Genomic DNA, 40,425 nt, shown 5'->3' with positions numbered 1-40,425 from the left:
GGTTCGCCATCGGCGGGCCAGCTCATCACTCGGGAGGCACGTCCTTGTTCAGCGCCATCGCGCGGATCCTCCGCACGCCTGATCTGCGGCGGAAGATCGGATTCACCCTCGCGATCATCGCGATTTACCGCTTCGGCGCCCACATCCCGGCTCCGTTCGTGAACTTCCCGAACGTCCAGAGCTGCATCGATCAGACCGCGGGCACCGACGGGCTCCTGTCGCTCGTGAACCTGTTCTCCGGCGGTGCCCTCCTGCAGCTGTCGATCTTCGCGCTCGGAGTGATGCCGTACATCACCGCCACGATCATCACGCAGCTGCTGCGCGTGGTCATCCCGCACTTCGAGACCCTCTACAAGGAGGGCCAGGCGGGCCAGAGCAAGCTCACGCAGTACACGCGCTACCTGACCATCGCTCTCGCGCTGCTGCAGTCGACGACGCTGGTCACCGTCGCGCGCACCGGTCAGCTGTTCGGCGCCCCGAGCATCCCCGACTGCAACACCCTCCTCGTCAATGACGCGTGGTGGGCGCAGCTGCTCATGATCATCACGATGACCGCGGGCACCGGCCTCATCATGTGGTTCGCCGAGCTCGTCACCGAGCGCGGCATCGGCAACGGCATGTCGCTGCTGATCTTCACGTCGATCGCCGCCACGTTCCCGGCCGCGATGGGCGCCATCTGGGCCTCCAACGGCTTCGAGATCTTCCTGCTGGTGCTCGCCGTCGGCGTGGTCGTCGTGGCGCTCGTGGTCTTCGTCGAGCAGTCGCAGCGCCGCATCCCGGTGCAGTACGCGAAGCGGATGGTCGGCCGTCGCACCTACGGCGGCACGAACACGTACATCCCGATCAAGGTGAACACGGCCGGCGTTGTGCCCGTCATCTTCGCCTCGTCGCTGCTGTACATCCCGGCGCTGATCGCGCAGTTCAACACGCCCACCGACACGGCCCCGCCGGCGTGGGTGACCTGGATTTCGACGTACCTGACGACGGGCGATCACCCGCTCTACATGGCGGTCTACTTCCTGCTGATCATCGGCTTCACCTACTTCTACGTCGCGATCACGTTCAACCCCGTCGAGGTCGCCGACAACATGAAGAAGTACGGCGGCTTCATCCCGGGCATCCGCGCCGGACGCCCGACGGCGGAGTACCTCGACTACGTGTTGACGCGCATCACGCTGCCCGGTTCGATCTACCTCGGTCTCATCGCTCTGATCCCGCTGATCGCCCTGGCGACCGTGGGTGCCAACCAGAACTTCCCGTTCGGCGGCGCCTCGATCCTCATCATCGTGGGTGTCGGCCTCGAGACCGTGAAGCAGATCGACGCGCAGCTGCAGCAGCGCCATTACGAAGGGCTCCTCCGATGACGTCTACCCGCCTCCTCATCGTCGGACCGCAGGGCTCGGGCAAGGGCACGCAGGGAGTCCGCATCGCCGAGACGTTCGGGGTCCCCGTGGTCTCGACCGGCGACATCTTCCGCGCCAACATCAAGGACGGCACCGAGCTCGGCCTGCAGGTGAAGGCGATCACGGATGCCGGCGACCTGGTGCCGGATGAGGTCACCTTCGCGATCGTGAAGGACCGCCTCGAGCAGCCCGACGCGGCCGAGGGCTTCCTGCTCGACGGCTTCCCGCGCAACGTCGCTCAGGTGGCGCTGCTCGACGAGTTCCTCACCGGCCGCGGCGAGGCGCTCGACGCCGTGATCGAGCTGAACGTGCCGCGCGAGGAGAGCCTGAAGCGGATCGCCCTGCGCGCGCAGGAGCAGGGACGCTCGGACGACACCGAGGCCGCCATCGCGCACCGCCTCGACATCTACGAGCGCGAGACCGCGCCGATCCTCGCCGTGTACCGCTCGAACGGCATCGTCGACACGATCGACGGCGTCGGCACCCTCGACGAGATCACCGAGCGGATCGTCGTCGCCCTCGAGGCGCGCGGCCTCGCCCGCACGGCCGCGGCCTGATCCGGTCGACCTCGCACGTGATCTTCCGCAAGTCGATCTACAAGACCCCCGCGCAGCTGCGCGCGATGGTCGAGCCCGGCCTCATCACCGCGGCGGCCCTCGAGGCAGTGCGGCCGCTGATCCGCGCCGGCGCGACCACCCTCGAGCTCGACGCCGAGGCGAACCGCGTGATCACCGAGCGCGGCGCGCACTCGAACTTCCAGCTGGTGCGCGGGTACCGCCACACGATCTGCGCCTCGGTCAACGACGCGGTCGTGCACGGCATCCCGACGGACGTGCCGCTGCAGCCGGGGGACATCGTCTCGATCGACTGCGGCGCCGAGACGCCGGACGGCTGGAACGGCGACTCCGCGCTCACCGTCGTCGTGCCGGATCCGGATCGCCCGGATGTCGTCGCGCAGCGCGAGGAGCTCTCTCGCGTGACCGAAGGATCGATGTGGGCCGGCATCGCGGCGCTCGCGTCGGCGAAGCGCCTCGGCGAGGTCGGCGCGGCCATCCAGGGCTACATCGAGGCGAACCCCCTGTCGTACACGGGCGAGCCCGCCGGCATCCTGCGCGAGTACGTCGGGCACGGCATCGGCCGCAAGATGCACGAGTCTCCCTCGATCTTCAACTACCGCACCTCCGACCCCGGCGCCGAGATCAAGCCGGGTCTCGCGGTCTGCATCGAGCCGATGATGACCGCCGGATCGGACGAGACCTTCGTCGAGGACGACGACTGGACGGTCTCCACGGTCGACGGCTCGATGGGCTCGCACTGGGAGCACAGCATCGCGGTGCACAATGACGGCATCTGGGTGCTCACCGCGCCCGACGGCGGCGCCGCCGGGCTCGCGCCCTTCGGCGTGGTGCCGACGCCGATCGCCTGAACTCACCGGTCGCCGACCGAGCGACGCGACCACCGACACCACGGGAGCACAACATGGCCGCCAAGAGCGGAACGAACTGGTTCGCCATCTGGATCTCGGCCGCCGTGGTCGTGCTGATGGTCGCGGTGGGCGCGATCGTCGTCTGGATGAACAACGCGGCGACCGCACCGGCCGAGTCGCCGGCGTCGGCGTCGATCGACGACACGACCGGCGCCATCCGGCTCGGTGACGGCCCGGACGTGCTCGAGACCTGGGTCGACTTCATGTGCCCCTACTGCGGTCAGCTCGAGGAGAGCTGGGGCGAGACGATCTCGGAGCAGGTCTCCGCGGGCGAGGTGACGCTCGAGGTGTACCCGGTGGCGATCCTGGATCGGTACTCGCAGGGGACGGAGTACTCCACCCGTGCGGCGAACGCGATGTACTGCGTGGCCGAGGACAACGCCGACGCCGCCTACCCGTTCATGAACCTCATGTTCGAGAACCAGCCGAGGGAATCGACCGAGGGGCTGACCGACGAGGAGATCGTCTCGTTCGCCGAACGTGCCGGATCGACTGGGGCGGCGGACTGCATCGCCGACCGCACCTACGCCGACTTCGTCGAGCAGACCACCGCCCAGCTTCCCGGCGGCGGCACCCCTGCCGTCGAGCTGAACGACGAGACGCTCAACTGGCAGGCCCCCGCCGAGCAGGAGCTTCTCCCGCGCCTTCAGTGACGCGCCGCCCTCCTCGCTCAGTACGGCGCTCGCTTCGCTCGCTCAACCAGCACTCTCTCCGTTGCTCGTTGAGCGAGGGAGCGAAGCGACCGAGTCGAAACGCCCAGACCCGGCCGCGGCCGCGACACGCCGAAGTTGCCGACACGCCCGGCGTCGCCTAACATAGATCTTTGGTGCCTTGCGCCTGATTTCGGCGTGTCGCCGGATCGGCAATCCGGGCGCCGAATCCCACTCACCGCAGACCGACCGGCCTGCACAAGCAAAGCGAGTCTATGGCGAAGAAAGACGGTGTCATCGAGATCGAGGGTGTGATCACCGAGGCGCTCCCCAACGCGATGTTCCGCGTGGAGCTGACCAACGGTCACAAGGTCCTCGCAACGATCTCCGGAAAGATGCGGCAGAACTACATCCGCATCATCCCCGAGGACCGCGTTGTCGTGGAGCTCAGCCCTTACGACCTCACGCGCGGCCGCATCGTCTACCGCTACCGCTGACCCGCTCTGCTCGGCTTCCGGTCGAGAAGTAACGGCCGTGTCCCGCGGGACACGGTACGAAGACAGCGAAAGAAGAATCATGAAGGTCAACCCCAGCGTCAAGCCGATCTGCGACCACTGCAAGGTGATCCGTCGCCACGGCCGCGTCATGGTCATCTGCAAGAGCAACCCGCGTCACAAGCAGCGCCAGGGCTGAGTCCGGTCGCTTCGGCTCGCTGACGCTCGCTCAGCAACCGGACCGGTTGTCGAGCGAGGCGCCAGCCGAGTCGAGACGACCCGCAGTAACTGAATATCTGAAACGGCAGGATCAGAACCCGCGCAAGCGGGGGACACCTCGGGGCGGAGGCCCGGGCACCGATCCTGCTCCACACCTCCACAACACTCAGGAGAAGGTCGCATGGCACGTCTTGCCGGCGTCGACATCCCGCGCGACAAGCGCGTGGTGATCGCCCTCACGTACATCTACGGCGTTGGACGGACTCGTTCGAACGAGATCCTCGCCGCCACTGGCATCAGCCCCGAGATCCGGGTCAAGGACCTGAGCGACGACCAGCTCGTCGCCCTCCGTGACCACATCGAGGGAACCTACAAGGTCGAGGGTGATCTGCGTCGCGAGGTCGCCGCCGACATCCGTCGCAAGGTCGAGATCGGCTCCTACGAGGGTCTCCGTCACCGCCGCGGCCTGCCGGTCCGTGGTCAGCGCACCAAGACCAACGCGCGTACGCGCAAGGGTCCGAAGCGCACCGTCGCCGGTAAGAAGAAGGCCCGCTAAGCGCGGATTGGTTTAGGAGAACACAATGGCTGCACCCAAGACCGCTGCGCGCAAGCCGCGCCGCAAGGAGAAGAAGAACATCGCAGTGGGCCAGGCCCACATCAAGTCGACGTTCAACAACACGATCGTCTCGATCACGGACCCGACGGGCGCCGTCATCAGCTGGACCTCGGCTGGTGGCGTGGGCTTCAAGGGCTCGCGCAAGTCGACGCCGTACGCCGCCGGCATGGCCGCGGAGTCGGCCGCCCGCCAGGCGCAGGAGCACGGCGTCAAGAAGGTCGACGTGTTCGTGAAGGGCCCGGGCTCGGGCCGCGAGACCGCGATCCGCTCGCTGCAGGCCGCTGGCCTCGAGGTCGGTTCGATCCAGGACGTGACGCCGCAGGCGCACAACGGCTGCCGCCCGCCGAAGCGCCGCCGCGTCTGACGTGACCCCCGCCGGGGCGCACGGCCTCGAGCCCTGCGCCCCGGCGTCTCGTCGTCCCACGGCCGCGCGTCTCCCCGGAGACCGACGCGTCCGTCCGAGAACAACTCAAGACCTCATCCACGCAAGTGTCATATAGCGGGCACTTGATCGAAAGGAACAACCAGTGCTCATTGCACAGCGTCCCACCCTCACCGAGGAGAAGATCTCGGAGTTCCGCAGCCGGTTCGTCGTCGAGCCCCTGGAGCCCGGCTTCGGATACACCATCGGGAACGCGCTGCGTCGCAGCCTGCTCTCGTCGATCCCCGGCGCGGCGGTGACCAGCATCCGCATCGACGGCGTGCTGCACGAGTTCAGCACCATCCCCGGTGTGAAGGAGGATGTCACCGAGATCATCCTCAACATCAAGCAGCTCGTCGTCTCGAGCGAGCGTGACGAGCCCATCACCGCGTACCTGCGCAAGACGGGCGCCGGCGAGGTCACCGCGGCAGACATCTCGGCTCCGGCCGGTGTCGAGGTGCACAACCCCGAGCTCGTCATCGCCACGCTGAACGACACCGCGAAGTTCGAGCTCGAGCTCACGATCGAGCGTGGCCGCGGCTACGTCTCGGCCGTGCAGAACCGCAACGAGTACGCCGAGGCCGGCCAGATCCCGGTCGACTCGATCTACTCGCCGGTCCTGAAGGTCAGCTACCGCGTCGAGGCGACTCGTGCCGGTGAGCGCACCGACTTCGACAAGCTCGTCCTGGACGTCGAGTCCAAGCCGTCGATCGCCCCGCGTGACGCCGTCGCGTCGGCCGGTCGCACGCTGGTCGAGCTGTTCGGTCTCGCCCGCGAGCTGAACGTCGAGGCCGAGGGCATCGAGATCGGCCCCGCGCCGGTCGAGACCGTCCTCTCGAACGAGCTGTCGATGCCCATCGAGGACCTCGACCTCTCGGTTCGCTCGTACAACTGCCTCAAGCGCGAGGGAATCAACACGGTCAGCGAGCTCGTCGCCCTCTCGGAGACGCAGCTCATGAACATCCGCAACTTCGGACAGAAGTCGGTGGACGAGGTGCGCGACAAGCTCACCTCGCTCGGCCTGTCGCTGAAGGACTCGGTGCCCGGCTTCGACGGCACCGGCTTCTACGGCGGCTACGACGACGAGTCGCTCTGATCCTTCCGACGTTCTGCCTCATTGGAGTAACTAGAAATGCCTAAGCCCACGAAGGGTCCCCGCCTCGGAGGCGGTCCCGCCCACGAGCGTCTGCTTCTCGCGAACCTCGCGGCGGCGCTGTTCACCCACAAGTCGATCAAGACGACCGAGACCAAGGCCAAGCGCCTGCGTCCGCTCGCTGAGCGCCTCATCACGAAGGCGAAGCGCGGCGACCTGCACGCGCGTCGCTCGGTGCTCTCGGTGATCGGCGACAAGGAGGTCGTGCACGTTCTCTTCAACGAGATCGCGCCGCTCGTCGCCGAGCGTGAGGGTGGCTACACCCGCATCACGAAGGTCGGCAACCGCAAGGGCGACAACGCCCCCATGGCCGTCATCGAGCTCGTCCTCGAGCCCGTGACCCCCAAGGTCAAGAAGGCCGCTCCGGCCGCCGAGAAGGCTGCTCCGGTCGCCGACGAGGCCCCGGCCGAGGAGGCTCCCGTCGAGGAGACCGCCGAGGTCGAGGAGACCGAGGTCGTCGAGGAGGCTCCGGCCGCCGAGGAGACCCCGGCCGAGGAGACCACCGAGGCTCCGGCCGAGGAGGCCAAGGAGGCCGAGGAGAAGTAATTCCCCTCGCACACGTATGAAGGGCCCCGCTTCGGCGGGGCCCTTCGTCGTCCAGCTCCTCCTGCCGTTGAGCGACGCCCGCCCCCTTGCTGGTTGAGCGACGCCTCGCCCCTCGTGCTGGTTGAGCGACGCCCGCCCCCTTGCTGGTTGAGCGGCGCCCGCCCCCTTGCTGGTTGAGCGAGCGAAGCGAGTCGAAACCCCCCGACTCCGCCCCGGCGTCGGGCGCGTAGGCTTCTGGGGTGACTGATCAGCCCCGCATGAACGTCGAGTCGTTCAACCTCGATCACCGGGCGGTCGCCGCTCCGTACCTGCGGATCGCCGATCGCAAGGTGCTGCCGCACGGCGACGTGATCGTGAAGTACGACGTGCGCTTCGCCCAGCCGAACGTCGGTCACCTCGAGATGGCGACCATCCACTCGCTCGAGCACCTGTTCGCGGAGAAGAGCCGCAACCACTCCGACCGGGTGATCGACTTCTCGCCAATGGGCTGCCAGACGGGCTTCTACCTGATCCTGCAGGGCGACCACGAGTTCGCGGAGGTCGAGCAGCTCGTCGCCGCGACGCTGCAGGACATCCTCGAGGCGAGCGAGGTGCCCGCCGCGAACGAGATCCAGTGCGGCTGGGGCGCGAACCACACCCTCGCCGGCGCGCAGGAGGCGGCGCGAGCCTTCCTCGCCGAGCGCGCGGGCTGGTCCACCGTCTTCGCGGGCGAGACCCGATGACATCCGCCGTCGCGGTCATCCTGGTCGCGATGGAAGAGGAGGCCGCGCCCTTCATCGACCTCGCCGACGAGGTGAGCGAGCCGGTGCGGATCGGCCGGGCCGAGCATCGGGGCATCGTCGTCGCCGGTCGCACGCACGTGCTCGTGCGCACCGGCATCGGCATGGTCAACGGCGCGAACGCCGCCGCCGGGGCGCTGGGACGCTACGGCGACGACGTGCACCTGATCAGCGCCGGATCGGCGGGCGGGCTCGCGAAGGACGTGCGGGTGGGCGACGTGATCGTCAGCGACTCGCTCGTCAACGTCGGCGCGGATGCGCGCGCCTTCGGGTACGCGCTGGGCCAGGTGCCGGGCATGCCGGTCGAGTACGACGGCGACCCCGAGCTGCGCCGGGCGCTGCTCGCCGCTCCCGGCGACCTCACGGTGCGTGAGGGGGCGATCGGATCGGGGGAGAAGTTCGTCACCGCCGAGCTGGCCGCCGAGCTGCGCGAGGACTTCCCGCACCTGCTCGCCGTCGACATGGAGTCTGCCGCGATCGCCCAGGTCGCCCACAACCACGGCACACGCTTCGTCTCGGTGCGCGGCGTCTCGGATCTCTGCGCCCCGGACGGCACCGAGTTCCTCACGCACGTCGACGACGCGGCGGATCGCTCGGCCCGCCTGATCGTCACAGCGCTCGCGGCCCTCTGACCCACCCACTCACCGGTCGTTGAGCGACACTTCGACTCGCTTCGCTCGCTCAGTGCGGGTCTTCGCGAGTCGAAGCCGACGTATGCGGGCCCTCGGCCGATGGCTTCGACTCCTCGCTGGCGCTCGTCGCTCACCCCGTTTCGACTGCGTTCGCTGGCGCTCTCTCCGCTCAACGACCGGGACCAGTGACCCCCTCCGGTCGCTCACCCCCCCCACCGGTCGTTGAGCGAGCGAAGCGAGTCGAAACGGGCTGAGCGACACTTCGACTCGCTTCGCTCGCTCAGTGCGGGTCTTCGCGAGTCGAAGCCGCCGTAACGGGTCGGCGGCAGCGTTTCGACCGGAGGGGCGGCGGACCGCGCCCGAACTAGGCTGGAGCCGTGCCCCGGATCCGACTCGACATCGCCTACGACGGCACGCACTTCCGCGGCTGGGCCCGCCAGCCGGGCCTGCGCACCGTGCAGGGAGTGCTCGAGGCGTCGCTGCAGCGGATCATCGGATCGCCCGTTCCGCTGACCGTCGCCGGACGCACGGATGCCGGCGTGCATGCGACCGGGCAGGTCGCCCACGCCGACCTCGACGACGAGCAGTGGGCGCGCGCGACGCAGCGTCGTCGCGACGTGCCGAACCCGGGTGATCCTGTCGATCCGCTCGCCCGTCGTATGACGGGTGTCCTCGGGCAATACGCCGATCTCGCCGTCACGCGCACCTCGACCGCGCCGGAGGGGTTCGACGCGCGCTTCTCGGCCACCTGGCGGCGGTACGCGTACCGGATCGCCGACGCGCGCACCGGATACGACCCGCTCGAGCGCCACCGCACCACCACCGTGCGCGCGCACCTCGACGTCGACGCCATGCACGCGGCGGCGCAGAGCCTCATCGGGCTTCACGACTTCGCCGCGTACTGCAAGCCGCGGCCGGAGGCGACGACGATCCGCACGCTGCTCGAGTACGACTGGCGTCGCGATGAGCGGGGCATCCTGATCGCCAACGTCAGGGCCGACGCCTTCTGCCACTCGATGGTGCGCGCGCTCGTCGGCGCGTGCGTCGCCGCGGGGGAGGGGAAGCTCGCGCCCGAGCACCTGGTGGCGATCCGGGATGCGCGGCTGCGCACAAGCGAGTTCAAGGTGCTCGCCGCCCGCGGGCTCACGCTCACCGAGGTAGGCTACCCCGCCGACGAGCTGCTCGGATCCCGCGCCGAGCAGACGCGCAATCGGCGCGACCTCGAGTAGTCAACCCCGAGGAACCACCAAGCAGCGCGGCGTAGGGTGAGGTCGATATGAGAGTCATCTCGTACAACCTGCGCAAGCACGCCGCCGCGCACGAGCTCGAGGAGCTCGTCGACCTGCGGGAAGCCGACGTGCTGTGCCTGCAGGAGGCCGACACCGCGCACATGCCGCAGCAGCTCGCGGGGCTCACGCTCGCGCGCGCCACGGCGCAGAACCGGCTGGGGCTCGCCCTGTACTACCGCGCGAACATGTTCCAGCTCGAGGACGTCGTGACGCTGTCGCTGAAGAAGTCGCTGCACGACATTCTGCTCAAGCCGGCGCACGAGCGGGTGCTTGCCGCGCGACTGCGCGACATCGACGCGGGACGGGACGTCGTGATCGCGTCGTTCCACGCGGCGCCGCTGACCGCGCTGAACTCGCTGCGCCGGCACCAGATCCGCACCGCGCTGTCCGAACTGCAGAAGATGGGCGACGGCATCCCCGTGCTGATGGTGGGCGACTACAACTACCCCGTGTTCAAGGAGCGGCTGAGCGAGCGGGTGCGACGCGCGGGCTACGACCTCACGCTGAGCGATTCGCGCACCTACACCCGCTACCGCTTCTTCAAGGGCCACTACGACTTCGCGACCTCGGTCGGGCTCGACATCGACAAGGTGACGACGCTGCCGCAGGGCGCGTCCGACCACCTGCCGATCCTCGTCACCGCGACCTACAAGCGGGGCCACCACGAGTTCCGAGTGGCCGGCGATCCGTCGCAGGATCAGGAGACGACCGACGAGCAGGCTGCCGGCTGACCCGCCCCGTTCACAGTGCATGCCTCCCGGGGGATACAGTCGATTCATCCGGGGAGGGATGAGCAATGTCGAGGATGGTCGTCATCGGGCGGTGGGCGCGCTACGTGCTGCTCGCCGTCATCGGGATCGCGGTGATCGCCTGGCTCGTGTCCCTCCCGTTCCGGGGTGAGCCGGATGCCGCACCCGCCGTCGAGCCGACGATCGAACCCGCCGCGGCGACGCCGGCACCGACGCCCACGGCCGACCCGGATCGCCGGTTCCTCGCCCTCGACGCCGGGGGCGTGCTGTGGCGGGGGACCGCCGGGTCGTGCGTCGCGGGCATCGGACCGACCCTCGAGCGCACCACCGACGCGGTCACGTGGCGCCCCGCGACGCCGGCCGACGCGGCCGAGCTGCTCGCGCTCGTCCCCGGAGACGCGGCGGATCAGGCGAGCGTCGCGATCGCGCTGACCGACGGATCCTGCACCGTCGCCGGCCGGCAGACGAACGCCGAGGGGACCGCCTGGGAGGAGGCCGCCGAGGCCCCCGTGGCGCCGGAGGTCCCCGAGGGAGCGCTCGCCGTGACGGATGACGGCTACGTCGCCCGCGCATCCGACGACTGCGAGGGGATCGCGTTCGCCGCCCTCGACGGAAACTGGCAGACGTGCGGGCCCGGGATGGATCCCGCCCAGCCCATCGCGATCGACGTCGCCGACGGCACTCTGTACATCTGGACCGCGGACGTCGTCACCTCGCTTCCCGTCAGCTGAGTCCCGGCGGGTTCGCGGTTTGGCTGCCGGGCGTGTCGTGCGGTAAGCTCGTCCTTTGGTGCCCACTGCGGGCACAGCGAACGTGAGCCCTCCACCGGCTGGTTTGCCCGAGTTCTTCGGGAGAACCGCCCCGGAGCGGGATTCACGAACGACTCCGTTCGAAGAGAAAGCAGCACTACTGTGACGCGCACTTACACCCCGAAGGCCGGTGAGGCCCAGCGCGAGTGGCTCGTTATCGACGCCACCGACGTCGTCCTCGGCCGCCTGGCCTCGCACGCCGCCGCGCTCCTGCGTGGCAAGCACAAGGCGACCTTCGCCCCCCACATGGACATGGGCGACTTCGTCATCATCGTGAACGCCGACAAGGTCGCGCTCACGGGTCAGAAGCTCCAGCAGAAGAAGGCCTACCGCCACTCGGGTTACCCGGGCGGCCTCAAGGCTGTCACCTACGCCGAGCTCCTCGAGAAGAACCCGGCTCGCGCTGTCGAGAAGGCCATCCGCGGCATGCTCCCCAAGAACAGCCTCGGCCGTCAGCAGCTCGCCAAGCTGAAGGTGTACACGGGTGCCGAGCACCCGCACGCCGCGCAGCAGCCCAAGACGTACACCCTCGACCAGGTCGCGCAGTAAGCGCCGCCCCTTAAGGATTCATCGTGGCGAACGACATCGACACCCAGAACTACTCGACCGAGACGCCGGCCACCGAGGCCGTCGACGCTCCCCGTCCCGTCCTCAACGTCTCCGGCGCCGCCGTGGGTCGCCGCAAGCAGGCAATCGCCCGCGTGCGCGTCGTCCCGGGCTCGGGCACGATCACGGTCAACGGCCGCACGATCGAGGACTACTTCCCGAACAAGCTGCACCAGCAGCTCATCAACGACCCGTTCACGGTGCTCAGCCTCGGCGGCGCCTACGACGTGATCGCCCGCATCTCGGGCGGCGGCCCCTCGGGTCAGGCCGGCGCGCTGCGCCTCGCCATCGCCCGTTCGCTGAACGAGATCGACCGTGAGAACAACCGCGCCACCCTGAAGAAGGCCGGCTTCCTCACGCGCGACGCCCGCGTCATCGAGCGCAAGAAGGCCGGTCTCAAGAAGGCCCGCAAGGCTTCGCAGTTCTCGAAGCGCTGAGTTCGGCTCCTATGCCGCTTTTCGGCACAGACGGCGTGCGAGGACTTGCCAACGGCATCCTCACCGCCGACCTGGCACTGTCCCTGGCCCAGGCGACCGCGGTCGTCCTGGGCCAGGGCCGTTCGGCCGAGGCTCGCAGGGCCGCCGGCCGGCGCGCCGCGGTCGTCATCGGCCGCGACCCGCGCATCTCGGGCGAGTTCCTGTCGGCCGCCGTGTCGGCGGGCCTCGCCTCCTCGGGCATCGACGTGTACGACGCGGGCGTCATCCCGACCCCGGGCCTGGCGTTCCTCGTCGCCGACCGCGACGCCGACTTCGGCGTTATGGTGTCGGCGTCGCACAACCCGGCGCCCGACAACGGCATCAAGATCTTCGCGCGCGGCGGAGTGAAGCTCCCCGATGAGGTCGAGCGCCGCATCGAGGCCGCCCTCGAGGGCCCCAAGCTGCAGCCCACGGGCGGATCCGTCGGACGCATCCGCCGGTTCGCCGACGCCGAGGACCGCTACGTCGTGCACCTGCTGCAGTCGCTGCCGCACCGCCTCGACGGCCTGCACGTGGTGCTCGACTGCGCCCACGGTGCGGCCGCCGGTGTGTCGCCCGAGACCTTCCGCGACGCCGGAGCGCGCGTCACGGTGATCGGCGCCGACCCCGACGGCATCAACATCAACGACGGCGTCGGATCGACGCACCTCGAGCAGCTCGCCGAGGCCGTCGTCCGTGCGGGAGCCGACGTCGGCATCGCGCACGACGGCGACGCCGACCGCTGCCTGGCCGTGGACGCGCAGGGCCGCGTCGTCGACGGCGACCAGATCATGGCGATCCTGGCTGCCTCGATGCAGGACCGCGGCGTCCTCAAGGACGACACGCTCGTCGCCACCGTGATGAGCAACCTCGGCCTGCACATGGCGATGCGCGAGCGCGGGATCACCGTGCTCACCGCCGCCGTCGGCGACCGCTACGTGCTCGAGGAGATGAGCGCGGGCGGATACTCGCTGGGTGGCGAGCAGTCGGGCCACGTCATCATGAGCGACTTCGCCACCACCGGCGACGGCCTGCTCACCGGCCTGCACCTCGTTGCCGAGATGGCGCGCACCGGCAAGACCCTCGCCGAGCTCGCGTCGATCATGACCGTGTACCCGCAGGTCATGATCAACGTGAAGGACGTGGATCGCACCCGCGTCTCGGATGAGGGCGTGCAGGATGCCGTCCGCGAGGTCGAGGCGGAGCTCGGCGACACCGGCCGCGTGCTGCTGCGCGCATCCGGCACCGAGCAGCTCGTCCGCGTGATGGTCGAGGCGGCCGACGAGGCCTCGGCGCAGCGCTACGCCGAGCGCCTCGCCGACGTGGTGCGGGAGCGTTTGGCTCTGTAGCTCTACCGGGTCGTTGAGCGAAGTCGAAACGGGGTGAGCGACGAGCGTCAGCGAGGAGTCGAAGCCACCGGCCGAGGGCCGTTACATCGGCTTCGACTCGCTGGCGCTCGCTCAGCCCGTTTCGACTCCGCTTCGCTCCGCTCAACGACCGGTGTCGGGCCTACGCCCAGCCAAGCTCCTCGATGTAGCGCAGCATGACGCCCTCGCGCAGCGCCCAGGGCGAGACCTCGAGCTCGTTCACGCCCATCGCCTTCATCGCCTCGTGCAGCACGACGGCGCCCGCGGTGATCTGCGCGGTGCGCTCGGGAGTGATCCCGGGCAGCTCCTTGCGGACCGCCGACGGGATGCGCGCGAGGCGCGGGACCCACTGCCCGAGTGACTGGCGCGGCAGCACCATCCGGTCGCTGCCCGACCAGCCCTGGCGCGGGTAGCCTGCGAGCTTCGCGAGCGAGCGGATCGTCTTCGACGACCCGACGACGTGATCCGGTTTCGGCATCGCCTTCAGGTCCTTCGCCACGGGTGCGAGGGTCTCGGCGGCGTGAGCCCGCAGCCGGGCGACCGCCTTCTCCCCGGGCGGATCCTCGGTGAGGTGGGCGAGCGTCATCCGGCCCGCCCCGAGTGGCACCGACTCCGCGTACTCGGGGAGGTCCTCGTCGCCCGCGGCGATCTCGAGTGACCCGCCGCCGATGTCGAACAGCAGGATGCGCCCGGCCGACCAGCCGAACCACCGGCGCACCGCGAGGAACGTGAAGCGCGCCTCGGTCTCGCCGCCGAGCACCTGCAGGGGCTGGCCGAGTGCCTCCTCGATCCGGGCGATCACCTCGGGCCCGTTCGCAGCCTCGCGCACCGCGGAGGTCGCGGTGGGAAGCAGCTCCTGCACCTTCTCCTTCTCGGCCAGCTCGCGCTCGGCCGTGACGGCGTCCACGAGCGCCCGGATCCCCTCCTCCGAGATCGCGCCGGACGGGGTGAGGTATCGCATCAGCCGCAGCACCGTCCGGTGGCTCGACGTCGCCAGCGGGCGTCCTCCCGGGTGCGCATCCGCCACCAGCAGGTGGACGGTGTTCGATCCGATGTCGAGGACTCCCAGGCGCATGGCGTTCAGGGTATCGGCGGGTGGCCGCGCGCCGTGTCCTCAAGCTGCCGCTTCGATCCGGCATCTCGGGGACAGGAGCTCGAGCGTGTCCCCAAGGTGCCGCTTCGATCCGGCACTTCGGGGTCACAAGCCGCGTCGTGCCCCCAAGTTGCCGCTTCCATCCGGCACTTCGGGGACAGAGGATCACGAACGGGCGCGGATCGCGGTGCGCACGTCGGCGAGCAGGGCGGCCGGATCAGCAAGGTCGACTTGAGTGACCACGATGTAGGTCCATCCGAGTGCCTCGAGCCGGCGGCGCCGCGCCTGATCCTTGCGCCATTGGATCGGATCGCGGTGGTAGTCGCCGTCGTACTCGATTGCGATCTTGAGGGCGGGAAGGGTCAGGTCCGGGCGCGCGACGAACCGGCCGTGCTCGTCGCGGATCTCGAGCTGGAGGACGAAGGGCCCGAGGCCCGCGTCCTCGAGCAGAATGCGCAGCTCCGACTCCTTGGGAGACTCCGCAGCCGCGTTCAGGCGCGCGATCACCGTGCTCAGCACCTCGCGTCGACGCGCTGTCAGTCGGGTCGCAGCGAGCGCCTCGGTCAGGCGCTTCACCGTGGCGCCCGTTTTTCCGCGCCCGATCATCCAGTCGCCGAAAGCGACGAGCTCCGCGAAGGTGAGGACCTCCTCGAGGTCGCAGAAGGTGCGGAACAGGCGAGTGCAGCGCACGCCGTTCACGATGGCGACGTCCTCGGCGCCGAGCGGGCGGCTATGCCCGCTCACTGTCTTGCCTCGCCGCCTGCGGATGTCCGGAGGCGTCGTGATGTGCACGGTGGTGACACCGTCGCGGTCGAGCGGCACCGGTCCGCCGTGCGCTCGGGCGGCGCTGGTGTGGCTGTACGCACCACCGGCCGGGATCAGCAACTGCCTCGCCCGCAGGATGTCGAGTGCCTGGGTGTCGCCCGCCGGCAGACGCACACCGCGCGCAGGGCTCCAGAGGTCCAAGCGGCGCAGCCGTCCCGCCGCCAGCTCCGGGGCCTCATCGCGGCGGAATGCGCGGCCGCGAAGGTGCTCTGGCAGGGGTGCGGGGCGACGAGTCATGTCGAGAGCCTGCTTGTCCGCCGCGCCGCGCGCGGGACGATCCCCACTCTGGGGAGACGCGACATCCGATCCGCTCGCTGTGGACGAGCCTCCCGTACGCAGTGTCCCCGAGGTGCTGGTTCGATCCGGCAACTCGGGGACACGCTCCGCGCCATGTCCCCGAGGTGCCGCTTGGGTCCGGCACTTCGGGGACACGCTCCGCGCCATGTCCCCAAGGTGCCGCTTGGATCCGGCACTTCGGGGACAGGAGCCGGCGCGGGACGGGACCGGGGCGGCGGATACGATGGGTCGGATGAGCGCTGCATCCACCAACCCGGCACCGCTCTCGCTCTACGGCGAGATCGCGCGCGACGACTGGTCGCGTCTTGCGGCCGGCATGGACCAGCCGCTCACCGAGTCCGAGGTCGTGCAGCTGCGCGGTCTCGGCGACCGGCTCGACCTCGCCGAGGTGCGCGAGGTGTACCTGCCGCTCAGCCGGCTGCTGTCGATCTACGCCAAGACCGCGCGGCGCCTCGGCAATGAGGTCGCGGGGTTCCTCGGCCGTGAGGATTCGACCACGCCGTTTGTGGTCGGCGTCGCCGGATCCGTCGCGGTCGGGAAGTCGACGATCGCGCGCCTGCTGCGCGAGCTGATGAGTCGCTGGTCGGACACGCCTCGGGTCGAACTCGTCACCACCGACGGCTTCCTCTACTCGAACGCCGAGCTCGAACGGCGCGGCCTGATGGACCGCAAGGGCTTCCCCGAGTCGTACGACCGCCGGAAGCTCGTCGAGTTCGTCACGAAGGTGAAGAGCGGTGCCGACGAGGTGCGCGCGCCCTTCTACTCGCACATGAAGTACGACATCATGCCGGATGCGCACGTCGTGGTGCGTCGGCCCGACGTCGTGATCGTCGAGGGCCTGAATGTGCTGCAGCCGCCGCCCGCGCCCAACGACGTGGCGATCAGCGACCTGTTCGACTTCTCCATCTACGTCGACGCGGATGCCGCCCACATCGAGCAGTGGTACATCGAGCGGTTCCTCGCGCTGCGCGAGTCGGCCTTCTCCAACCCCGCATCGCACTTCAACGTGTTCGCGCACCTCACCGACGCCGAGGCGACCGAGACCGCGCGAGGCTACTGGAACGACATCAACCTGCCGAACCTCATCGAGAACGTGCTGCCGACAAAGCACCGCGCGTCGCTCGTGCTGCGGAAGGGCGCCGACCACTCGGTCGACTCCGTGCTGCTGCGCAAGCAGTGATGCCGGGCCCCCGGGCGGGGGATCGCGCCGCGACGGGTGTTCCCAGCGGGCGACCGTAGGATCGAACGCATGTGTGGAATCGTCGGATACGTCGGACCTCGGGACAGCAAGGACATCCTGATCGCGGGTCTCGCGCGTCTTGAGTACCGCGGGTATGACTCGGCCGGCATCGCGGTCATCGACGCCGACGGCGCGCTCCACGCCGCGAAGAAGGCGGGCAAGCTCGCCATGCTGCGCGACGAGCTCGACGCGCATCCCATCCCCGCGGGCACCACCGGCATCGGCCACACGCGCTGGGCCACGCACGGCGGCCCGACCGACGTGAACGCCCATCCGCACCTCGCCGATGACGACAAGCTCGCCGTCATCCACAACGGCATCATCGAGAACTTCTCCGAGCTCAAGGCCGAGCTGGAAGCCTCGGGCTTCGCGTTCCGCAGCCAGACCGACACCGAGGTCGCGGCGGTGCTGCTCGGCAGCGAGTACCGCACGCACGACGGCGACCTCGAGGCGGCGTTCCGCGCGGTGGTGAACCGCCTCGAGGGGGCGTTCACGCTGCTCGTCATGCACGAGGACCACCCCGGCCTCGTGCTCGGGGCGCGCCGCAACTCGCCCCTGGTGATCGGCCTGGGCGAGGGGGAGAACTTCCTCGGATCGGATGTCGCCGCGTTCGTCGAGCACACCCGCAACGCGCTCGCGATCGGACAGGATCAGATCGCCGCGATCACGCCCGACGCCGTCACAGTCACCGACTTCGACGGCAACTCCGTCGAGGCCGAGCCGTTCGAGGTGAAGTGGGATGCGACCGCCGCCGAGAAGGGCGGTTGGTCGAGCTTCATGGCGAAGGAGATCTCGGAGGAGCCCGAGGCCGTCGCCAACACGATCCTCGGCCGCGTGCACGACGGCCAGGTCGTGATCCCCGAGCTTGACGGGCTCGACGAGCTGTTCGCCGGGATCTCGCGCATCGTGATCGTGGGTGCCGGCACCGCCGCGTACTCGGCCCTCGTCGGCAAGTACGCGATCGAGCAGTGGGCCCGCATCCCCGTCGAGGTCGAGCTCGCGCACGAGTTCCGCTACCGCGATCCGCTCGTCGGCCCCGACGTGCTCGTGATCTCGATCAGCCAGTCGGGCGAGACCATGGACACGCTCATGGCCGTCAAGGAGGCGACGCGCCTCGGCGCCAAGACGCTCTCGATCTGCAACACGCAGGGCGCCACGATCCCGCGCGAGTCCGACGCGGTCGTCTACCTTCACGCCGGCCCCGAGGTCGCCGTCGCCTCGACGAAGGCGTTCGTGGCCCAGATCACCGGCCTGTACCTGTTCGCACTCCACGTCGCGCGCATCCGCGGCACGGTGAACCCCGGCCTTCAGGCCGACGCGATCCAGGAGCTCGCCGACCTGCCCGACAAGATCCGCTGGATCCTCGAGAACGAGCAGGGCCGGATCGAGCAGTTCGCGCACTGGATGGCAGACACCCGCTCGGTGCTGTTCCTCGGCCGCCACGTCGGCTACCCGATCGCGCTCGAGGGCGCGCTCAAGCTCAAGGAGCTGTCGTACATCCACGCCGAGGGCTTCGCCGCCGGCGAGCTGAAGCACGGCCCGATCGCGCTGGTCGAGCCCGGCCTGCCCGTGTTCGTCGTGGTGCCGTCGCCCAGCGGCGCGCCCATCCTCCACTCGAAGGTCGTCTCGAACATGCAGGAGATCCGCGCCCGAGGCGCCCGCGTCATCGCGATCGCCGAGGCCGGTGACGCCGCCGTGCTGCCGCACGCCGACGAGGTGCTGCGCATCCCGCTCGCGGGCCCGCTGTTCGAGCCGATCCTGGCCGTCGTGCCGCTGCACATCTTCGCGATGGGCCTCGCCAACGCCAAGGGCCTCGACGTGGATCAGCCGCGCAACCTGGCCAAGTCGGTCACGGTCGAGTAGGCCCGCGATGATCGTCGGGATCGGCGTCGACCTTGTCGACATCCCGCGCTTCGAGCGGACGATAGAGCGCACGCCGAAGCTGCTCGAGCGGCTGTTCACGCCCCACGAGCGCGAGCTTCCGCTGCGCTCGCTCGCCGCGCGCTACGCGGCGAAGGAGGCGCTGATCAAGGCCCTCGGCGGGTCGGACGGCGTCCACTGGTCCGAGATCGAGATCGCGCGCCTCGGCGAGAGCGTGCCGCCGCGCTTCGCGCTGTCGGGATCCACCGCGGAGGTCGTCGCCGCCCGCGGGATCACCGTGCTGCACCTGTCGCTCTCGCACGACGCGGGCCTCGCGATCGCGTACGTGACCGCGGAGGCCGCCGACGGCGTGGAGGCGGTCGAGCCGGTGGGCGTCGAGTACACCCCAGGCCTCGACGACGTGCCCGAGCCCGAGGATCCGGAGGAGCCCCGGTGACGGCGATGCGCGAGGCGGTGGTCGACCTCTCGGCCATCGAGCACAACATCCGCACCCTGCGCGAGCTGACGGGCACGCGGGAGCTCATCGCCGTCGTCAAGGCCGACGGATACGGGCACGGAGCGGCGGATGTCGCGCGCGCCGCGCTCGCCGGGGGAGCGACCCGCCTGGGGGTGGCCGACATCCGCGAGGCCGTCGCGCTTCGCGCCGCCGGGGTCGAGGCGCCGGTGATCGCGTGGCTGCACGCGCCCGACGAGACGTTCGCCGACGCCGTGGCGCACGACATCCAGCTCGGCATCTCGAGTCTCGAGCAGCTTCACGCCGCGGCGGCCGCGGGCTCCGTCACCGTGCACCTGAAGCTCGAGACCGGCCTCGGCCGCAACGGCCTCGCCCCGCAGGACTGGGCCGCAGTGTTCGCCGAGGCCGCGCGCCTCGAGCGCGACGGGCGCATTCGCGTCGACGGCGTCTTCAGTCACCTGTCGAACACCTCCCTCGACGACGATCGCGTGCAGCTGCGCCGCTTCGAGGTGGGCGTCGCCGCGGCCTCCGCCGCCGGCCTTCGCCCCATCGTGCGGCACCTCGCCGCGACCGCCGCCGCGATTGACTTGCCCGAGACGCGATTCGACGCCGTGCGCATCGGCATCGGGATGTACGGGCTCTCGCCGTTCGAGGACCGCACGTCGGCCGACCTCGGGCTGCGGCCCGCGATGACGCTGCGCGCCCGGGTGGCCGCGGTCCGCCGCGTGCCCGGCGGGCACGGCGTCTCGTACGGCTACGCGCATCGCACGAACGGCGACACGACCCTCGCGCTCGTGCCGCTCGGCTACGGCGATGGCGTCCCGCGACAGGCATCCGGATCCGGTCCCGTCGTCATCGGGGGCGAGCGCTTCCACGTCGCCGGCCGGATCGCCATGGACCAGTTCGTCGTCGACGTGGGCGACCATGCGGTGTCCGTCGGCGACGAGGTGGTGCTGTTCGGCGACCCGGCAACCGGCGTCCCCTCGGCGGAGGACTGGGCCGCCGCCGCCGGCACCATCAACTACGAGATCGTCACGAGCATAGGCCGCCGCGTCGTGCGGGTCTTCGGGCGTGCCCCGGGGAGCGAGTCGCAGTGATCCCGGACGAGCTGCTCGGCCGCCACGAGGTGGCGACCGCCGCCGACATGGAGCGACTGGGCGAGCGGATCGGATCGGGTCTCGTCGTCGGCGACCTGATCGTGCTCACGGGGCCGCTGGGCGCGGGAAAGACCACGCTGACGCGCGGCATCGCGGATGGCCTCGGCGTGCGCGGGCCGGTGCAGAGCCCCACGTTCGTGATCGCCCGCACGCATCCGTCGCTCGTGGGCGGCGCTCCGCTCGTCCACGCGGACGCCTACCGCCTCGACTCGGCACTGGAGCTCGACGACCTCGACGTCGACGTCGACGGATCGGTCACCATCGTCGAGTGGGGCCGAGGCAAGGTCGACGGCCTCCGCGACACGTGGTTCGACATCGAGATCGAACGCCCCGTGGGCTCGGTGGAGGGCAGCGCCGAGGACCTCGACCTCGACGCCCCCCGCGTGGTCACGATCACCCGCGTCGCCGCCTGAGCATCCTCTCGCTCGTTGAGCGAGCGGAGCGAGTCGAAACGGTTGTGACTCTTCTGTTCGTTGAGCGAGCGAAGCGAGTCGAAACGGTTGTGACGCTGCGGCGGGTTGTGGTCCCGGGAGGGTTTCGGGGTTTCGACTCGTCGCTGCGCTCCTCGCTCAACCAGCAGAGGGCTGCCCCTCGCGCAACCAGCAGAGGGCTGCTCCTGGCTCATCCAGCAGGGGGTGGGCGCGCGCTGTCTGTTCGTTGAGCGAGCGAAGCGAGTCGAAACGGTTGTGACGCTGCCGAGGGTTGTGGCTCTGGGAGGGTTTGGGGGTTTCGACTCGTCGCTTCGCTCCTCGCTCAACCAGCAAGGAGGTCGCTGCGCTCCTCGCTCAACCAGCAGGGGAGGGGCGCGCTCCTCGCTCAACCAGCAGGGCTTGCGCTCCTCCGTCAACCGGCGGGCGGGGCTTGGTTCCGTCGCTCGCGGTCCGCGACGCTCCAGCCGATGACGCCGTCGATACCGCGTTCGATGAGCGCCTCCCGCTTGCGGCGGCTCCAACCCTGGATCTGCTTCTCCCAGTGGAAGGCCTGCCCGATGTGCTCGAGCTCCCAGAACCAGGCGAGCTCGACCGGCCTGCGCCCCGCGCGCCGGGTGTAGGCCGAGCCCTCGCCGTGCTGGTGCTCCCACAGGCGCTTGTCGAGGTCTCGCGTGCTTCCGCAGTAGAGGCTGCCGTCCGCACAGCGGAGGAGATAGACGAATGCGCTGCTCATTCCCGGACGCTAGTCGCAGGCCGCACCTCACGGCGGTCCTCCACAGACGATCGTCACATCGCCCCGGAAGTTCCGCCCTGTGGACGGCGCCGGGCGGGCCCTCAGCATGCCCGGATACCCTGAAACGGTGATCCTCGCCATCGACACCTCGATCGGATCGACCGTCGCCGTGGTCGAGCTCGACGGCACCGTCCGCGCCGTCGCCGAGCGCGAGAACACCCTCGGGCACGCCGAGATCATCGGCACGCTGCTCGCGCAGGCGCTCGCCGACGCCGATGGCCAGATCACACATGTCGCTGCCGGCATGGGTCCCGGTGCCTTCACCGGGCTCCGCATCGGCATCGCCGCCGCGCGGGCGTTCGCGCTCGGCCGCGGACTGCCCGTCGTGCCGGTTCCGAGCCACGTCGCGGCCGCACTCGGCGAGCTCGACGGCGGCGCATCCGGACCGTTCGCGATCGTCACCGACGCGCGCCGCCGCGAGAACGCGATCACCGTGTTCGACGGAGTCGACGGCAACGGGCTGCCGCGCCGGATCGCCGGACCCGAGCTGCGCCCGCAGACCGCGGATTTCGAGACGGACGAGCTGACGTCCGGATCCCGGATCGTCCGCGCCGCGGCCATCCGCGGCTCCGACGTCGGGCGCGCCGCGGCACTCATGCTCGCCTCGGGGTGGACCCCCTCGGGCGAGCTCGCCGAGACCGAGCCGCTGTACCTCCGCTCGCCGGACGTGACCGTCGGGCACGCCCCGAAGCGGGTGAGCGCGTGAGCATCCGCCCCGCCACCCTCGCCGACCTCGGCGCGATCATGGCGCTCGAGCGCGCATCGTTCCCGACCGATGCCTGGTCGGAGCCGATGATGCGCGAGGAGCTCTCCGCCGACCACACCCACTACGTCGTGGACGAGCTCGCGGGACGCGTCGTGGGGTACGCCGGCCTGCGCACCCTCCCCGGATCGCGCGACGCAGACGTGCAGACCATCGCCGTCGCGGAGTCCGCGCGCGGTCGCGGTCGCGGTCGCGCGCTGCTGCACACGCTGCTCGAGGAGGCCGCGCGCCTGCGTGTGCGCGAGGTGTTCCTCGACGTCCGCGCCGACAATCCCGTCGCGCAGGCGCTCTACGCCACCGAGGGTTTCACCGAGCTCGGTCGCCGCCCCCGCTATTACCAGCCCGATGGCGTCGACGCCGTCGTGATGCGGCTCGACCTCGAGGCCTGGGTCGCCGCGCGCCACCCGAGCCCCGCCGACGCAGGAGCCTGCACATGAGCCAGTCGAACCCCCTGATCCTCGGGATCGAGACGAGCTGCGACGAGACCGGCATCGGGATCGTCCGCGGCCGGTCGGCGCCCGGCGAGCGGAACATCCTGCTCAGCAACACGATCGCCAGCAGCATGGACGAGCACGCCCGCTACGGCGGTGTTGTGCCAGAGGTCGCCGCCCGCGCGCACCTCGAGGCGCTGCAGCCCGCGATCGAGCGCGCCGTCGCCGAGGCCGGCGTGACGCTGCAGGATGTCGACGCCGTCGCGGTCACCAGCGGCCCCGGGCTCGCCGGCGCCCTCATGGTCGGGATCGGCGCTGCGAAGGCACTCGCCGTGTCGCTGGGCACGCCCCTTTATGCCGTCAACCACCTCGTCGGGCACATCGCCGCCGACATCCTGGATCCGGATGCTCCGCCGCTCGAGTACCCGACGGTCGCCCTGCTCGTCTCGGGCGGGCACACCTCGCTGCTGCTCGTGCGCGACCTGACCGGCGACGTCGAGCTCCTCGGCGAGACGATGGACGACGCCGCAGGCGAGGCGTTCGACAAGGTCGCGCGCATCCTCGGCCTGCCGTATCCCGGTGGCCCCGAGATCGACCGCGCGGCGGCGGACGGCGATCCGGCGGCGATCCGCTTCCCCCGTGGCCTGTCGCGTGCGAGCGACATGGCAAAGCACCGCTACGACTTCTCGTTCTCGGGTCTGAAGACGGCCGTCGCCCGGTGGATCGAGCAGCGCGAGGCAGCGGGCGAGCCCGTTCCCGTCGCGGATGTCGCCGCGTCCTTCCGCGAGGCGGTGGTCGACGTGCTCGTCACCAAGGCGCTCGACGCGTGCGCCCAGCATGGTGTGCCGCGACTGCTGCTCGGCGGGGGCGTGATCGCCAACAAGCGCCTCCGCGATGTGGCGATCGCGCGCGCCGAGGCCGCCGGCGTGACCGTGCGGATCCCGCCGCTCAGCCTCTGCACCGACAACGGCGCGATGATCGCCGCGCTCGCCGCCGAGCTGATCGCCGAGGGACGCACCCCGTCCACCCTCGAGTTCGGCGCCGACTCCACCCTCCCGGTGACGCGGATCCAGGTCGCGGGGGCGATGAGCGCCGCATCGGACGAGCGAGTGGCGTGAACATGACGGATCCGACCGCGGTGCACCCGGTCGAGGAGCGCGCCTCGGCGAACTCGGTGCGCCCCGCGCGGGTCGTGGCCGGCGACAGCGGCGGGGTCTCGGTGCCGACGCAGGCGGTGCCCAGGCGCCGATCGCGCGGACGCCTCGCCACCTGGGCGCTGGGCGTGGCGATGATCGCACTCAGCCTGTCGTGGTTCGGCGCATGGGCGCTGCCCGTGGCGATCCTGGCGATCCTGCTCGCCGTCATCGCGCTCCTCGCCCGCCGCGCGCAGCCCGAACTGGCCTGGTGGGGCCTCGGGCTCGGGATCGGTGCCGTCGCGTGTTGCCTGTGCTGGATCGCCTGGGGGATGCAGGCGGCGGCCGAGCTCGCCGTGCGCTGAGCCGCGTCGGTCGAGCTTCCCGGTGGCTGCGGCCCCGGGCGGGTCTGGGGCGTTTCGACTCCTCGCTGCGCTCGTCGCTCAACGAGCGAGGGGGTGGGCTGTGCTTGTCGACCTTCTCGGTCGTTGAGCGAGCGAAGCAAGTCGAAACGGTGTGACGTCCCGGCGGCTGCTGCCCCGGGCGGGTCTGGGGCGTTTCGACTCCTCGCTGCGCTCGTCGCTCAACGAGCGAGGGGGTGGGCTGTGCTTGTCGACCTTCTCGGTCGTTGAGCGAGCGAAGCGAGTCGAAACGGGGTGACGTCCCGGCGGCTGCTGCCCTGGGCGGGTTTGCGGCGTTTCGACTCCTCGCTGCGCTCGTCGCTCAACGACCGGTGGGGTGGGCTGTGCTTGTCGACCTTCTCGGTCGTTGAGCGAGCGAAGCGAGTCGAAACGGCGTGACGTCCCGGCGGCTGCTGCCCTGGGCGGGTTTGCGGCGTTTCGACTCCTCGCTGCGCTCGTCGCTCAACGAGCGAGGGGGGCGGGGCTGCGCTTGTCGAGCTTCCCGGTCGTTGAGCGAGCGAAGCGAGTCGAAACGGTGTGACGTCCCTGTGGCAGCTGCCCTGCGCTCGTCGCTCAACGAGCGAGGACGGGGCTGGATCAGACCCTCGGGACGCGATCCGCGAGGATCGCCAGGCGCTTGCCGCCGACCCGGGTGAGCAGCAGCGTGGCGGACTCCGGGCCCTTCAGCGCGAGGCGCTTGCGTAGAGCAGCCGGGTCGATGTCGACGCCGCGCTTCTTGATCTCGAGCGTGCCGATGCCGCGGGCGCGCAACGCCTTCGCCAGCGGCTTCGGATCGGCGGGCAGCGTCTCGCGCACCCGGAACGACGACACGAACGGGCTCGTTGCCGGCGCATCCCCCGTGAGGTAGGCGATCCCCGGCGCGATCGGTCCCGCCTCGAGCGCGCGGGCGACCTCGCCGACGAGCCGCGCCCGGATGATCGCGCCCTCCGGCTCGTGGATGAACGCCGACAGCTCGCGGACGTCCTCATCCGGAGTGTCGGCCGACGCGGTGAGCTCGTGCGCGGTCTCGCCGCGCAGCACAAGCGCCGACCGTCCCACGCCCGGCCGCGCGAGCGATCCGGTCCACACGACCAGCTCGACGGTCGAGCCGTCCACGCTGATCCACTGGGTCTCGACGCCGTCGCCCGCGGGCAGCGCCTCGCGGTCGTGGCCGGGCCCGAGCTTCACACCCGCCGGCAGGCGCGTGGCGAGGTCGAACACCCAGTCGAGGGGAGGGGAGTAGTCGGATGCCGCCACGCGCGCGGTCTCGCCATGTCCGGCCGTGCGGCGGGCCGGATCGAGCCAGACGGCGTCCACGTCGGCGAGATCGACATCCTGCGCGAGCGCCGACCGTACCGCGACGTCGTCACCGAACGGCGCCAGGTTGTACGCGGCGAGGGCAGCGGTGACGGGATCCGCGTCGACGGCGAGCACGCCAAGACCCACCGCGGCGAACGCGAGCGAGTCGCCGCCGATGCCGCAGCCGAGGTCGGCGACCCGGTCGATCCGCGCCCCGCGCATCCGGTGCGCGTGATGGGCGGACACGCTCATCCGCGTCGCCTGCTCGAGGCCCGCGCGGGTGAACAGCATGCGCGACGCGAACTCGCCGAACTTCGCGACCGCGCGCTCGCGGAGGCGGGCCTGCCCGACCACCGCCGACACCAGCTCGGGGGAGTGCCCGGCGGCGCGCAGACGCGACACGGTGCGGGCGACGTCGTCGGCTGATTCCGTGGCGCCGAGCGACTCGAGCAGCGCCAGCCCCTCCCGGGTCAGCAGCGCATCGAGCTCAGCGGAATCCATCCGTCCAGCGTAGGCGCGCCGCCGCGCGACCCAGTGCTGGCACTCGCGTTGCATGAGTGCCAGCGAGCCTCCTACACTTGCAGTTAGCACTCTCCGGGGGAGAGTGCGAAACAGTCTTCCCGTACGAAGCACAGGAAAGAAGAGGTACACCGTGTCGGTTTCCATCAAGCCGCTCGAGGACCGCATCGTCATCAAGCAGGTCGAGGCCGAGCAGACCACCGCGAGTGGTCTCGTCATCCCCGACACCGCGAAGGAGAAGCCCCAGGAGGGTGAGGTCGTCGCGGTGGGCCCGGGTCGCATCGACGACAACGGCAACCGCGTTCCGCTCGACGTCGCGGTCGGCGACCGCGTGCTCTACAGCAAGTACGGCGGCACCGAGGTGAAGTTCGGCGCCGACGAGTTCCTCGTTCTCTCGGCGCGCGACGTCCTCGCCGTCGTGGTCCGCTGAGACGCACCGCAGTTCTTCGAGAGGCCCGGATCTTCGGATCCGGGCCTCTTTCTTATGCCGCGCGCTGATCGATCACTCGCCCGACGCTTCGCGCCGGGACTCGCGATCGATTGGCTGTCGCTTCGCTCCATCCGTAGCGCGCTGGTTGGCCGCATCCGCGGCGCGGTCGCTTCGCTCCCACAGGGGCACAGCGGCCGGTGATCAGGATCGATCGCTCCCGCCGACGCTCCGCGCCGGCGCTCGCGATCGATGGGCTGTCGCTTCGCTTCATCCGGGGCGCGCTGGTTGGCCGCATCCGCGGCGCGGTCGCTTCGCTCCCACGTGGGGTGCTCCGGTGGGCGCCTTGTGCCTGCAGCTCCGCGCCGCTCCGCGCGGGGTGCGGATGGCAGTCAACGTGCGAAGGATGGCAGTGACGCCGCGGCCGCGTGTCCCACGTGGGACATAGGCTGACTCGGTGAGCCGCGCAACTCCCGTTCTTCCCGCACCCGTCCGCGCAAAGGGCGACGGAGAGACCGCCGGCACCCTGTACGCGCTCGGGGCCTACGTGCTCTGGGGAATCCTGCCGCTGTACTTCGTGGCGCTCGCCCCCACGGGCTCGTGGGAGGTCGTCGCCTGGCGCGTCGTGCTGTCGCTCGTGTTCTGCGCCCTGCTGCTGACCGTCACCCGCGGCTGGGCGCGCTTCGTCGCGGTGCTGCGGCGCCCGCGGCTGGCATTGCTGATGGGGCTCGCCGGCGTGCTCATCTACGTCAACTGGCAGGTCTTCGTCATCGCGACGCAGAGCGATCAGGTGCTCGAGGCGAGCCTCGGCTACTTCATCAACCCGATCACCACCGTGCTGCTGGCGGTGCTGGTGCTGCACGAGAAGGTGCGCGTCCTGCAGTGGACGGCGATCGGCGTCGCGGCCGTCGCGGTCATCCTGATCATCGTCGCCTACGGTCGCGTGCCCTGGTACGCGCTCGCGCTGACCGCCTCCTTCGGCGTCTACGGCCTCGTGAAGAAGCAGGTCGGCGGCACGGTCGACGCGATCAGCGGCCTCGCCCTGGAGACGCTGTGGCTGGCGCCGATCGCGATCGCGCAGCTCGGCATCATCGCCGCGACCACCGGGATCACGCTCGGCACCGCGGGAACGTGGCACACGATCCTGCTGCTGTCAGCGGGAGCCGTCACCGCGATTCCGCTGCTGCTTTTCGCCGCCGGATCGAGCCGCGTGCCGCTCGCCACCATGGGGATGCTGCAGTTCGCGGGCCCCATCCTGCAGTTCATCGTCGGCGTCGCCATCCTCCACGAGCCGATGCCCGCATCCCGCTGGATCGGCTTCGCGATGGTCTGGGTCGCGTGCATCCTGCTGACGATCGATCAGATCCGCCACAGCAGGCGCCCTCGGACGGCGCCGGTGGTGATCGACGGAGGGCTCTGAGGCGCCGGATCGACCGCCGGAAGTCAGGTTGCACCGCAAGGTGACAACTCTGGTAACGATTTGATCCCGAAAGACATCACAGTCTGCTCAGATGGGCTGTGTAAAACACTGCGGAAACAAATCGGAGGTAGATTCCGTCCATTACCCGCGGCCGTCTGAACGCTCCCTGGGCGTGCAGTCACCAGTCCCTCATCCGCGGGTCCTGACGAAAGGACGGAACCACCATGGTTCGATCCCGGAAGCTGATCGGCGCCCTTGCCCTCACGGGTGCCGCAGCTCTGACCCTTGCGGGCTGCGCCACCGGCGGCGGCGGCACAGCCACCGAGGACCCCTCGGCGGGCCCGGCTGAGCCCGGCGGCGATCTCTCGCTGAAGATCGCCACCGCGCTGCCCGTCACCGGTTCGCTCGCGTTCCTCGGCCCGCCCGAGATCCAGGGCGTGAACTACGCGCAGTCGCTCATCAACGAGTACACCGAGGAGACGGGCCTGGAGCTCGATGTCGTCCACGGTGACTCGGGTGACCTCGACAACAAGAAGTACGAGTCGGAGATCCCGCGCCTGCTCAGCGAGGACCCCGCGGCCATCATCGGCGCGGCCTCGTCGGGCGTCTCGCTGCAGTTCATCGACCAGGTCGTCGGCGCGGGGGTCATCCAGTTCTCCCCCGCCAACACGTCGGACGCGTTCACCACGTACGACGACAACGGTCTCTACTTCCGCACCGCGCCTTCCGACGTGCTGCAGGGTGAGGTGCACGGCAACTTCCTCGGCGAGCTGGGCCACCAGACGCTCGGACTCATCGTGCTGAACGACGCCTATGGCACCGGCCTGGCGAAGTACATCACCGAGGCGTTCGAGGGAGCCGGCGGCGAGGTCGTCGCCAGCGAGACCTTCAACCCGGGCGACACGTCGTTCGACTCGCAGATCGCCGCTGTGCTGGCCGAGGACCCCGACGCCATCACCGTGATCTCGTTCGACGAGGCGAAGACGATCCTGCCGAGCCTCATCGAGAAGGGCTTCGACGCCGAGAACCTCTTCCTCGTCGACGGCAACATGGCCGCCTACGACAAGGACTTCCCCGCCGGTCTGCTCGAAGGAGCCAAGGGCACCTACCCCGGCCCCACGCCGGACCAGGTGCAGGAGTTCGTCGACGGCCTGAACGCCTTCGTCGAGGAGTCTGGCACCGAGGCGCTGTCCGACTACACCTACGCGCCGGAGTCGTTCGACGCGGTCAACCTGATCGCGCTCGCGTCGCTGGCAGCGCAGTCGACCGAGCCGGCCGACATCGCCGAGAAGCTGGTCGAGGTCTCGGGCGGTTCGGGCGAGGGTGAGAAGTGCACGTCGTTCGCCGACTGCGCCGACATCATCCTCGGCGGCGGTGTCGCCGACTACGACGGTGCCTCGAGCCCGGTCACGTTCGACGAGGTGGGCGACCCGACCGAGGGCATGATCAACATCTACGAGTACGGCGCCGACAACAAGTACGTGCCGTACGAGGGCTGACCCCTCACCCGCGAAGCGCCCCGCCTCCCTCAGGAGGCGGGGCGCTTCCCGCTTTCCGCACGAGGCGGCCTGCGCACCCGCGAGCCGACGACGGCAACGCAAGAGCCCCGGCCCTGACGGGCCGGGGCTCTCGCAATGCGGGTCAGGCGCCGAGCGTGCCGAGGTAGAGCTCGGTGACCTTCGGGTCCTTCAGCAGCTCTCGACCTGTTCCGGTGTAGGCATCGCGGCCCTGGTCGAGCACATAGCCGCGGTCGCAGATCTGCAGGCAGCGGCGAGCGTTCTGCTCGACCATGATGCAGGTCACGCCCGCTTTGTTGATCTCCGAGACCCGCAGGAACGCCTCATCCTGACGCACCGGCGAGAGGCCCGCGGACGGCTCATCGAGCAGCAGGACCTTCGGGTCCATCATCAGTGCTCGTCCCATCGCCACCATCTGGCGCTCACCGCCCGAGAGGCCGCCCGCGCGCTTCTTCAGGCCGCCGCCCTTGGCGAGGTCGGGGAAGATGCCCATCACGAAGTCGACCCGCTCGGCGAACAGCTTCGGCTTCTGGAAGGTGCCCATCTGCAGGTTCTCCTCGATGGTGAGCGAGGGGAAGACGTTGTTCGTCTGCGGGATGAAACCAACGCCCTTGGCGACCAGCTTGTCGGCCTTGAGCCCGGTGATGTCCTCGCCGCCGAGCGTGATGCGCCCGCCGCGGATCTTCACCTGGCCGAAGATCGCCTTCAGCAGCGTCGACTTGCCGGCGCCGTTCGGGCCGATGATCCCGATCAGCTCGCCCCTGTGGGCGGTCAGGGTCGCACCGTTCAGGATGTTCACTCCCGGCAGGTAGCCCGCGTGCACGTCATCGACGAAGACCAAGGGATCGCCCTGCGTCTCGGCGCCCTGGGGCGCTGTTGCGGTCTGCTCGCTCACTTGCTCTCCTCCTTGCCGAGCTCGGCGGACGCCTCGGCCTCGATGACCGCGAGATCGACGGCGGCCGAGGCCGCGGCGTCGGTGGTGGGATCGGCATCGACGACCGCGATACGACCCGTCACGACGCCGAGGTCGAGCTCCTGGTGAGCGCCCAGGTAGGCGTCGATCACCGCGGGGTTCTTCATGACCTCGTCAGGCGCGCCCTCGGCGACGACCTTGCCCTCCGCCATCACCACGACCCAGTCGGCGATGTGGCGCACCATGTGCATATCGTGCTCGACGAAGAGCACGGTCATGCCCTCTTCCTTGAGATCCAGGATGTGATCGAGCAGCGACTGCGTGAGGGCCGGGTTGACGCCGGCCATCGGCTCGTCGAGCATGACGAGCGTCGGGTTCGACATCAGGGCCCGCGCCATCTCGAGCAGCTTCTTCTGGCCGCCCGACAGTCCTGCTGCGAGGTCCTCGCGCTTCGCATCGAGCTTGAACTTCGCGAGCAGCTCGTCGGCCTGCGCCTCGATCTCCTGATCCTGCTTCCGCCACAGGGCGGGGATCAGGCCCTGCCAGAAGCGCTCGCCGACCTGGCCGGGGCGGCCGAGCTTCATGTTGTCCATGACGCTGAGGCGGCCGAGGGCCTTGGTGAGCTGGAACGTGCGGACGAGGCCCAGGCGGGCGACCTTGTGCGCGGGGACGTGGGCGAGGTCCTTGCCGTCGTAGGACCACGTGCCGGTGTTGGGCTTGTCGAAGCCCGTCAGCAGGTTGAACAGAGTGGTCTTGCCCGCGCCGTTCGGGCCGATGAGGGCCGTGATGGCGTTGCGGGGGATCTCGAGGTGCTCGACGTCCACGGCCGTGAGGCCGCCGAACGTGCGGGTGACGTTGTCGGCCACGATGATCGGGTCGACCTTCTTCACGCCCGGATTGGCCTCGCCCACGTGCAGGCCGGTCGTCTTCGGCCGCTGCACGGGCGCTGTCATGGGGTTGCGGTCATCGGACAAAGGTCAGCTCCTTCTTGTCGCCGAGGATGCCCTGCGGCATGAAGACGACGAGCAGCATGAGCGCGACGCCGACCAGGATGTAGTGCAGTGTTCCTGCCTGGCTGTCGGTCATAAAGGGGAGGATGCCGGCCTTGGCGAGCGCCGGCAGGAGGTTGGTGAGGAAGGTCTGCACGAGCCAGAAGATCAGCGAGCCGAGCAGCGGGCCGAAGACCGTCGCGGCGCCGCCGAGCAGCAGAGCCGTCCAGACGAAGAACGTCAGCGACGTGACGTAGACGCCGGGGTTCACGGCGGACGGCAGCGCGTAGACGATGCCGCCGGCGGCCATGATCACGCCGCCCAGCACGAGCGACTGCATCTTGTAGGAGAAGACGTTCTTGCCCAGTGAGCGGATCGCGTCCTCGTCCTCACGGATGCCCTTCATCACGCGGCCCCAGGGGCTGCGCGTGAGCATCCAGACGACGAGGGCGGCGAACGCGAGCGTCAGCAGGCCCATGATGCGCACCCACCACTGCGTCTCGTTGTAGGTCCACGGGCCGAAGCCGTAGGTGCCCTCCGGGATGGGGTTCATCTCGCGGAAGCTGGCGTGGTAGCCGGCCAGGCCGTCGGCCGATCCGGTCACCGAATCGAACGCGGTCGTGAGGAAGAACAGCCGCAGCACCTCGGCGGCCGCGATGGTCGCGATGGCGAGGTAGTCGCCGCGCAGCCGCAGCGTCGGGATGCCGAGGATCAGCGCGAAGATCGCCGCGGCGACGAGGCCGACGAGCGCGGCGAGCCACCACGGGAAGCCGAACGTCAGAATCGAGATCGCGTAGCCATAGGCGCCCAGGGCCATGAATCCCGCCACGCCCATGTTCAGCAGGCCGCCGAAGCCGAAGTGCACCGCCAGGCCGAGTGCGGCGAGGGCGTAGGCCATCGTCGCGGGGCTGAGGATCGAGGACAGTGTGTTGTCGAAGATCTGAGACCAGTTCATGAGCGGCCCTTATCCGATTCGCTCGCGGCGGCCGAGGATGCCCTGCGGCCGGACCAGAAGGATGATGATCAGGACCACGAGCGCGCCTGCGTATCGCAGGTCGGCGGGGATCCAGAGGCTCGACACCTCGACGAGGAGGCCGATGACGATCGCGCCGACGAGAGCGCCGAAGGCGGTGCCGAGACCGCCGAGCGTCACCGCCGCGAAGACGAGCAGCAGCACCTGCGCGCCCATGTCCCACCGGATGCCCGGGCGGTAGTAGGCGTACAGGATGCCCGCGAGGCCGGCGAGCGCGCCGGAGATGATCCAGACGACGCGCACGACATGGTCGACGTCGATACCGCTCGCCGCGGCAAGCGACGGGTTGTCGGAGATCGCGCGGGTCGCCTTGCCGAGGCGGCTCTTCGTCAGCCAGATCGCGAAGCCGATGATGACGACGAGCGAGATGCCCATCGAGACGAGGTCGTTGAGCGTGGTCGACACCGCGCCGAACAGCGGGATCGACACGGTCGGCACCATGGGCGGCAGCTGCTGCGTGCCGCCGCCGATGGAGTACTGGAAGACGTACCGCAGCGCGAGCGAGAGGCCGATCGAGAGGATCATCAGCTGCACCGCGCCGACGCCCTTGCGCCGCAGTGGTCGCCAGATCGCCGCATCCAGGGCGAGGCCGAGCAGGGCGCTCAGGATGATCGCCGCCGGGATCCCGACCCAGACGGGCAGGGCGAGGCTCGCCGGGCCGACCAGGAACAGGGCGGCGATGGCCCCGAAGGTCACCATCTCGGCGTGTGCGAAGTTCGAGATGCCGGTCGTGCCGAACACGAGCGACAGGCCCACGGCCGCGAGGCCGAGCATCAGTCCGAAGTTCAGGCCGATGAAGAGCCGCTGCAGGAACTGGTCGAAGAAGCTCGTGACGTTGCGCTCGCCCTCGCCGATGAAGAAGTTGACCGCCAGGCGACCGCCCGCGCCCATCTCCGCCGTGGTGACGTTGGCCGCACCGTCCTCGTCCGCGTCCTCGATGACGGCGATGCCCTCGGGAAGGGTGTCCTCGTGGAGCGTGACCGTGTACTCGACGCCCTTCTCGGGCACCTTCACGGACCAGCGTCCCTCCTCGTTCGTCTCGACCTCCTGCGCGCCGCCGGGACCGTCGATCGTCAGGGAGACGCCCTCGAGCGGATCCCCGTCGAGCTGCACGTTGCCGCTCACGGTGAAGGGGTCGCCCTCGGCCGCGTGCGCCGCCGTGGGCAGCAGCAGCGAGGCGAAGAGCGCGGCGAGGAAGGTCGCAAGAGCGACGATCACGCCGGCTCGGATACGCCTCGGGTAGGCGATTCTGGGGTTCATTGATCCTCCGGTCCGCGGGCGGCGGGTGGGGTTGCGCCGCACCGAGGTGCATGAACGGGTCGTTCAAAGGTAAGACCCTAATGTGTCGGGTTCGTTTCCGGCGCGTCCCGGAGCGTTGACGTGAGCATTCTGCCTATCGCAGTCCGCTCCTCCTCGAGCGATCTGCACCCGGAATATCTCCAGGCCCCGAAGCCTTAGAATCCGTATACGGGGGAGGATGGCATACCCTGCCCCTCCCGCGAAACGAGCTCACAAAGATCGCTGCGATCCCAAATCGCTCCAAGCGGGAGAACGCCATGACTGACTACGATCCGTTCGGCTTCGTCGGACTCACCTACGACGACGTGCTGCTTCTGCCCGGTCATACGGACGTGATCCCGAGCGAGGCGGATACGTCCTCGCGGCTGACGCGCAACATCCGCGTCGCCGCTCCGCTGCTCTCGAGCGCGATGGACACCGTCACCGAGGCCCGCCTCGCGATCGCGATGGCCCGCCAGGGCGGCATCGGCATCCTGCATCGCAATCTGTCGATCCAGGATCAGGCGAGCGCAGTCGACCGCGTCAAGCGCAGCGAGTCGGGGATGATCACCGACCCGATCACGACGCACCCCGACGCGACGATCGAAGAGGTCGACGCGCTGTGCCGCAAATACCGGATCTCGGGTCTGCCGGTCGTCGACGAGGAGAACCACCTCGTCGGCATCGTCACCAACCGCGACATGCGGTTCGTCTCCGACTTCGAGCGCACCACAACGCTCGCCAAGGACGTCATGACCGCCGAGGGCCTGGTCACGGGCCATGTGGGCATCTCGTCCGAGGAGGTCGTCGCCCTCTTCGCGAAGCACCGCGTCGAGAAGCTGCCGCTCATCGACGACGAGGGCAAGCTCGCGGGCCTCATCACCATCAAGGACTTCGACAAGAGCGAGAAGTACCCCAACGCGACGAAGGACTCGCAGGGCCGCCTGCGCGTCGGTGCCGCGATCGGCTTCTTCGGCGACGCGTGGGAGCGCGCCGCGGCGCTGCGTGACAAGGGTGTCGACGTCATCGTCGTCGACACCGCCAACGGCCAGTCGCAGGGCGTGATCGACATCGTCAAGCGCCTCAAGGCAGACCCGACCTTCGCGCACATCGACGTCATCGGCGGCAACGTCGCGACCCGCGAGGGCGCGCAGGCGCTGATCGACGCGGGCGTGGACGCCGTCAAGGTGGGCGTCGGCCCGGGCTCGATCTGCACCACCCGCGTCGTCGCCGGCGTCGGTGTCCCCCAGGTCACCGCGATCTACGAGGCCTCGCTCGCCGCCCGTCCGGCCGGTGTGCCGGTCATCGCCGACGGAGGCCTGCAGTACTCCGGCGACATCGCCAAGGCCCTCGTCGCGGGCGCCGACACCGTCATGCTCGGATCGCTGCTCGCCGGCACCGAGGAATCGCCCGGCGACGTCGTGTTCCAGGGCGGCAAGCAGTTCAAGCTGTACCGCGGCATGGGTTCGCTCGGTGCGATGCAGACCCGCGGCAAGCAGACCTCGTACTCGAAGGACCGCTACTTCCAGGCGGATGTGCCGAGCGACGACAAGCTGATCCCCGAGGGCATCGAGGGCCAGGTTCCCTACCGCGGCCCGCTGTCGGCCGTCGTTCACCAGCTCGTCGGAGGCCTGCGCCAGTCGATGTTCTACGTCGGCGCGCGCTCGATCGAGGAGCTGAAGGCCCGCGGCAAGTTCGTGCGCATCACCTCGGCGGGCCTCAAGGAATCGCACCCGCACGACGTGCAGATCGTGGTCGAGGCGCCGAACTATCGTCGCTGACGCTCCGTTAGTTCGGGTTTCTTTTCTCTCACGCCTCCCGCATCCGCTCGGGCACCCGCTTCGCGTTCCTTTTTGCTCACGCCGGCCGCATCCGCTCGGGCACCGCTTCGCGGCGCCGCTCGCGTCTGCGGGCGCTGTCGCTTCGCTCCATCGAGGGCGTGAGGGCAGCGCTTCGCGCTGCGGGCGGCATCCGCCGCACGCTCGCGCGCGGGGCGCGCTCGCACGTGGGTGGCACATGCCGGGTGGCGTCGCGGCATGCGTCGGGGCCAGGAGATTCGGGGTGGGGAGGATGGATTCTGTTGATTCCTCCTCTGGCGGGCGGATCCCCTCTGGAGGCGGCGGGCGGGGCGGACTAGCGTGACCGGCATGTGCCGGAACATCCACACCCTCCACAACTTCGAGCCCGCGGCGACCTCCGACGAAGTGCACGCCGCCGCCCTGCAGTACGTGCGCAAGATCGCGGGGACGACAAAGCCGTCCAAGGCGAACCAAGCCGCGTTCGACGAGGCCGTCCACGAGGTCGCGCACATCACGCAGCACCTGCTCGACGCGCTCGTGACCGCCGCGCCGCCGAAGAACCGCGAGGTCGAGGCCGAGAAGGCCAAGGCCCGCGCCGCCGGTCGCTACGCTGCTTAGTTTTCTCACGCCTCCCGCATCCGCTCGGGCACCCGCTTCGCGGATGCCTTTGATCGCTCACGCCTCCCGCATCCGCTCGGGCACCCGCTTCGCGGATGCCGCTCGCGTCTGCGGACGCTGTCGCTGACGCTCCATCGGAGGGCGTGAGGTGGCGGGCGCATGAGCGCCCGCACGCTCGCTTCGCTCGCACCTGGTGGGTGCAGCCAGGTCGGTTATCGAGCGACACTTCGACTCGCTACGCTCGCTCAGTGCGGGTCTCCGCGAGTCGAGATGACGGGCCCGCAGACTCGCTCAGCAGCCGGCGGGGGGGCGGGCGGGTGCCCGAGCGGTTGCGGGGGCGTGAGCAAAGATAGGCTAGAGCGGTGACGACCGAGATCGAGCTGGGCCGCGGCAAACGCGGACGACGGGCATACGCGTTCGACGACATCGCGGTGGTGCCCTCGCGACGCACCCGCAACCCGGAGGACGTCACGACCGACTGGTCGATCGACGCCTTCCACTTCGACATCCCGGTCATCGGCGCGCCGATGGACTCGGTCGTCAGCCCCCGCACCGCGATCATGCTCGGGCAGCTCGGTGGGCTCGGCGTGCTCGACCTCGAGGGCCTCTGGACGCGATACGAGGATCCCGAGCCACTCCTCGCCGAGATCGCCTCGCTTCCCGACGAGGTCGCGACCAGCCGGATGCAGCAGCTCTACTCCGAGCCGATCAAGCCCGAGCTCGTCACCGAGCGCATCAACGAGATCCGTGCGGCGGGCGTCACGGTCGCCGGTTCGCTCACGCCGCAGCGCACCCAGGAGCTCTACCAGACCGTCGTCGCTGCCGGCGTCGACCTCTTCGTGATCCGCGGCACCACGGTCTCGGCCGAGCACGTCTCGAGCGTCGCGGAGCCGCTGAACCTCAAGAAGTTCATCTACGACCTGGATGTGCCGGTCATCGTCGGCGGCGCGTCGACGTACACCGCGGCGCTCCACCTGATGCGCACGGGCGCCGCGGGAGTGCTCGTCGGCTTCGGCGGGGGCGCCGCATCCACGACGCGCGCGACGCTCGGCATCCACGCTCCGATGGCGAGCGCGGTGGCGGATGTCGCCGGCGCGCGCCGCGACTACCTCGACGAGTCGGGCGGGCGCTACGTCCACGTGATCGCGGACGGCGGCGTCGGCACCTCGGGCGACCTGGTCAAGGCGCTCGCGATGGGCGCCGACGCGGTGATGCTCGGCGTCGCCCTCGCGCGTGCGACGGATGCCCCCGGCAACGGCTTCCACTGGGGCCCCGAGGCGCATCACGCCAAGCTGCCGCGCGGCCGCCGGGTGCGCGTGCCGCAGGTCGGCACGCTCGAGGAGATCCTGTACGGTCCCGCCGCGCAGGCGGACGGCACCGCGAACCTGATCGGCGCGCTGCGCAAGTCGATGGCCACAACCGGGTACTCCGACCTCAAGGAGTTCCAGCGGGTCGAGGTCGTCGTCGCTCCGTATGACCACCGCTGACCCCGACGGGCGGGTCACCCCGCCGACGCTGCGGAGGCGAATGACGTGAGCGATCCGGCACAGTCCCCGGAACCCGGCGACGAGCTGGTCTTCCCGCCGACGCTGCGGGAGGTCCTGCTGCGGCCGCGGTGGCTGATGCTGCTTCTGTTCGCGCTGGTCGTCGCGGGTGTGTTCGCGTGGCTCGGCCAGTGGCAGCTCGCCAGCGCGATCGACACGGATCCGGTTCCCGAGGGCGCCACCGAGGAGGTCCGGCCGCTCGAGGATGTCGTCGAGCCGGGGGAGTACCTCGAGGAGCCGCTCGTCGGCCAGCGCGTCGACGTCGCCGGCACCTGGGTGCCGGGTGACTTCATCGTGGTCTCGTCGCGGTTCAACGACGATGTCGAGGGCTACTGGGTCACGGGCCAGTTCCGCGTCGAGGCTGAAAGCCCCACGGCGATCGCGGTGGCGGTGGGCTGGGCGCGGGAACGCGACGACGCCGACGCCGCGGTCGCCATCCTGAACGAGTCCGCGGCGGACGCGGATCCGGTCGCGCTTATGGGGCGTGTCATCTCGGACGAGGGTCCCGCCATGCCGCCCCCGGGCGCGGATCCTCTCGAGCAGACCCGGATGTCGCCGGCCGCGCTGCTGAGCCGCTGGCACGAGCCGGATGGATCACCGCTCGCCGAGATCGACGTGTACCGCCCGTATCTGACCTCGACGGATCCGACCGGCGCGCTCGCGGACGCGGGCCTGGATCCGATCTCGTCGCCGGCCCCGCAGCTGGCGAGCCCCATCAACTGGCTCAACATCTTCTACGCGGTCGAGTGGGCGGTGTTCGCCGGCTTCGCCTTCTACCTCTGGTACCGGCTCGCGAAGGACGCCTGGGTGCGCGAGGTCGAGGAGATCGAGGGCGTCGACCCCGACGACGAGTGAGACCGGGCGGTCAGGCCACGGCCGAGCCGGTAGGAACCGGCTCCAGCACGACCACCGGCGTCTCGCGCGAGCGCAGGGCCGCGAGGTCGTCAAGATCCTGGTCGCCCTCGACGAGACCGCGCAGCACCTCCCACAGCCGGGCGCGCTCGGCGCCCACCGCGCGGCGCGCGACGACGCGGCGCCGCTCGGATCCCGGCAGGTCGACGGTCGCATCCGGATGCGCCTGCAGGTTCAGCCACCACGCCGGCGCGGGCTCGCCCCAGCCATTCATCGCCATCGTGACGAGGTTCGGCCCGTCCTCGAAGTACGCGACGATCGCGACGCGCTCGCGGCCCGATCGACGCCCGAGCGTGTGCAGCCGCATCATCCCGTAGACCCGCGAGGGGCGCCGCAACCCGAACCGGCCACCGGTCACGCGGTACAGCGCGCGATGCACACGCCAGGCGGTCGTGATGAACCACCGCGGCGGCACGCGGGCAGCACGAGCCGCGTCCCCTGTTCGTTCGACGTCCGGATCCACGTTCCGTCCTCACACTCGGCTCCCGGTCGCATGGTAGCGCCCGCCGCCAGCGGCGCAAGGGGCGCGGATCGGACGCCCAGTCGCCGCCGATAGACTTGACCTCATGCCGCAGCCGAAGCTCGCCACGTTCCCGCAGATCCGGGGCGCGCTGCGGTTCTACCAGATCTGCTCCGTGATCACCGGCGTCGGCCTCCTGCTGCTGTGCGCCGAGATGGTCCTGAAGTACACGCCCCTGGCGGTCGAGCTGTTCTTCCTCGACTCGCACGGCCTGTTCGCGTTCCGCGAGGTTGTGCCGCAGGGCGACGAGCTCGTCTCGACCGGCGACGGCGTCAACCTGTCGCTCGGCATTCTGATCGTCCACGGCTGGTTCTACGTCGTGTACCTGTTCGCGTGCTTCCGCGTGTGGAGCCTGATGCGCTGGCCGTTCTGGCGGTTCATCCTGCTCGCCGGAGGTGGCGTCGTCCCGTTCCTCTCCTTCTTCATGGAGTTCTACGTCGCACGCGACGTGAAGCGCTATCTGGCCGAGCGCGAGGTCGCGGCCGCCGAGAAGAGGGCCGCCAAGGCCCAGGAGGTCGCTTCGTGACCGAAGCTGCAGATGTCTCTCAGGACACCGTCCAGCGGCCGGTGCTTGTCGTCGACTTCGGCGCCCAGTACGCGCAGCTCATCGCGCGCCGCGTGCGTGAGGCCGGGGTCTTCAGCGAGCTGATCCCGCACACCGCCACCGCCGAGGAGATCGCCGCGCACGACCCGGTGGCGATCATCCTGTCGGGCGGCCCGTCGTCGGTGTACGAGCCGGGCGCGCCCTCGCTCGACCCGAAGGTGTTCGAGCTCGGGGTCCCGACCCTCGGCATCTGCTACGGCTTCCAGGTGATGGCGCAGGCACTCGGCGGCGAGGTCGCCAACACCGGCCTGCGCGAGTACGGCGCGACCGATGCGGCGCTCGTCGGCGACGGCGGCGTGCTGCTGGGCGGCCAGCCGGCCGACCAGAACGTGTGGATGAGCCACGGCGACCAGGTCGCGAAGGCCCCCGAGGGCTTCCAGGTGCTCGCGTCGACCGCGGCGACCCCGGTCGCGGCGTTCGGCAACGCCGAGAAGTGCTTCTACGGCGTGCAGTGGCACCC

The 40,425-nt window shown here is 69.8% G+C and carries 45 protein-coding genes (1 of these 45 running past the window's edge); 36 read left to right on the top strand and 9 right to left on the bottom strand.

What is annotated here, in order from left to right; translation table 11 throughout:
- Positions 1-44: 44 nt before the first annotated feature.
- The 18 genes from secY (at position 45) to glmM (ending at position 13,656) form a co-directional block, all read left to right on the top strand.
- A complete protein-coding gene (gene secY / locus ABD161_RS14390; RefSeq protein ID WP_344004526.1) occupies positions 45-1,364 on the top strand; it encodes a preprotein translocase subunit SecY in 1,320 nt (439 codons plus the stop codon).
- Complete coding sequence (locus ABD161_RS14385; protein ID WP_344004400.1) at positions 1,361-1,960, top strand: adenylate kinase; 600 nt, start codon at positions 1,361-1,363, stop codon at positions 1,958-1,960. Before secY ends, ABD161_RS14385 begins: the two co-directional genes overlap by 4 nt.
- A gap of 17 nt (positions 1,961-1,977) precedes the next feature.
- Positions 1,978-2,829, top strand: a complete 852-nt coding sequence (gene map / locus ABD161_RS14380; protein ID WP_344004397.1) for a type I methionyl aminopeptidase — start codon at positions 1,978-1,980, stop codon at positions 2,827-2,829.
- Positions 2,830-2,882: 53 nt separating this feature from the next.
- Positions 2,883-3,542, top strand: a complete 660-nt coding sequence (locus tag ABD161_RS14375) for a DsbA family protein (protein WP_344004394.1) — start codon at positions 2,883-2,885, stop codon at positions 3,540-3,542.
- A gap of 272 nt (positions 3,543-3,814) precedes the next feature.
- Positions 3,815-4,036, top strand: coding sequence for a translation initiation factor IF-1 (gene infA / locus ABD161_RS14370; RefSeq protein ID WP_055992200.1), 222 nt, complete (start codon positions 3,815-3,817; stop codon positions 4,034-4,036).
- A 79-nt stretch (positions 4,037-4,115) separates the two neighbouring features.
- A complete protein-coding gene (gene rpmJ, locus ABD161_RS14365; RefSeq protein ID WP_005050492.1) occupies positions 4,116-4,232 on the top strand; it encodes a 50S ribosomal protein L36 in 117 nt (38 codons plus the stop codon).
- Between the two features lie 201 nt (positions 4,233-4,433).
- On the top strand, positions 4,434-4,808 hold the full coding sequence (rpsM, locus tag ABD161_RS14360) for a 30S ribosomal protein S13 (RefSeq protein ID WP_135114762.1): 375 nt from the start codon (positions 4,434-4,436) through the stop codon (positions 4,806-4,808).
- Between the two features lie 25 nt (positions 4,809-4,833).
- Positions 4,834-5,232: a 30S ribosomal protein S11 gene (rpsK, locus tag ABD161_RS14355; RefSeq protein WP_135114761.1), complete on the top strand. Its 399-nt coding sequence runs from the start codon at positions 4,834-4,836 to the stop codon at positions 5,230-5,232.
- Between the two features lie 163 nt (positions 5,233-5,395).
- The gene (locus tag ABD161_RS14350; RefSeq protein ID WP_135114760.1) at positions 5,396-6,385 is read left to right on the top strand and encodes a DNA-directed RNA polymerase subunit alpha; all 990 of its coding nucleotides are present in this window, start codon (positions 5,396-5,398) and stop codon (positions 6,383-6,385) included.
- Positions 6,386-6,421: 36 nt separating this feature from the next.
- The gene (gene rplQ, locus ABD161_RS14345; protein ID WP_344004382.1) at positions 6,422-6,988 is read left to right on the top strand and encodes a 50S ribosomal protein L17; all 567 of its coding nucleotides are present in this window, start codon (positions 6,422-6,424) and stop codon (positions 6,986-6,988) included.
- 239 nt (positions 6,989-7,227) lie between these two features.
- Positions 7,228-7,710 (top strand): S-ribosylhomocysteine lyase, encoded by a 483-nt coding sequence (locus tag ABD161_RS14340; protein WP_344004379.1) that lies wholly within the window; start codon positions 7,228-7,230, stop codon positions 7,708-7,710.
- A complete protein-coding gene (gene mtnN / locus ABD161_RS14335; protein WP_344004376.1) occupies positions 7,707-8,399 on the top strand; it encodes a 5'-methylthioadenosine/S-adenosylhomocysteine nucleosidase in 693 nt (230 codons plus the stop codon). Before ABD161_RS14340 ends, mtnN begins: the two co-directional genes overlap by 4 nt.
- A 377-nt stretch (positions 8,400-8,776) precedes the next feature.
- Positions 8,777-9,628, top strand: a complete 852-nt coding sequence (gene truA, locus ABD161_RS14330; RefSeq protein ID WP_344004373.1) for a tRNA pseudouridine(38-40) synthase TruA — start codon at positions 8,777-8,779, stop codon at positions 9,626-9,628.
- Between the two features lie 47 nt (positions 9,629-9,675).
- Entirely contained in the window at positions 9,676-10,419 is a 744-nt protein-coding gene (locus tag ABD161_RS14325) for an endonuclease/exonuclease/phosphatase family protein (RefSeq protein WP_344004370.1), read from the top strand.
- 65 nt (positions 10,420-10,484) lie between these two features.
- Positions 10,485-11,168, top strand: coding sequence for a hypothetical protein (locus ABD161_RS14320; protein WP_344004367.1), 684 nt, complete (start codon positions 10,485-10,487; stop codon positions 11,166-11,168).
- Positions 11,169-11,348: 180 nt separating this feature from the next.
- Positions 11,349-11,795, top strand: a complete 447-nt coding sequence (gene rplM / locus ABD161_RS14315; RefSeq protein WP_135114754.1) for a 50S ribosomal protein L13 — start codon at positions 11,349-11,351, stop codon at positions 11,793-11,795.
- 23 nt (positions 11,796-11,818) lie between these two features.
- On the top strand, positions 11,819-12,289 hold the full coding sequence (rpsI, locus tag ABD161_RS14310; RefSeq protein WP_194210325.1) for a 30S ribosomal protein S9: 471 nt from the start codon (positions 11,819-11,821) through the stop codon (positions 12,287-12,289).
- 11 nt (positions 12,290-12,300) lie between these two features.
- The gene (gene glmM / locus ABD161_RS14305; protein ID WP_344004361.1) at positions 12,301-13,656 is read left to right on the top strand and encodes a phosphoglucosamine mutase; all 1,356 of its coding nucleotides are present in this window, start codon (positions 12,301-12,303) and stop codon (positions 13,654-13,656) included.
- A 160-nt stretch (positions 13,657-13,816) separates the two neighbouring features.
- Here the strand turns inward: glmM and ABD161_RS14300 are convergent, their stop codons facing one another.
- Both ABD161_RS14300 and ABD161_RS14295 read right to left on the bottom strand, forming a co-directional pair.
- Positions 13,817-14,749: a Ppx/GppA phosphatase family protein gene (locus ABD161_RS14300; protein WP_344004358.1), complete on the bottom strand. Its 933-nt coding sequence runs from the start codon at positions 14,747-14,749 to the stop codon at positions 13,817-13,819.
- A 183-nt stretch (positions 14,750-14,932) separates the two neighbouring features.
- The gene (locus tag ABD161_RS14295) at positions 14,933-15,829 is read right to left on the bottom strand and encodes a hypothetical protein (protein WP_135114750.1); all 897 of its coding nucleotides are present in this window, start codon (positions 15,827-15,829) and stop codon (positions 14,933-14,935) included.
- A gap of 283 nt (positions 15,830-16,112) precedes the next feature.
- Between ABD161_RS14295 and coaA the strand changes: the two genes are divergently transcribed.
- The 5 genes from coaA (at position 16,113) to tsaE (ending at position 21,034) form a co-directional block, all read left to right on the top strand.
- Positions 16,113-17,069, top strand: coding sequence for a type I pantothenate kinase (gene coaA, locus ABD161_RS14290; protein WP_406917423.1), 957 nt, complete (start codon positions 16,113-16,115; stop codon positions 17,067-17,069).
- Positions 17,070-17,138: 69 nt separating this feature from the next.
- The gene (gene glmS / locus ABD161_RS14285; RefSeq protein ID WP_344004355.1) at positions 17,139-18,992 is read left to right on the top strand and encodes a glutamine--fructose-6-phosphate transaminase (isomerizing); all 1,854 of its coding nucleotides are present in this window, start codon (positions 17,139-17,141) and stop codon (positions 18,990-18,992) included.
- A 7-nt stretch (positions 18,993-18,999) separates the two neighbouring features.
- Positions 19,000-19,446, top strand: coding sequence for a holo-ACP synthase (locus ABD161_RS14280; protein WP_344004353.1), 447 nt, complete (start codon positions 19,000-19,002; stop codon positions 19,444-19,446).
- A gap of 5 nt (positions 19,447-19,451) precedes the next feature.
- Positions 19,452-20,561: an alanine racemase gene (alr, locus tag ABD161_RS14275; protein WP_344004523.1), complete on the top strand. Its 1,110-nt coding sequence runs from the start codon at positions 19,452-19,454 to the stop codon at positions 20,559-20,561.
- Between the two features lie 47 nt (positions 20,562-20,608).
- Complete coding sequence (gene tsaE / locus ABD161_RS14270; RefSeq protein ID WP_344004520.1) at positions 20,609-21,034, top strand: tRNA (adenosine(37)-N6)-threonylcarbamoyltransferase complex ATPase subunit type 1 TsaE; 426 nt, start codon at positions 20,609-20,611, stop codon at positions 21,032-21,034.
- Between the two features lie 430 nt (positions 21,035-21,464).
- Here the strand turns inward: tsaE and ABD161_RS14265 are convergent, their stop codons facing one another.
- A complete protein-coding gene (locus ABD161_RS14265) occupies positions 21,465-21,785 on the bottom strand; it encodes a GIY-YIG nuclease family protein (RefSeq protein WP_344004350.1) in 321 nt (106 codons plus the stop codon).
- 127 nt (positions 21,786-21,912) lie between these two features.
- On the opposite strand from ABD161_RS14265, the gene tsaB reads away from it, so the two are divergent.
- The 4 genes from tsaB to ABD161_RS14245 are packed head-to-tail and all read left to right on the top strand — an operon-like array spanning position 21,913 to position 24,537.
- Positions 21,913-22,551, top strand: coding sequence for a tRNA (adenosine(37)-N6)-threonylcarbamoyltransferase complex dimerization subunit type 1 TsaB (gene tsaB, locus ABD161_RS14260; RefSeq protein WP_344004347.1), 639 nt, complete (start codon positions 21,913-21,915; stop codon positions 22,549-22,551).
- Positions 22,548-23,045 (top strand): ribosomal protein S18-alanine N-acetyltransferase, encoded by a 498-nt coding sequence (gene rimI / locus ABD161_RS14255; protein ID WP_344004344.1) that lies wholly within the window; start codon positions 22,548-22,550, stop codon positions 23,043-23,045. The genes tsaB and rimI overlap by 4 nt, the downstream gene beginning before the upstream one ends.
- Positions 23,042-24,157: a tRNA (adenosine(37)-N6)-threonylcarbamoyltransferase complex transferase subunit TsaD gene (gene tsaD / locus ABD161_RS14250; protein WP_344004341.1), complete on the top strand. Its 1,116-nt coding sequence runs from the start codon at positions 23,042-23,044 to the stop codon at positions 24,155-24,157. The genes rimI and tsaD overlap by 4 nt, the downstream gene beginning before the upstream one ends.
- Positions 24,158-24,159: 2 nt before the next feature.
- Positions 24,160-24,537: a hypothetical protein gene (locus ABD161_RS14245; RefSeq protein WP_344004338.1), complete on the top strand. Its 378-nt coding sequence runs from the start codon at positions 24,160-24,162 to the stop codon at positions 24,535-24,537.
- A gap of 633 nt (positions 24,538-25,170) precedes the next feature.
- Here ABD161_RS14245 and ABD161_RS14240 read toward each other — a convergent pair.
- A complete protein-coding gene (locus tag ABD161_RS14240; RefSeq protein WP_344004335.1) occupies positions 25,171-26,373 on the bottom strand; it encodes a class I SAM-dependent methyltransferase in 1,203 nt (400 codons plus the stop codon).
- Between the two features lie 151 nt (positions 26,374-26,524).
- On the opposite strand from ABD161_RS14240, the gene groES reads away from it, so the two are divergent.
- The 3 genes from groES (at position 26,525) to ABD161_RS14225 (ending at position 29,737) form a co-directional block, all read left to right on the top strand.
- Entirely contained in the window at positions 26,525-26,821 is a 297-nt protein-coding gene (gene groES, locus ABD161_RS14235; RefSeq protein WP_017203655.1) for a co-chaperone GroES, read from the top strand.
- A gap of 454 nt (positions 26,822-27,275) precedes the next feature.
- Positions 27,276-28,238: an EamA family transporter RarD gene (gene rarD, locus ABD161_RS14230; RefSeq protein ID WP_406917414.1), complete on the top strand. Its 963-nt coding sequence runs from the start codon at positions 27,276-27,278 to the stop codon at positions 28,236-28,238.
- A gap of 224 nt (positions 28,239-28,462) precedes the next feature.
- Positions 28,463-29,737: an ABC transporter substrate-binding protein gene (locus ABD161_RS14225; RefSeq protein WP_135115200.1), complete on the top strand. Its 1,275-nt coding sequence runs from the start codon at positions 28,463-28,465 to the stop codon at positions 29,735-29,737.
- A 142-nt stretch (positions 29,738-29,879) separates the two neighbouring features.
- On the opposite strand, the gene ABD161_RS14220 is transcribed toward ABD161_RS14225, so the two are convergent.
- From ABD161_RS14220 to ABD161_RS14205, 4 genes are read right to left on the bottom strand one after another with little or no spacing between them, the layout of a single operon-like run.
- Positions 29,880-30,596 (bottom strand): ABC transporter ATP-binding protein, encoded by a 717-nt coding sequence (locus ABD161_RS14220; RefSeq protein ID WP_425560912.1) that lies wholly within the window; start codon positions 30,594-30,596, stop codon positions 29,880-29,882.
- A gap of 50 nt (positions 30,597-30,646) precedes the next feature.
- Complete coding sequence (locus tag ABD161_RS14215) at positions 30,647-31,621, bottom strand: ABC transporter ATP-binding protein (protein WP_344004514.1); 975 nt, start codon at positions 31,619-31,621, stop codon at positions 30,647-30,649.
- A 10-nt stretch (positions 31,622-31,631) separates the two neighbouring features.
- Positions 31,632-32,612, bottom strand: a complete 981-nt coding sequence (locus tag ABD161_RS14210; RefSeq protein WP_135115198.1) for a branched-chain amino acid ABC transporter permease — start codon at positions 32,610-32,612, stop codon at positions 31,632-31,634.
- A 9-nt stretch (positions 32,613-32,621) separates the two neighbouring features.
- Positions 32,622-33,908 carry a branched-chain amino acid ABC transporter permease gene (locus tag ABD161_RS14205; protein ID WP_135115205.1) on the bottom strand — a complete coding sequence of 429 codons (1,287 nt, stop codon included), beginning with the start codon at positions 33,906-33,908 and terminating at the stop codon, positions 32,622-32,624.
- A gap of 338 nt (positions 33,909-34,246) precedes the next feature.
- Here ABD161_RS14205 and guaB point away from each other — a divergent pair, with 338 nt between their 5' ends.
- From guaB to ABD161_RS14185, 4 genes are all read left to right on the top strand, one after another.
- Positions 34,247-35,749, top strand: coding sequence for an IMP dehydrogenase (gene guaB, locus ABD161_RS14200; protein WP_344004327.1), 1,503 nt, complete (start codon positions 34,247-34,249; stop codon positions 35,747-35,749).
- 366 nt (positions 35,750-36,115) lie between these two features.
- Complete coding sequence (locus tag ABD161_RS14195) at positions 36,116-36,385, top strand: DUF2277 domain-containing protein (protein ID WP_344004324.1); 270 nt, start codon at positions 36,116-36,118, stop codon at positions 36,383-36,385.
- A gap of 362 nt (positions 36,386-36,747) precedes the next feature.
- Positions 36,748-37,872: a GuaB3 family IMP dehydrogenase-related protein gene (locus ABD161_RS14190; RefSeq protein WP_344004321.1), complete on the top strand. Its 1,125-nt coding sequence runs from the start codon at positions 36,748-36,750 to the stop codon at positions 37,870-37,872.
- 135 nt (positions 37,873-38,007) lie between these two features.
- Positions 38,008-38,784, top strand: coding sequence for an SURF1 family cytochrome oxidase biogenesis protein (locus tag ABD161_RS14185; RefSeq protein WP_344004511.1), 777 nt, complete (start codon positions 38,008-38,010; stop codon positions 38,782-38,784).
- Between the two features lie 10 nt (positions 38,785-38,794).
- On the opposite strand, the gene ABD161_RS14180 is transcribed toward ABD161_RS14185, so the two are convergent.
- Positions 38,795-39,304 (bottom strand): nitroreductase/quinone reductase family protein, encoded by a 510-nt coding sequence (locus tag ABD161_RS14180; protein ID WP_344004319.1) that lies wholly within the window; start codon positions 39,302-39,304, stop codon positions 38,795-38,797.
- 103 nt (positions 39,305-39,407) lie between these two features.
- Between ABD161_RS14180 and ABD161_RS14175 the strand changes: the two genes are divergently transcribed.
- Positions 39,408-39,887: a DUF3817 domain-containing protein gene (locus ABD161_RS14175; RefSeq protein ID WP_344004316.1), complete on the top strand. Its 480-nt coding sequence runs from the start codon at positions 39,408-39,410 to the stop codon at positions 39,885-39,887.
- On the top strand, positions 39,884-40,425 hold the 5' end (the start) of the coding sequence (gene guaA, locus ABD161_RS14170; RefSeq protein ID WP_344004313.1) for a glutamine-hydrolyzing GMP synthase. Its footprint extends 1,054 nt past the window's final position; only the first 542 of its 1,596 coding nucleotides appear in the window; the start codon lies at positions 39,884-39,886; the stop codon falls past the right edge of the window. The genes ABD161_RS14175 and guaA overlap by 4 nt, the downstream gene beginning before the upstream one ends.

Origin of the sequence: Microbacterium paludicola (genome assembly GCF_039529675.1) — a bacterium.
In the GTDB taxonomy this organism is placed as follows: Bacteria; Actinomycetota; Actinomycetes; order Actinomycetales; family Microbacteriaceae; genus Microbacterium; species Microbacterium paludicola.
This window is presented reverse-complemented; position numbering and strand designations above follow the sequence as displayed.

Excerpts from the sequence above, each read along its gene's own strand:
- rpsM (WP_135114762.1), top strand. The coding sequence starts at position 4,434 with ATGGCACGTCTTGCCGGCGTCGACATCCCGCGCGACAAGCGCGTGGTG.
- glmM (WP_344004361.1), top strand. The coding sequence starts at position 12,301 with ATGCCGCTTTTCGGCACAGACGGCGTGCGAGGACTTGCCAACGGCATC.
- ABD161_RS14325 (WP_344004370.1), top strand. The coding sequence starts at position 9,676 with ATGAGAGTCATCTCGTACAACCTGCGCAAGCACGCCGCCGCGCACGAG.
- ABD161_RS14185 (WP_344004511.1), top strand. The coding sequence starts at position 38,008 with ATGCTGCTTCTGTTCGCGCTGGTCGTCGCGGGTGTGTTCGCGTGGCTC.
- alr (WP_344004523.1), top strand. The coding sequence starts at position 19,452 with ATGCGCGAGGCGGTGGTCGACCTCTCGGCCATCGAGCACAACATCCGC.
- ABD161_RS14215 (WP_344004514.1), bottom strand. The coding sequence starts at position 31,621 with ATGACAGCGCCCGTGCAGCGGCCGAAGACGACCGGCCTGCACGTGGGC.
- guaB (WP_344004327.1), top strand. The coding sequence starts at position 34,247 with ATGACTGACTACGATCCGTTCGGCTTCGTCGGACTCACCTACGACGAC.
- ABD161_RS14245 (WP_344004338.1), top strand. The coding sequence starts at position 24,160 with ATGACGGATCCGACCGCGGTGCACCCGGTCGAGGAGCGCGCCTCGGCG.
- ABD161_RS14375 (WP_344004394.1), top strand. The coding sequence starts at position 2,883 with ATGGCCGCCAAGAGCGGAACGAACTGGTTCGCCATCTGGATCTCGGCC.
- ABD161_RS14210 (WP_135115198.1), bottom strand. The coding sequence starts at position 32,612 with ATGAACTGGTCTCAGATCTTCGACAACACACTGTCCTCGATCCTCAGC.
- rpmJ (WP_005050492.1), top strand. The coding sequence starts at position 4,116 with ATGAAGGTCAACCCCAGCGTCAAGCCGATCTGCGACCACTGCAAGGTG.
- ABD161_RS14320 (WP_344004367.1), top strand. The coding sequence starts at position 10,485 with ATGTCGAGGATGGTCGTCATCGGGCGGTGGGCGCGCTACGTGCTGCTC.
- tsaD (WP_344004341.1), top strand. The coding sequence starts at position 23,042 with ATGAGCCAGTCGAACCCCCTGATCCTCGGGATCGAGACGAGCTGCGAC.
- ABD161_RS14300 (WP_344004358.1), bottom strand. The coding sequence starts at position 14,749 with ATGCGCCTGGGAGTCCTCGACATCGGATCGAACACCGTCCACCTGCTG.
- ABD161_RS14265 (WP_344004350.1), bottom strand. The coding sequence starts at position 21,785 with ATGAGCAGCGCATTCGTCTATCTCCTCCGCTGTGCGGACGGCAGCCTC.
- tsaE (WP_344004520.1), top strand. The coding sequence starts at position 20,609 with ATGGAGCGACTGGGCGAGCGGATCGGATCGGGTCTCGTCGTCGGCGAC.
- ABD161_RS14280 (WP_344004353.1), top strand. The coding sequence starts at position 19,000 with ATGATCGTCGGGATCGGCGTCGACCTTGTCGACATCCCGCGCTTCGAG.
- ABD161_RS14195 (WP_344004324.1), top strand. The coding sequence starts at position 36,116 with ATGTGCCGGAACATCCACACCCTCCACAACTTCGAGCCCGCGGCGACC.
- ABD161_RS14225 (WP_135115200.1), top strand. The coding sequence starts at position 28,463 with ATGGTTCGATCCCGGAAGCTGATCGGCGCCCTTGCCCTCACGGGTGCC.
- rpsK (WP_135114761.1), top strand. The coding sequence starts at position 4,834 with ATGGCTGCACCCAAGACCGCTGCGCGCAAGCCGCGCCGCAAGGAGAAG.
- glmS (WP_344004355.1), top strand. The coding sequence starts at position 17,139 with ATGTGTGGAATCGTCGGATACGTCGGACCTCGGGACAGCAAGGACATC.
- ABD161_RS14385 (WP_344004400.1), top strand. The coding sequence starts at position 1,361 with ATGACGTCTACCCGCCTCCTCATCGTCGGACCGCAGGGCTCGGGCAAG.
- ABD161_RS14295 (WP_135114750.1), bottom strand. The coding sequence starts at position 15,829 with ATGACTCGTCGCCCCGCACCCCTGCCAGAGCACCTTCGCGGCCGCGCA.
- ABD161_RS14175 (WP_344004316.1), top strand. The coding sequence starts at position 39,408 with ATGCCGCAGCCGAAGCTCGCCACGTTCCCGCAGATCCGGGGCGCGCTG.
- infA (WP_055992200.1), top strand. The coding sequence starts at position 3,815 with ATGGCGAAGAAAGACGGTGTCATCGAGATCGAGGGTGTGATCACCGAG.
- mtnN (WP_344004376.1), top strand. The coding sequence starts at position 7,707 with ATGACATCCGCCGTCGCGGTCATCCTGGTCGCGATGGAAGAGGAGGCC.
- coaA (WP_406917423.1), top strand. The coding sequence starts at position 16,113 with ATGGGTCGGATGAGCGCTGCATCCACCAACCCGGCACCGCTCTCGCTC.
- ABD161_RS14240 (WP_344004335.1), bottom strand. The coding sequence starts at position 26,373 with ATGGATTCCGCTGAGCTCGATGCGCTGCTGACCCGGGAGGGGCTGGCG.
- rplQ (WP_344004382.1), top strand. The coding sequence starts at position 6,422 with ATGCCTAAGCCCACGAAGGGTCCCCGCCTCGGAGGCGGTCCCGCCCAC.